The sequence below is a fragment of the Bradyrhizobium sp. BRP22 genome, assembly GCF_020194175.1.
Classification (GTDB): domain Bacteria; phylum Pseudomonadota; class Alphaproteobacteria; order Rhizobiales; family Xanthobacteraceae; genus Bradyrhizobium.
Map to the genome: position 1 here is coordinate 56450 of NZ_JADYVX010000029.1, position 49551 is coordinate 106000.

51 protein-coding genes and 2 tRNA genes (1 of these 53 running past the window's edge) are annotated in these 49551 nt (G+C 63.1%); 28 read left to right on the forward strand and 25 right to left on the reverse strand.

Annotation, left to right across the window (positions count from 1 at the left end; translation table 11 throughout):
- From folE to I6F35_RS28950, 4 genes are all read left to right on the forward strand, one after another.
- A protein-coding gene (gene folE / locus I6F35_RS28935) for a GTP cyclohydrolase I FolE (protein WP_225121055.1) crosses the window boundary here: on the forward strand, positions 1-51 show its 3' end. The gene continues 648 nt to the left of window position 1, outside the view; only the last 51 of its 699 coding nucleotides appear in the window; its start codon lies off the left edge, out of view; the stop codon is at positions 49-51.
- Between the two features lie 28 nt (positions 52-79).
- Entirely contained in the window at positions 80-508 is a 429-nt protein-coding gene (gene hisI, locus I6F35_RS28940) for a phosphoribosyl-AMP cyclohydrolase (protein ID WP_225121056.1), read from the forward strand.
- A gap of 161 nt (positions 509-669) precedes the next feature.
- Complete coding sequence (locus I6F35_RS28945) at positions 670-1659, forward strand: transglycosylase SLT domain-containing protein (RefSeq protein ID WP_225121057.1); 990 nt, start codon at positions 670-672, stop codon at positions 1657-1659.
- Positions 1660-1940: 281 nt separating this feature from the next.
- On the forward strand, positions 1941-3116 hold the full coding sequence (locus I6F35_RS28950; RefSeq protein WP_225121058.1) for a DUF2336 domain-containing protein: 1176 nt from the start codon (positions 1941-1943) through the stop codon (positions 3114-3116).
- Between the two features lie 187 nt (positions 3117-3303).
- Here the strand turns inward: I6F35_RS28950 and I6F35_RS28955 are convergent, their stop codons facing one another.
- The 5 genes from I6F35_RS28955 to I6F35_RS28975 all read right to left on the reverse strand — a co-directional run bounded on the left by I6F35_RS28955 (position 3304) and on the right by I6F35_RS28975 (position 8730).
- A complete protein-coding gene (locus I6F35_RS28955) occupies positions 3304-3885 on the reverse strand; it encodes an Hpt domain-containing protein (protein WP_225121059.1) in 582 nt (193 codons plus the stop codon).
- A 67-nt stretch (positions 3886-3952) separates the two neighbouring features.
- Complete coding sequence (locus I6F35_RS28960; RefSeq protein ID WP_225121107.1) at positions 3953-4498, reverse strand: response regulator; 546 nt, start codon at positions 4496-4498, stop codon at positions 3953-3955.
- Positions 4499-4588: 90 nt separating this feature from the next.
- Positions 4589-5425 carry an NAD kinase gene (locus I6F35_RS28965; RefSeq protein ID WP_346283209.1) on the reverse strand — a complete coding sequence of 279 codons (837 nt, stop codon included), beginning with the start codon at positions 5423-5425 and terminating at the stop codon, positions 4589-4591.
- A 183-nt stretch (positions 5426-5608) separates the two neighbouring features.
- Positions 5609-7744: an adenylate/guanylate cyclase domain-containing protein gene (locus I6F35_RS28970; RefSeq protein WP_225121108.1), complete on the reverse strand. Its 2136-nt coding sequence runs from the start codon at positions 7742-7744 to the stop codon at positions 5609-5611.
- A gap of 317 nt (positions 7745-8061) precedes the next feature.
- The gene (locus tag I6F35_RS28975) at positions 8062-8730 is read right to left on the reverse strand and encodes a hypothetical protein (RefSeq protein WP_225121061.1); all 669 of its coding nucleotides are present in this window, start codon (positions 8728-8730) and stop codon (positions 8062-8064) included.
- Positions 8731-9091: 361 nt separating this feature from the next.
- Here I6F35_RS28975 and I6F35_RS28980 point away from each other — a divergent pair, with 361 nt between their 5' ends.
- Positions 9092-10672, forward strand: a complete 1581-nt coding sequence (locus I6F35_RS28980; RefSeq protein ID WP_225121062.1) for a peptidase S10 — start codon at positions 9092-9094, stop codon at positions 10670-10672.
- 1374 nt (positions 10673-12046) lie between these two features.
- Here I6F35_RS28980 and I6F35_RS28985 read toward each other — a convergent pair.
- A complete protein-coding gene (locus I6F35_RS28985) occupies positions 12047-12589 on the reverse strand; it encodes a tetratricopeptide repeat protein (RefSeq protein ID WP_225121063.1) in 543 nt (180 codons plus the stop codon).
- Between the two features lie 281 nt (positions 12590-12870).
- Here I6F35_RS28985 and I6F35_RS28990 point away from each other — a divergent pair, with 281 nt between their 5' ends.
- The 4 genes from I6F35_RS28990 (at position 12871) to I6F35_RS29005 (ending at position 15144) form a co-directional block, all read left to right on the forward strand.
- Entirely contained in the window at positions 12871-13146 is a 276-nt protein-coding gene (locus I6F35_RS28990) for a hypothetical protein (protein ID WP_225121064.1), read from the forward strand.
- Positions 13147-13350: 204 nt separating this feature from the next.
- Complete coding sequence (locus I6F35_RS28995) at positions 13351-13779, forward strand: hypothetical protein (RefSeq protein ID WP_225121109.1); 429 nt, start codon at positions 13351-13353, stop codon at positions 13777-13779.
- A 257-nt stretch (positions 13780-14036) separates the two neighbouring features.
- Entirely contained in the window at positions 14037-14750 is a 714-nt protein-coding gene (locus I6F35_RS29000) for an outer membrane protein (RefSeq protein WP_225121065.1), read from the forward strand.
- Between the two features lie 154 nt (positions 14751-14904).
- Positions 14905-15144 (forward strand): hypothetical protein, encoded by a 240-nt coding sequence (locus I6F35_RS29005; protein WP_225121066.1) that lies wholly within the window; start codon positions 14905-14907, stop codon positions 15142-15144.
- On the opposite strand, the gene I6F35_RS29010 is transcribed toward I6F35_RS29005, so the two are convergent.
- The 8 genes from I6F35_RS29010 to I6F35_RS29045 form a co-directional block, all read right to left on the reverse strand.
- Complete coding sequence (locus tag I6F35_RS29010) at positions 15121-15426, reverse strand: hypothetical protein (protein ID WP_225121067.1); 306 nt, start codon at positions 15424-15426, stop codon at positions 15121-15123. The two genes, I6F35_RS29005 and I6F35_RS29010, sit on opposite strands and share 24 nt — an antisense overlap.
- Positions 15427-15757: 331 nt before the next feature.
- Complete coding sequence (locus tag I6F35_RS29015; protein WP_225121068.1) at positions 15758-16186, reverse strand: hypothetical protein; 429 nt, start codon at positions 16184-16186, stop codon at positions 15758-15760.
- Between the two features lie 154 nt (positions 16187-16340).
- Positions 16341-18278 carry an acyltransferase family protein gene (locus I6F35_RS29020; RefSeq protein WP_225121069.1) on the reverse strand — a complete coding sequence of 646 codons (1938 nt, stop codon included), beginning with the start codon at positions 18276-18278 and terminating at the stop codon, positions 16341-16343.
- Between the two features lie 41 nt (positions 18279-18319).
- A complete protein-coding gene (locus I6F35_RS29025; protein WP_225121070.1) occupies positions 18320-18523 on the reverse strand; it encodes a hypothetical protein in 204 nt (67 codons plus the stop codon).
- Between the two features lie 65 nt (positions 18524-18588).
- Positions 18589-18765, reverse strand: a complete 177-nt coding sequence (locus I6F35_RS29030; protein WP_225121071.1) for a hypothetical protein — start codon at positions 18763-18765, stop codon at positions 18589-18591.
- 88 nt (positions 18766-18853) lie between these two features.
- A complete protein-coding gene (locus tag I6F35_RS29035; protein ID WP_225121072.1) occupies positions 18854-19006 on the reverse strand; it encodes a hypothetical protein in 153 nt (50 codons plus the stop codon).
- Positions 19007-19109: 103 nt separating this feature from the next.
- A tRNA-Thr gene (locus I6F35_RS29040) sits at positions 19110-19184 on the reverse strand.
- A 122-nt stretch (positions 19185-19306) separates the two neighbouring features.
- On the reverse strand, positions 19307-19753 hold the full coding sequence (locus I6F35_RS29045) for a hypothetical protein (protein ID WP_225121073.1): 447 nt from the start codon (positions 19751-19753) through the stop codon (positions 19307-19309).
- A gap of 213 nt (positions 19754-19966) precedes the next feature.
- Between I6F35_RS29045 and I6F35_RS29050 the strand changes: the two genes are divergently transcribed.
- The 3 genes from I6F35_RS29050 (at position 19967) to I6F35_RS29060 (ending at position 21740) form a co-directional block, all read left to right on the forward strand.
- Positions 19967-20662, forward strand: coding sequence for an urease accessory protein (locus tag I6F35_RS29050; protein WP_225121074.1), 696 nt, complete (start codon positions 19967-19969; stop codon positions 20660-20662).
- 197 nt (positions 20663-20859) lie between these two features.
- On the forward strand, positions 20860-21294 hold the full coding sequence (locus I6F35_RS29055; protein WP_225121075.1) for a hypothetical protein: 435 nt from the start codon (positions 20860-20862) through the stop codon (positions 21292-21294).
- A 32-nt stretch (positions 21295-21326) separates the two neighbouring features.
- Complete coding sequence (locus tag I6F35_RS29060) at positions 21327-21740, forward strand: hypothetical protein (RefSeq protein WP_225121076.1); 414 nt, start codon at positions 21327-21329, stop codon at positions 21738-21740.
- 100 nt (positions 21741-21840) lie between these two features.
- On the opposite strand, the gene I6F35_RS29065 is transcribed toward I6F35_RS29060, so the two are convergent.
- Positions 21841-22665 carry an RNA methyltransferase gene (locus I6F35_RS29065; protein WP_225121077.1) on the reverse strand — a complete coding sequence of 275 codons (825 nt, stop codon included), beginning with the start codon at positions 22663-22665 and terminating at the stop codon, positions 21841-21843.
- 206 nt (positions 22666-22871) lie between these two features.
- Here I6F35_RS29065 and I6F35_RS29070 point away from each other — a divergent pair.
- Positions 22872-22957, forward strand: a tRNA-Tyr gene (locus I6F35_RS29070).
- A 22-nt stretch (positions 22958-22979) separates the two neighbouring features.
- Here the strand turns inward: I6F35_RS29070 and metG are convergent.
- Positions 22980-24656, reverse strand: coding sequence for a methionine--tRNA ligase (gene metG, locus I6F35_RS29075; RefSeq protein WP_225121078.1), 1677 nt, complete (start codon positions 24654-24656; stop codon positions 22980-22982).
- A 293-nt stretch (positions 24657-24949) separates the two neighbouring features.
- Positions 24950-25534 carry a DUF308 domain-containing protein gene (locus I6F35_RS29080; RefSeq protein WP_225121079.1) on the reverse strand — a complete coding sequence of 195 codons (585 nt, stop codon included), beginning with the start codon at positions 25532-25534 and terminating at the stop codon, positions 24950-24952.
- A 198-nt stretch (positions 25535-25732) separates the two neighbouring features.
- On the opposite strand from I6F35_RS29080, the gene I6F35_RS29085 reads away from it, so the two are divergent.
- Positions 25733-26311 carry a TetR/AcrR family transcriptional regulator gene (locus I6F35_RS29085; RefSeq protein ID WP_249792762.1) on the forward strand — a complete coding sequence of 193 codons (579 nt, stop codon included), beginning with the start codon at positions 25733-25735 and terminating at the stop codon, positions 26309-26311.
- Between the two features lie 140 nt (positions 26312-26451).
- Here I6F35_RS29085 and I6F35_RS29090 read toward each other — a convergent pair whose 3' ends face one another.
- Together I6F35_RS29090 and I6F35_RS29095 are read right to left on the reverse strand one after the other, a co-directional pair.
- Positions 26452-27957, reverse strand: coding sequence for a sensor histidine kinase (locus I6F35_RS29090; RefSeq protein ID WP_225121081.1), 1506 nt, complete (start codon positions 27955-27957; stop codon positions 26452-26454).
- The gene (locus I6F35_RS29095; protein WP_225121082.1) at positions 27954-28673 is read right to left on the reverse strand and encodes a response regulator; all 720 of its coding nucleotides are present in this window, start codon (positions 28671-28673) and stop codon (positions 27954-27956) included. The genes I6F35_RS29090 and I6F35_RS29095 overlap by 4 nt, the downstream gene beginning before the upstream one ends.
- 674 nt (positions 28674-29347) lie before the next feature.
- Between I6F35_RS29095 and I6F35_RS29100 the strand changes: the two genes are divergently transcribed.
- The 3 genes from I6F35_RS29100 to I6F35_RS29110 all read left to right on the forward strand — a co-directional run bounded on the left by I6F35_RS29100 (position 29348) and on the right by I6F35_RS29110 (position 32045).
- Entirely contained in the window at positions 29348-30145 is a 798-nt protein-coding gene (locus tag I6F35_RS29100) for an enoyl-CoA hydratase/isomerase family protein (protein WP_225121083.1), read from the forward strand.
- A 1-nt stretch (position 30146) separates the two neighbouring features.
- The gene (locus tag I6F35_RS29105; RefSeq protein ID WP_225121084.1) at positions 30147-31412 is read left to right on the forward strand and encodes a CoA transferase; all 1266 of its coding nucleotides are present in this window, start codon (positions 30147-30149) and stop codon (positions 31410-31412) included.
- 129 nt (positions 31413-31541) lie between these two features.
- On the forward strand, positions 31542-32045 hold the full coding sequence (locus I6F35_RS29110) for a helix-turn-helix domain-containing protein (RefSeq protein WP_225121085.1): 504 nt from the start codon (positions 31542-31544) through the stop codon (positions 32043-32045).
- Here the strand turns inward: I6F35_RS29110 and I6F35_RS29115 are convergent.
- From I6F35_RS29115 to I6F35_RS29130, 4 genes are read right to left on the reverse strand one after another with little or no spacing between them, the layout of a single operon-like run.
- Positions 32025-32879 carry a xanthine dehydrogenase family protein subunit M gene (locus I6F35_RS29115; RefSeq protein ID WP_225121086.1) on the reverse strand — a complete coding sequence of 285 codons (855 nt, stop codon included), beginning with the start codon at positions 32877-32879 and terminating at the stop codon, positions 32025-32027. The genes I6F35_RS29110 and I6F35_RS29115 overlap by 21 nt on opposite strands.
- Positions 32876-35245 carry a xanthine dehydrogenase family protein molybdopterin-binding subunit gene (locus I6F35_RS29120; RefSeq protein ID WP_225121087.1) on the reverse strand — a complete coding sequence of 790 codons (2370 nt, stop codon included), beginning with the start codon at positions 35243-35245 and terminating at the stop codon, positions 32876-32878. Before I6F35_RS29120 ends, I6F35_RS29115 begins: the two co-directional genes overlap by 4 nt.
- A gap of 5 nt (positions 35246-35250) precedes the next feature.
- A complete protein-coding gene (locus I6F35_RS29125) occupies positions 35251-35733 on the reverse strand; it encodes a (2Fe-2S)-binding protein (protein WP_225121088.1) in 483 nt (160 codons plus the stop codon).
- Between the two features lie 37 nt (positions 35734-35770).
- Positions 35771-36487, reverse strand: coding sequence for a hypothetical protein (locus tag I6F35_RS29130; RefSeq protein ID WP_225121089.1), 717 nt, complete (start codon positions 36485-36487; stop codon positions 35771-35773).
- Positions 36488-36624: 137 nt separating this feature from the next.
- Here I6F35_RS29130 and I6F35_RS29135 point away from each other — a divergent pair, with 137 nt between their 5' ends.
- From I6F35_RS29135 to I6F35_RS29145, 3 genes are all read left to right on the forward strand, one after another.
- Positions 36625-37125: a helix-turn-helix domain-containing protein gene (locus tag I6F35_RS29135; RefSeq protein ID WP_225121090.1), complete on the forward strand. Its 501-nt coding sequence runs from the start codon at positions 36625-36627 to the stop codon at positions 37123-37125.
- Positions 37126-37369: 244 nt separating this feature from the next.
- Positions 37370-38653: a cystathionine gamma-synthase family protein gene (locus I6F35_RS29140; RefSeq protein ID WP_225121091.1), complete on the forward strand. Its 1284-nt coding sequence runs from the start codon at positions 37370-37372 to the stop codon at positions 38651-38653.
- 232 nt (positions 38654-38885) lie between these two features.
- The gene (locus I6F35_RS29145) at positions 38886-39836 is read left to right on the forward strand and encodes a c-type cytochrome (protein WP_225121092.1); all 951 of its coding nucleotides are present in this window, start codon (positions 38886-38888) and stop codon (positions 39834-39836) included.
- A 34-nt stretch (positions 39837-39870) separates the two neighbouring features.
- On the opposite strand, the gene I6F35_RS29150 is transcribed toward I6F35_RS29145, so the two are convergent.
- Complete coding sequence (locus I6F35_RS29150; protein WP_225121093.1) at positions 39871-40053, reverse strand: hypothetical protein; 183 nt, start codon at positions 40051-40053, stop codon at positions 39871-39873.
- 260 nt (positions 40054-40313) lie between these two features.
- Here I6F35_RS29150 and ftsH point away from each other — a divergent pair, with 260 nt between their 5' ends.
- The 3 genes from ftsH (at position 40314) to I6F35_RS29165 (ending at position 42825) form a co-directional block, all read left to right on the forward strand.
- The gene (gene ftsH / locus I6F35_RS29155) at positions 40314-42158 is read left to right on the forward strand and encodes an ATP-dependent zinc metalloprotease FtsH (RefSeq protein WP_225121094.1); all 1845 of its coding nucleotides are present in this window, start codon (positions 40314-40316) and stop codon (positions 42156-42158) included.
- A 104-nt stretch (positions 42159-42262) separates the two neighbouring features.
- On the forward strand, positions 42263-42436 hold the full coding sequence (locus I6F35_RS29160) for a hypothetical protein (RefSeq protein ID WP_225121095.1): 174 nt from the start codon (positions 42263-42265) through the stop codon (positions 42434-42436).
- Positions 42437-42612: 176 nt separating this feature from the next.
- Positions 42613-42825, forward strand: a complete 213-nt coding sequence (locus I6F35_RS29165; protein ID WP_225121096.1) for a hypothetical protein — start codon at positions 42613-42615, stop codon at positions 42823-42825.
- A 164-nt stretch (positions 42826-42989) separates the two neighbouring features.
- Here I6F35_RS29165 and I6F35_RS29170 read toward each other — a convergent pair whose 3' ends face one another.
- Positions 42990-43361 (reverse strand): BA14K family protein, encoded by a 372-nt coding sequence (locus I6F35_RS29170; RefSeq protein WP_225121110.1) that lies wholly within the window; start codon positions 43359-43361, stop codon positions 42990-42992.
- A gap of 322 nt (positions 43362-43683) precedes the next feature.
- On the opposite strand from I6F35_RS29170, the gene I6F35_RS29175 reads away from it, so the two are divergent.
- From I6F35_RS29175 to cutA, 5 genes are all read left to right on the forward strand, one after another.
- Positions 43684-44664 carry a 2-oxoglutarate and iron-dependent oxygenase domain-containing protein gene (locus tag I6F35_RS29175; protein ID WP_225121097.1) on the forward strand — a complete coding sequence of 327 codons (981 nt, stop codon included), beginning with the start codon at positions 43684-43686 and terminating at the stop codon, positions 44662-44664.
- A gap of 12 nt (positions 44665-44676) precedes the next feature.
- Positions 44677-45438, forward strand: coding sequence for an alpha/beta fold hydrolase (locus I6F35_RS29180; protein ID WP_225121098.1), 762 nt, complete (start codon positions 44677-44679; stop codon positions 45436-45438).
- A gap of 138 nt (positions 45439-45576) precedes the next feature.
- Complete coding sequence (locus tag I6F35_RS29185) at positions 45577-46455, forward strand: FAD binding domain-containing protein (RefSeq protein ID WP_225121099.1); 879 nt, start codon at positions 45577-45579, stop codon at positions 46453-46455.
- On the forward strand, positions 46455-46982 hold the full coding sequence (locus I6F35_RS29190) for a (2Fe-2S)-binding protein (RefSeq protein WP_225121100.1): 528 nt from the start codon (positions 46455-46457) through the stop codon (positions 46980-46982). Before I6F35_RS29185 ends, I6F35_RS29190 begins: the two co-directional genes overlap by 1 nt.
- Positions 46982-49375 (forward strand): aerobic carbon-monoxide dehydrogenase large subunit, encoded by a 2394-nt coding sequence (gene cutA, locus I6F35_RS29195; RefSeq protein WP_225121101.1) that lies wholly within the window; start codon positions 46982-46984, stop codon positions 49373-49375. Before I6F35_RS29190 ends, cutA begins: the two co-directional genes overlap by 1 nt.
- Positions 49376-49551: the final 176 nt, after the last annotated feature.

Here is a 49551-nt window from a genome sequence, read left to right on the forward strand (position 1 = left end):
CCGGCGGAGCAACAGCGCTTCCTGACCCTGGTGCGAGGACCTAACCGGTAACCTCGCACAACATTGCGAGGCTTATTCCGTGTCCACGTCAGCACATGATCACGACCGCGAGGAGGGGCTGGTATTCCAGCCCAAATTCGACGCGTCCGGTCTCGTGACCTGCGTCGCGACTGATGCTGCGAGCGGCGATGTGCTGATGGTCGCGCACATGAACGACGAAGCGCTGCGCAAGACCATCGCGACCGGCGAAGCCTGGTATTTCAGCCGCTCGCGCAATGCGCTGTGGCGCAAGGGTGAAAGCTCCGGCCAGACCCAGCGCGTCGTGGAGATCAGGACCGATTGCGATCAGGATGCGATCTGGATTCGCGTCGAACAGGTCGGCGCCGCATGCCATACCGGCCGTCGCTCCTGCTTCTATCGCGCCGTCAAGGACGACAACGGCGACACACGATTGTCATTCATCGACGCCGATCGGCTGTTCGATCCAGACAAAGTCTATCGCAAATAGACACAATTCGTCGCGGCGCCGCACATTGCGGCACATTCTGCGAGGCGCAGCCTTAACCTCGCATTAACCATACTTGTCGCACCGTATCTCCGGGAGCTGCGCCGATGACCGGCGTTCGAGAGGCCCACGCGAGCGTTTCGCGAGGAGCGGGGCATCCATCGATGGCGATCGATACATTCAACGCCGGGGCTGCGGCAGGTGTCGACCCGACGCGCGCCAAAATCGCGGGTTCGATCAAGCAGGCCGCGTCCACCACCGGCGCGAGCTTTCAATACCTGCTCACGACCGCCAAGATGGAATCCAACTTCAATCCGAAGGCGGCGGCGTCGACCTCCTCGGCGCGCGGGCTCTACCAGTTCATCGACCAGACCTGGCTCGGCACCGTCAAGGAGGCAGGCGATCAGCTCGGCTATGGCAAATATGCCGACGCCATCACGAAGAATTCCGACGGCAGCTACTCGGTCAGCGATCTCAGGGCGCGCGAGGCGATCATGCGGCTGCGCGATGATCCGGATGCCGCGTCGGCGATGGCTGGCGTGCTGACGCAGTCCAACAGCTTCAAGCTCACCGGCCGGCTCGGCCGCCGCCCGAACGATGCCGAGCTCTACATGGCGCATTTCATGGGCGTCGGCGGCGCGGCGAAACTGATCTCGAACGCCGAGGACAATCCGTCCGCCAGCGCCGCGCAGATGTTTCCGAAGGCGGCCGCCGCCAACACTTCGATCTTCTACGACCGCTCGGGACACACCCGCAGCGTGTCGGAGGTCTATTCGGTGCTGAGCGCGCGCTATGCCGGCGCCGCCAATTCCAGCGATATCCGCACCGCCTTCACCGCGGCCGGCGGCAATCCCGTCGCGCTCGCGAGCGCTGCGCCGTCGATCGACAACGCCGCCTATCTCGCGAGCTTTCCGGATTCGCGTGCGGTGTCGCCGGTGGCCGGCTCGCAGACGGCGACCGCTCCGGGCGATCCGATGTTCCGCTCGCTGTTCCAGGCCGGCGACCGCGCCGAGCCGATCTCGCCCACGGTGCAGGAATTATGGGGCCGCCCCGCACAGGTCACGACCGCCGCGCTTTCCGGCCAGACACCCGAAGTGCGCCCGCCTGGCCGGCTCGATCTCTTCAGCGACCGCAACGGCACGTTCTCGGGCTAAGCCTCCGCGCGCACGTCGTCGCCCCTCATGGTGAGGAGGCGCAGCAGCGCTGTCTCGAACCATGGAGCCCCGCTGTCACCTGTGGCCCATCCTTCGAGGCGCCGCTTCGCGGCTCCTCAGGGATGAGGTCGGTGCGCGCGTGGAAGCGGGCCATCGGCCATTAACGAAACGTCAATAAACCCAAAGAGTTATGGTGAACCCTTTATTAAGCGTCATGGTTTATCCTTTGTTACATTGGCACCGCATCACCGTGCCGTTTCGTTGCGTTAGCCGGAAGGACCATGATCGTTCGGCAGTTCATCAATTGGATCAGGACCGCTCCGGCAGGGGAGCGGGCCGAGGCCACCCGGGCATTGGCGCGGGCCTGGTTGATTTCAGATCTTTCCGAGGACGACCGCATCGCCGCCGAGGGCGCGCTGTTGATGCTGCTCGACGATCCTTCGCCGCTGGTGCGGCAGGCGATGGCCGAGGTGTTTGCGCGCAGCGCCGAGGCGCCCGCCGCCATCGTGCAGGCGCTTGCGGTCGACCAGCCGGCAATCGCGCTGCCGGTGCTGGAACATTCGCCGCTCTTGATCGATGCCGATCTCGTCGACATCGTCGCGACCGGCGACAATGAGATGCAATGCGCGGTCGCGCGGCGGATCGATCTGCCCGCTTCCGTCGGCGCTGCGATCGCCGAGGTCGGCAGCGCCGCGGCGGCGCTCGAATTGATCGAGAACGCGCACGCCGAGCTCGCGCCGTTCTCCTGGGACCGCATCGTCGAGCGGCATGGCCATCTCGCCGCGATCCGGGAGGCGATGCTGGTGCTGGAAGGCTTGCCGGCCGCGACGCGCATGGCGCTGGTGGCAAAACTCTCGGAAACGCTGGCGCAGTTCGTGGTCGCCCGCAACTGGCTCTCCGCCGACCGGGCTGATCGTATTGCCAGCGAAGCGCGCGAGCGCTCGACCGTCCATATCGCGGCCCGCTCGCGCGGCGAAGAGATGCGCGGCCTCGTTGCGCATCTGCGCGCGACCTGCCAACTCACCGCCGGTTTGATCCTGCGCGCGCTGCTTTCGGGCAATCTCGAACTGTTCCACGCAGCGCTCGCCGAACTCTCCGGCCTGCCGCAGGCGCGCATCGCCGCGCTGCTGCATGATCGCGGCTCAGCCAGCCTCGACGCGCTCTTGATCCGTGCCGGCTTGCCGGACTCCACCTTCGCCGCCTTCCGCGCCGCGCTCGAGGCAAGTCACGAGGCCGGCTATGTCGACAGCATCGAGGGCGCGGTGCGGCTGCGCCGGCGCATGGTCGAGCGCGTGCTGACCCATTGCGAGACCGATCGGCAGGCCGCCGAACCGTTGTTGATTCTGCTGCGCCGCTTCGCTACGGAATCGGCGCGCGAGGAAGCGCGGCTGTTCTGCGAAGAACTCGTCGCGGAAGACGCGCTCGTACCGCTACAGCAGGATTTGATCGCGGCGTAAGCGCGAGGCCGCTTCCGTCGCCGCAACACACGCTGTCATTCCGGGGCGATGCGATAGCATCGAACCCGGAATCCATTTCTCCGCCTGCGCATGCGCCCCGATGGATTCCGGGCCTGCGCCTGGCGGCGCATCCCGGAATGACGGAGCCGCGTAGGGCCGGCAAAGCTGCGTAGGGCAAAAGCCGTTATCACTCCGCCGGTGCGATGCTCGGCGCGAGGATGGCTTCGAGATGTTCGGGGCGGTCGCGGTTGACCTTCAGCAGAAATTCATCCGCGATGCCGCGGAGCTGCCGGCTGAGCGCGCCGGCCATCACGGCGGTGTCGAGCTTGGTACGCTCGCGTACGATCGCCTGGATCGCGTTGATGTGGTGGGTGATCAGCTCCGGCGGCACCTGGTCGAGATCGGGTGCGTGCTCGATGATGCGGCACAGGCTTTCGGCAGCCGCGCCTGCAGAGGGGAAGCCGAAGGTCGCGGCGTCGCCCTTGATGTCATGGGCGGCGCGAAACAGTTCTTCGCGCGTCTCGTGGGAGAAGCCGTGGCGCAGCACCACGGCGTGCGCAGCCGATAGCCGGTCGGCTTCGATCGTCATCCATTGCTTGAATTCGCCGGAGAGATCCGCAAGTGCCTGCTCGGCGCGCGCGACGGGATCGTCGTGATCGATGTCGGGAGGGATGCGGCGCAGCACCTTGCGTAGCCGGTTGGGCTGCGTGATCACATGGTGCGTGGCGAAAGTCTTGACCTCGATCGCGCCCGGTTTCTCTTTCGCCATGATGGCCTCACCTCTGTTTGAGCATGATCTTTTCGGAAAACCGGTTTCCACTTTTCCCGATCATGCTCTAGATGCTGGAACGCGCTTTATCGAGCAGCGACGGCTGTTGCATCACTTCCATCTCGCCGCCGACGCGGCGCTCGGGGCCGATATAGGTGCTGCTGGTGTTGCGGCGGCGGTCCGGGCCGAAATAGGTCTTGGTCTTGATGAAGGGGCGGGGATTGGCAACGACGTTGAGGATGCGCTGGTAGAGTCCCTTGGCCGAGATCGGCTTGGCCAGGAATTCGGTGACGCCGGCATCGCGCGCCACCGTCACGCGGCGCTTCTCCGAATGCGCGGTCAGCATGATGATCGGCGCATAGGGATTGGCGTTGGATTCCGGCTGCCGGATCATCTGCGCCAGCTCGAGCCCGTCGAAGATCGGCATCGACCAGTCGGTGATGACGATGTCGGGAACGTAATGGGTGTACATTTCGAGCGCGGTGGCGCCGTCCTCCGCCTCGTAGACCTCGCGCGCGCCGAACGAATGCAGCAGCGTCCGCAGGATGCGGCGCATGTGCGGATTGTCGTCGCAGATCAGAAACCGCAGCTTGTTGAAGTCGATGCGATACATGGTCCAGCCCGGCCCAACGGCATTACCCACCGTTAACCATATCGCCGAGCCGGTTAAGGAAAGGTTGCGCCGATGGCAGGGCGGGGCGCCTCAATACCCGAACTGCTCGCGCAGGATGCGCTCTTCCAGGCTGTGGCCGGGGTCGAACAGCATCCGCATCGAGATGGTCTTGTCGGTCAGGACCTCGACGCGGCTGACGTCGCGCACCTCGTCATGGTCGGCAACCGCCGCCACCGGGCGCTTTTCGCCTTCGAGCACCTCGATCACGACGAACGCTGAATTCGGCAGCAGCGCGCCGCGCCAGCGTCGCGGGCGGAAGGCGCTGATCGGGGTCAGCGCGAGCAGGGCGGCATTGATCGGAATGATCGGCCCCTGCACCGAGAGGTTATAGGCGGTCGAGCCGGCGGGGGTGGCGACCAGGATGCCGTCCGCGATCAGTTCCGGCATCCGCTCATGCTCGTCGATCAGGATGCGCAGGCGCGCGGCCTGGTAGGTCTGGCGGAACAGCGCGACCTCGTTGATGGCGTGATGCAGATGCACCGCGCCATGGATGTCGGTGGCCCGCATCAGCAGCGGGCTGATCAGGGATTCCCGTGCCGCCGCCAGCCGTTCGCGCAGACTGTGGGTCGAGTATTCGTTCATCAGGAAGCCGACCGTGCCGCGATGCATGCCGTAGATCGGTTTTCCCGTGCGCATGTTCGCGTGCAGCGTCTGCAGCATCAAGCCGTCGCCGCCGAGCGCCACCACGACATCGGCATCCGCCGCAGCGCAATTGCCGTAGAGCGTAGTCAGTTGCGTAAGCGCGGCCTGCGCCTCGGTGCCGCCGCTCGCGACGAAGGCGATCTTCTCATATCGCTCGGGACTGGTCATTGCACGACAAGCTCGGCCCTGGTTGCGCGTAGTTCCGCGCCGCGCTCGTCTATACAGCTTGACCGCGCTTGTCGAGATCAGAAGACCGGCATTTTCCTGCCAGGCCGGTCGGCTGTCCGACACAATTCCGTAATGGTCGGGCCTCGTAGCCCGGGTGGAGCGAAGCGTAACCCGGGAAATCTCCGTCCACGTTGCAAGCGGTCCCGGGTTACGCTTTCGCTTCACCCGGGCTACGGTGCTTCACTTCTCCTGCAGCGTGCGGATCGGGTCCCAGTCCCCGCCCGGGGGCTGCCGCGTCATCTGCTCGGCGCGCTGGCGAAACAAGGCAGACGGCCTGTCCGTTTCCGCCGAACGGCCGAAAGCTTCCGCAGCGAGATGGAATTCGCCTGCGCGCCAATGCGCGAGTCCATCACCATAAGCCTTGATCAACGCCTGCTGCGGTGCCGACAGCTCGTCCGACCGCGCCACCAGCTCATAGATCTTCAGCGCCTGATTGCGTCCCTTGACGCGGACTTCGTCGAGCTCGCGCCAGGCAAAATCTTCGCCGGCGAGCGTCACCGTTGCATCGGAGGCAATGATCGTCGTGCCGTAGAACTTGTTGGCGCCTTCGAGCCGCGAGGCGAGGTTCACCGCATCGCTCATCACGGAGTAATTGAAGCGGCGCCGCGATCCGAAATTGCCGACCAGCGCCTCGCCGGAATTGATGCCGATACGCTGCGTCAACGGATGCTCGCGGAAGACCGGCGAGCTGGCGTTGAGTTCGGCCAGCCGCGCGCAACAATCGAGCGCCGTGCGCGCCGCGTTCGCGGCATGATCGGGATCATCGGCCGGCGCGCCGAACACCGCCACGATGGAATCGCCGATATATTTGTCGACGTAGCCGCCGTGGGCCTCGATGACGTCGGTCATGTCGGAAAGATATTTGTTCATCAGCGCCATCAGCCGGTCTGGCGGCATGTTTTCGGCGATCGCGGAAAATCCTGCGATGTCGGAGAAGAACACGGTGACCTCGCGCGTCTCGCCACCGAGCTCCGGCAGCTTCTTCGACGACAGCATGCGGTTGATGACGTCAGGGGCGAGGTATAGCGCAAAGCTCTTCTGCAACAGCCTCCGGTCGCGGTCGGTGACGGCGAAGCGAAGCCCCACCATCGCTGCGAGCGCGGCGGTGCCTGCCGCGAACGGCTCGACCAATGGCAGCGCCAGCGCATGGGTGAAGGCGAAGGTCGCTCCGACCAGCCCGAGCGCGCTGACGGCAGCGAAGGATAGGACGGCGGTAGGCGGCCTGAATACGCGCGCCGCCGTCGCGCCAAACGCCGCGAACAGAAGGGCGATCAGGAGCGTCGGCAAGCGGCCGGGTTCGACCGCTGCATTGCGCGTGATCAGATTGTTGACGGCGGTGGCGTGGATATAGACGCCCGCGATCATGCTGCCTTTGATGCCTGCCGCGGCCGGCGGGCTGGCGTCGTGCATACAGCGCGGGATATGCCGTTCACCGTCGCCTCCGGTGGCAAAGCGCTTCGACGTCAGCCGGCGGTCTTCGATGTCGAGCACGGTGCCGATCAGGACCACCCTGCCGTCGAACCAGCGCCGGAAATAATCCTTCTCGCCCGTGGCCGCGCAGCCGCGCAGGTCGGCGAAGGAGAAGGTCGGGATGTCGTCCGTGCCGCCGGCAAAATTCAGCGTCATCGTGTTCGGCACCGCACCTGGAATCCGGTAGCCGGCGAGCGTCACGTTTCCACCGGCCTCGATGTCGGGCGTCGCGCCAAGCGCTCGCGACGCCAGTTCGAGCGCCATGCCGGAGATCCTCGCGTCGCCGACGACAAAAGTCAGCGGCAGGCGCCGCACCGTATCGTCGCTGTCGGTCTGGACGTTGAGCGGACGGATGTTCTGCTGCTGGCGGACGGCGACGCGCTGGCCGGGGGAGGGAAGGATCGGCTGGTCGCCGCGCAGGATCTCGCCGAGCACGACCTTGCCGGATGTCGAGGCAGAGGCGAGCGCGCGCAGGAAGTCGCGATCGAAGCCGCGTACCTTCTCGCCCAGCACGCCGTCGCCAAACGGAATTTGCGACGTCTCGATCGAGGTGGGGATCACCAGGTCGAAGCCGACCACCTTGGCGCCGCCATCGACGACGGCGGTAAGCACGCGGCCGATCTCGCCGGTCCAGGTCAGCGTCGGCGATCCCTTGAACGGCGCCGCGCGATAGCTTTCCTCGTCGATTGCGACGACGACCGTGGGCGAAGCGGCAGGGTCTGGCGCGCTCTGGAACATCTTCCAGCGCAGCGCGGTGAGGATGTCGAGCGAGAGGCCGCGCACCGGCTCGAGCGCCGGCGAAACCGAAATGGCGGCGCAGACCAACGCGATCGCTGCGATCGTCATCACCTCGCGCGCGGTGCGCCCGATGCTCAAGACCGCTGATCCGAGGTGGAGTGCAAAGTTAGTCGGTCGATGTGCTCTGGCCACGAGCGCACTCGATCGATGCAACAGCCCGGACTCCCTCTCCCGCTTGCGGGAGAGGGTTGGGGTGAGGGTCGCTCCACAGCGGGGCTGTCGAAGGTCGGAATTGCATGCGCAGTTCCGGCGCAGGCGCATGACATCGACAATCCCTGGGTCGAGAGAGCCCTCACCCAAACCCTCTCCCGCAAGCGGGAGAGGGGCGCAGCACCCACCGCGGATGCACTCGATCTCATCACACCCTAATTCATCCGCAGCAGGCGGCCGACGATCGGCGTGGCGCCGGGCCTGGCCTGCGGGTCGACGCGGAATACGATCTGCGACGACTTGAAGGTGGCGGCATAGAGGCCGCCCGGGACCAATGCGCCATTCTCCCGGGCGAAATCGAAGAACCTGCCCTTGAGCTGGGTGCCGCCGAGATCAACCTGCTGGCGCTCGCCCGGGATGTCGAGGCGCCGCACGATCAGCGTGCCACGCCCTTTCGCCTCCACGAATGGGGAAGCGCCATAGAGAGTGAGTTGCGGTTGCGGCAGTGCGGCCTTGTTGGCATCGACGCTGCGCAACACGGTGGCGGCGACAGCGCTGGTCGCCTGCGTCGTGGCGTGCGTCTGGTTGGAATCGCAAGCGGTCTTCTCGCTCTTGACGTCGGCAAGATGCACGACGCTCTCTTCGGTCCCGACGATCACCGTGCCGACACCGGAAATCGTCTCGCGCCGGCAGGATGTCATATAGCTCAGCACGATCGAGCCGCCGTCTCCGATCTTGATTACGGCCTTCGGAGCCACATAGTCCATGAACTCAGCGCCGGTGACCTTGCCTTGCACGTCCTCGACGACGGCCACCGGTGGTTCGGCCGCGGCGGGCGAAGCCAGCGCCAACAGGCCGACACAAATAGCAATCGCTCGTTTCATTCTGGGAACCCCCTCGAAAGATAGATTTCGTTAGTCGCGGTGGCGCCGTTTTGGTTCTGCGGAATCGAATAGTTGGGTTGGCAACCTTGTGGATGTGACGGATATCACTCAATCGTTCCGACGGACAACCTGATCGGTGCGCATTGTCGCAGGGCTGTCGCATTCAGTGCGACGCAAACCGACTGGCGCGATTGTGATTTCCACACAATTCATTCCGTTGTGTAGCTGCATCCACGATGGAAGCGGCCGCAATTCACGTCGTAGCCCGGGTGGAGCGAAGCGTAGCCCGGGGCCGCTCTCGATGCTGGCGCAGATGTCCCGGGTTGCGCTTCGCTCCACCCGGGCTACAGGGAATTGGGACATGGCAAGCTGGGTCGGAACACAGCGCACGCGCATGATGGTCGCGCTGCTCGCATTTTCGGTCGCGAGCGGCGCATGGGCGCAGGACGCAGGCGGCGATCCCAAGCCGTCATCCCAGTCGGCTTCGCCGACAACGCAGGCGCCGGCGGGTCGGAAGGGCGGGGCAGACCGCAGTGCGGCGGGCAATCCGCCGTCAGCATCCGAGCAGCATCGCCTGCCGCCCGACTCCACGACAAAGCAGACCCTGGCACTGCCGGGACGTACCCTGGAGTTCACGGCCACCGCGGGCTCGATCCGGCTGTTCGACCAGAAGGGCGAGCCGCAGGCCGATATCGCCTATACCTCCTACCAGCTCGACGGCACCGATCGCGCGAACCGCCCCGTCACTTTCCTGTTCAACGGCGGGCCGGGCGCGTCGTCGGCCTGGCTGCAGCTTGGCAGCGCCGGCCCGTGGCGGATTTCGCTGGGCGGCGAGGGGGCGGTGTCCTCGGCATCGCCCGAGCTGGTGCCGAATGCCGAAACCTGGCTCGACTTCACCGACCTCGTCTTCATCGATCCTGTCGGCACCGGCTATAGCCGTTTTGTCGCGACCGGCGATGACGTGCGCAAGCGCTTCTTCTCTGTCGACGGCGATGTCAACGCGATCGCGGTGGTGATCCGCCGCTGGCTCGAGAAGCACGACCGCCTGCTGTCTCCGAAATACGTCGTGGGCGAAAGCTATGGCGGCATCCGCGGGCCGAAGATCGTGCACAACCTGCAGACCGAGCAGGGCGTCGGCGTCAAGGGACTGATCCTGCTCTCGCCGCTGCTCGACTTCCGCGAATTCCAGGGCACGAGCCTGCTGCAATATGTGATCAGCCTTCCGACCATGGCGGCTGTGGCGCGCCAGGCGAAGGGACCCGTCACGCGCGCCGACCTCGCCGAGGTCGAGAACTATGCACGCGGCGACTTCCTGGTCGACCTTCTCAAGGGCCAGGCCGACGGCGAGGCCACGACGCGGCTCGCCGACAAGGTCGCGGCCCTGACCGGCATCGATCCGGCGGTGAGCCGCCGGCTCGCGGGGCGTTTCGGGGTCTCCGAATTCCGCAGGGAATTCGATCGCCGGAGCGGCAAGATAATCGGGCGCTACGATGCCTCCGTCGAAGGCTTCGATCCCAACCCGGATTCGAGCGCCTCACGCTTCGGCGATCCCTCCGGCGATCCGCTGATTGCGCCGCTCACGAGTGCGGCGGTCGACCTCACCAGAGGCAGGCTGAACTGGCAGCCGGACGGATCCTATCAATTGCTCAACGGCCGGGTCGCCGGCTCCTGGGATTTCGGCCGCGGCCCAAGTCCGGCGGAGTCGGTCTCGCAGCTCCGGCAGATTCTCGCGCTCGATCCGAAGCTGAAACTCCTGATCGGCCACGGCCTGTTCGATCTCGCTACCCCTTACTTCGGCTCGAAGCTGGCGCTCGACCAACTGCCGGCCTACGCGAGCCCGGACCGCGTCAAGCTCATCGTCTATCCCGGCGGCCACATGTTCTACACCCGCGACACCTCGCGCCAGGCGTTCAGAGGCGAAGTCGAAGCAGTGATGAAGTAGGCGAGCGCAGTTGACCTTCTTGCCAGCAGTCCAGCGGCGTATACGTTGCTTGACCCCCATGGTGAGGAGCGCGTCTTCGCGCGTCTCGAACCATGAGGCCCCGATCTCACCCGTGGCCCATCCCTCGAGACGCCGCTGGCGCGGCTCCTCGGGATGAGGGTTGGTATTTTGTCGCGCAAGGGAAGTGACAGTATTTTGCGGCTTACTTGAAGTTGCCGTTTTGCGTGATCGGGCAGCGAGTCTGCCGCATGACTCGCATCGTTTAGAATGATCCAAAACTCACGTTCTCTAGAGTCGTGATTGAACCTGACGACGTGTGGAGCTGACAAAACCAGTGCTGGGGATTTCAGGGCCCAGTGACTAACAAACGCCACCAAGCAATTTTCATTGCGCTTAGGTGGCGTTTATTTATGGCGAAGCGGTTGCTGATCCCGCACAGGCCTTTCGGCGACAAAGCTACCGCCGCCATCGCGGCTGCGTTGGGTGCGACATAACAACCCGACGGGCAAATCAGGACGAAAGTCTGTCCATCCCTCGCACGAAAAATATTCCGCTTCCGTCGTCGGGCAAATCAGTGATTTAACTCCGCGCGTCTCACCCGAATGAGGGGCGGGTCGCGATCGTCACGAACGTTGCGGTGAGATGCGGTGGACGCGGGTGTTGCGACTGACGAGCGCGGCATCAGCGGACGGCGAAGTCGTGTGGTTCTGGCGCCCCGACGCTGGCGCTAAGTTCGCGGAGATAATCTGCGGGCGACGGTGGCAAGAAAGCCCGGTCACCGGGGAGAGCACGAAGGAAACCGTAACACCATCGCGCAGGGAAAGCCGGAGTTGCTTCGGTTGACCTGTGGTCCTACCCCCGTGCTTTTTGTTGCACGGGGCCCACGGGTGCAACCGGCACCCGGCTTTCCCTGCGCCCTCTGCATGATGAGAGGGCGGAACGAGATGCAAAGCTCGGGCAGCCAATGCCGCGAGACTGCTGAGTCACATCCGCCACCATACTCGACCGTCATGCCCGCGAAGGCGGGCATCCAGTATCCGGCGGCCTCTCGGCTCAAGCACGACCGTCTCTGGAATACTGGATCGTCCGCCGGAGCCTGTCATCGGGCGGCGCTTTGCGCCGACCCGGTGGTGGACGATGACAGCGGAGAGTTGTTTGAAATTTGAATCAGAACCAACGCCCGTCATTGCGAGCGGAGCGAAGCAATCCATGCCTCAACCGTTCGCTCGCATCACAACGACTCTCGTGAACGCTGGGAGAATCGTAAGGTGGGCAAAGCGAAGCGTGCCCACCATCTACGGTCGGTGCAAGAAAAGGCAGGCACGCACGCTGCACCTCGCCCGTCCTACAGGACTACAGCGCAGCGTCCCGCCCTCAATACACCAACCCGGTGCCGGGCGGCTTCTCCAGCGCGGCGGCGAGCGAGCGGTATTCCTCGCTGTTGGTGCCGGCGAGCTGGGCGATGCGGTTGAGATGATATTGCGCCTGGTCGCGGTTGCCCTGTTCGACCTGCCACAGACCATAATACTGCCAGGTCTTGACGTGGTTCGGATCGGCCTTCAGCGCGCGCTCATACCAAACCTGCGACAGCTTGTAGTCGCCGAGCTTGCGATAGGAATAGCCGATCAGGTTGGCGACCGCGGCGGTGTCATCGTGGTGCAGCGCCTTCAACTGCTCGATCGCGTTCGCATAGTCGTGGCGATCGTAGATGGTGGCGTAGGCGGCACGATAGCCGTTCTCGAAGGCGGCCTGTTCGATGCTCGGGCGAATCTCCGACTTCTTCTTCTTGCCCTTGGCCGGCGGCGACGGGGGCGGATCGTTGTCCGGATTGGCGTAGACCGCGGTCACGACGGGCGCTGCCGTGAGCGTCAGCGACAGCATGGCGAACATCAACAGCCTGATCACGAATTTCTGCATGCCTCTCTCCTGATGGTCAGCCCGGCGATCCTATACCGCGGCCCGCTTCCTTGAACACCCGCTGCTCCGAAACATTCCCGCTTCGGCACGCCATTTTGAAACTCACGCCTCGCTGACGTGGCGCGATCACCGACATGAACAGGATGTCATGCAGATGAACGAATTCCGTCCGGACGTTTCAGGATGGGTTCAGCGCCGCCTGGGTAAGGTCACCGTCATTGATCGGCGAGCCCCGGCCAACCGACCGGAGATCTCCGCGATCCCTGGAAGAGGAGACGACCATGCTCAAGACCATTTCCGCAGCACTGCTTGCTGTATCCGTGATGGCCGCGCCCGCCTTTGCCGGCACCTATGGCAAGACGACCCACGCGCCTGCGGTCAGGGCCGAGCTCGCGAAATCGAAGGTGCTGAATGCCAATGCCAGGATGGTGCGCCATCACAACCACCATCGGTACACCCGCCATCACCGCCACCACAAGCATATCGGTGTGATCAAGACGCATGTCACGCCAAAGGTGGCGGTGAAGCACATCGTGCGGCCTGGCAAGCGCGGCTGAAGTCGGTCTTCACGACTGGTCCGTCCGCCGCGGCTCTGATCCACATTGCCCCACCGCGCCGGCGGATATCAGGCCCACCCACGGCCATTGCATCCCCAATGGCCGTGGGCTGGTGCGTCGGGACGGGGCCCGAAATCCGAATTCCCTTTCGCCGCCGGCCGGTCTAAGAAACCGCCGGGACAGACGGAAGTATTCGATTTGGGGATCAAGGTTAGATTTACGGCGATCCTGCTGCTGCCGATCGCGCTCGCGGCCTGCGTGAGCAGCGACGACACCAGGCCGATCAGCTTTACCGATGACCGCGGCGTCTCCGACCAGCCGTATCCGAAGAATTACCGCACCGAGATCCTGGCCTTTATGCGCACCTACCTCAACGATCCCACCGGCGTGCGGGACGCGGTCATGGCCGAGCCGGTGCAGCGCACGATCGGCGGGCGACTGCGCTACATCACCTGCGTGCGCTTCAGTGCCCGCGACTCGGACCACGGCTACCGGCCGGCACGGGAGCGCGCGATCGTTTATGTCGATGGCCGGCTCGACCGCATCATTGAAGATGCCGGCGAGCCTTGCGCCGGCGCGACCTACGCGCCATTTCCAGAGCTGGAGAAGATGTCGCGCGTCAGCGGCGGTTAGGTGGCCCGAGAGTTACCGGGATCGGATCACTTTTCGGCGAGGATTGAACCTCGGCTTAGCCAGATCCGACATCCGTTCTGGTGGCCGGGCTCCGGGTTAACCGGAGGGAAAATTCTTCCATGCAATGGAACCAACGGCTGTTGTTGCGGCGCTGTCACAGTTACGAACACGTGATGCTCGGGCGGTGCCTCAAAGCAACCTAATTGAAGTCACGTTGTTTGGATTGATGTCGCGACGTGAGTAAACGGGGAACTACGATGAAGAAGACTTTGCTTGGCGCAGTCGCCCTGGCCGCATTCGCCGGCCCGGCTTTCGCGGCTGACATGCCGGCACGGCCCTATACCAAGGCGCCACCCTACACGGCGCCTGCATTGGTTTACAATTGGACGGGTTTCTATGTCGGCGGCCACATCGGTGGCGGCTTCACCGACGGCACCAACCTGCTCGGCAGCGACGCCCGCTTCCTCGGCGGTGTGCAGGGCGGTTTCGACTATCAGTTCGCGCCGAATTGGGTGGTCGGTGTCGAGGCGCAATACAGCTGGCTGACCGGCAGCAGCAATAACGGCGTTGTGTTCCCGGCTGGAACTGTGGTGACGGGAAATACGGACCAGCTCGGTTCGGTGACCGGCCGGGTCGGCTACACCTGGGGTCCGGCGCTGCTCTACGCCAAGGGCGGTTACGCGTGGCGCGACAACAGCAATGTCGGCGTCTCCTTCGCCGGCGTGCCGCAGCCTTTCACCACCGACGGCAACCGCAAGGATGGCTACACCGTTGGCGCGGGTCTCGAATACATGTTCGCGCCGAACTGGTCGGCCAAGGCCGAGTATCAGTATTACAATTTCGGCCACACGACCTTCACCTCCGGCCCGGCCGAGATCGTCGGCTCCCGCTTCCGGGACGACGAGCATACAGTCAAGGTCGGCGTGAACTATCGCTTCGGCTGGGGCGGCCCGGTCGCTTCCAAATACTGATTGGCGGAATGTCCGCTAAGCCAAGGGCCGGCCTCCGCCGGCCCTTTTTGCTGTCGGGTTACCGGCAGCTGCACAAAATAATTTTTGCAGTGCACGGAACTTTCACCGTTGATGGTCTATTATGCCGCCCGCCGGGCCAGGTGGACAAACGAACATGCGTGCTTTTGCGTTAGGGTTGATTTTCTCTGCGGCGATATCGCCATGCCTTGCCCAGGCCGTGCTGAAATCCGAACCGCTGATTCTGGCGCCTTACGAAGTGGCCTTTGTTCGGGACCCGGCCTGCGGAGTCGGCAAGGTGCTCAAGGTCACAGGCGCGATCAGGGGATTGCACCGGCGCAAGATGTGCGTGACGCTGGCTTCGGAGCAGGCCTCACTGGTGAGCGCGACGCCGTAAGGCTTCCTGGGGCTCAGGCAGCTCCTCAGGGGGCGAGAGCTGGGGCTCGATCCGCGCTTCGCGTTCGGCATCGGCCTTGTTCTTGGCGGGGTCCTCGTTCGGCTCCGCCTGGCACGGCCTGATCTCGTAATCATTGTCCAGGACCGGCCGCGGGGCGACTTTGTCCTCGTCGGTCGCCACGTCGACGACCAGGCCGCTCTTCCGGGCGACCTTCCAGACGTCCGCCTCGGTCGGATAGGCCTTGCTCAGCTTCGCTTCCTTGGAAAACAGCGCGTAGGGCATCCGTAGCTCTTGGCTCCGCAAAGGCAGTCAACGCCAACCTACCTTCCAGGTTTCCGCATTGCGGACCGCACAGTGGTTCACGCCCCGGTGAGGGCGGCCGCCAGCCCGCCGTTGAGTCCCTAACAAGGGGTGAATCCCGCAAAAAAGAATCCCCGAGACTCCGGCGCTAGAATCGCCCGATGGTCCAGGCCATGACAACGGTCTTGCACACATCCAGCGAACGCGTGCATGTCGCCCTCACGGTGGCGCTGTTGGTTGCCTCCGTCGCCAACATGTTGCTGGTATGGGCTTGGCTCTGACGCCAACTGCGAGGATAGTCTGCGGTATTATGTTATTCGGCGGGGCGAGGCGGCTCGGTGCTCTCGTTCAGGGTGGCGCGGACCTTGGCCATGGTCGCCCGGCAATATTCCTCGCGCTCCCGCGTGAACCGCTCCTGGTGCGCGCGGAAGCTTGCCACCCGGGCACGGATTTCGGACTGGAAATCGTCCGGGAGGTCGAGACCCGCCACGTGAAGCGGCTTTGCCTGCGACGGCGTGGTCAGAGGGGGCGTGGTCTCAGGGAGTGTGGGCGGGAGGACGGCGACCGGGACCGGCTCCGCCAGCACGGCTTCGACATTGACCACCGTGGTGGTCATGGTCGCGCGCACGGTTGTCTCAGTGGCCGGCGTTAGAAGTCCGGCGTCGGGCTTCTTGCCCGTCACCGATTGCACGAACGCCATTGTCTGAGCGATCAGGAGATCGCGTTCTTTCATCCACTTCATGGCACACCTCGGCCTTGATCAACTCCAGCAAAGGTTGTCCGCGGAATCAAGCATCCCAGGTTACGGCAGTCCCAATTTCCGCTGAGGTGACAAATGGGTAACACCAGGTCAATCGGAAAAGACCGTTTACCATAACGGGGCAACAACGCCGCCCTCACGGCCGCAGTGGAGACGGCAGCAATTCCCTGCCGATCGCTCTGATCAGATACTTCGAGCCGGCATCGGAGAGATGCACGGTATCGGTGATCAGGACCTGGTTGGGGTCCGTCCCGAGCCCGGTCAGACAACCGGCGGCGCTGCACAGCGTATGCCAGGCGGAGATGTATTCGACCCCTTCGGCTTTGCTGAAGGCTTCCATGCGCTGATCGTTGTCGATGCCCGACACGCCGACCGCGATCCGCTCCGGGATCTCGTGCCAGAATCGGTAGTGATTGACGAGCGTATGGGGAAGCGTCCGCTTCCAGACCGGGAGTGGACCCAGGATGACGATGCGCCCAACCTTGCTGGCGCGCAGCCGCGCGATCGTCTCGCGCAGTTTGCCGAGATCGTTGTTCGTGCCCCACATGGCATGAAGCAATACGACGTCCGGCTGCGCGGATTGCAGGAAGCCGAAGGCGAGGCGATGGACTTCGTCGCAGCGCGCGTTCGCGCCCGAGTCCAGGATCGGGGCGCAGCCCGCTGCGCTGAACCTCGCCAGGCGGAATGATCCGCGCGCGGCCTCTGCTTCCTTCAGGCCCGGATAGAGCGCGGCTGCAGTGGAGTCGCCCCACAAAAATACGAGCGGCTGCGCGCCTTGCTCGATGCAGCCGGCGTTGAATTCGGCGCCCGGCGCTTCGAGGAAGCACTTGTCGCCGAATCCCGCATTGTCCTTTGCCTGGATCCGCGCAATCGCCTGCACCTCCGCAGGATAACGAAAATCGAATCCGGCGGCAGCAATGGTCGCGATACCGGCAACACCCACCAGCGCGAGACCGAGCGCGAGTCTCTTCACCGCCTCGTGGTAGTCGCGAAGCGGAATTTCGACAAAGCGCAATGTCAGCCAGGAAAGAATCACTGACACAGCCACCGCCGCCCAGATCTCCATGACGTTCGGTACGCCGTTGCGGAGAATGCCGAGATAGGACAGGACCGGCCAATGCCAGAGATAGAGCGGGTAGCTGATCAGGCCGATCCACACCATCGGGCGGGTCGACAGCAGCATCTTGTTCACCGCCGAATTTGGCGTGGCGATCAGCAGTACCGCGCCCAGCACCGGCAGCAGCGCGTAGAGACCCGGGAATGCGCTGGTGCGATCCAACAGCAGCGCCGGGCCAAGGATCGCGATGAGCCCGAACAGAGCAAGATATTCGCCGAACGGCTTGTCCCAGCTATCGCCCTTCCGCGCGAGCGCTTGGTGGGCAAGAAGTCCGCCTGCGAGCAACTCCCAGGCGCGCGTGAGCGGTGAGTAGAACGCGAAGGTCTCGTAGCCGAAGAAGATGCTCAAGCTGAAGGCGAACGAGAGCAGCGCGATGATCGCGATCCATCCGCCGCGTTTTGCAGTTACGGAGAGCAGGAGGATCGCCGGCGGCCAGAAGATATAGAACTGCTCTTCGACGCCCAGCGACCATAGATGCAGCAGCGGATTGTCCGCGGCGGCGGGCGCGAAATATCCGGTTTGCCCGAGCTGGAACAGATTGGCGGCGAAGGCGACGCCAGCGGCGATGTTCTCGCCGAGCAGGACGAATTGATCGGGCAGCAGCGCGAACCATCCGACCAGATAAGTCGCGGTGAGCACGACGATGAGGGCTGGAAAGATCCGGCGAATGCGCCGCGCATAGAAATCGCCGAACGAAAAGCTGCCGGCATCGATCCTCGTCAGGATGATCTTCGTGATCAGGAAGCCGGAGATGACGAAGAAGACGTCGACACCGATGAAGCCGCCCGGCACCAGCCAGGGCTGTGCGTGATAGGCGACGACCAGCAGGATAGAGATTGCCCTCAGCCCGTCTATATCGGGCCGGTAGGGAGTTTCGTGATGCACCATTGTGCGGATGGTGTACCCGGTCCACGGCGACGCCGCCAGAGTGCGGAGAGGGGTCGCCGCATCGCCCATCAAAGCCTTGTGGGCCGCTCACCAAGCTTTGTACCTGCTGCCTAGCGTTGGTGGGAAGTGGTGTTCGGAATGAAGGGCGGGCCAACCATGCGAACGGACGTCTGGTCGGCAAGATAGATCGGCTTCTTCCCGGAGGCCGGCGCGGATGGCGGCGGCAGCAACGACACGCCACTCGCAACCACGGCGCTGACGAGCGCGACGGTGGCGAGCAGGATCATGTTGCGGTTTTCTTCCCGGATTTTCATGCGCTGGAAACGGGAAGATGGACTGATTGGTTCCGAGAAGGCGGGTTTGCGGCCGGACTACCGATTCAGCGTGCAGCCGCTTCGGCCATCCGTTCCGCCGCCTTCGTCTCGATCAGGTCGGCATATCGGCCATACTCTTCAGCCATTTCGAGCAGTTTTTCGCGAACGTCGGCATCAACGACCTGATAGGCCAGCCGCCTGGCTTGTTCGGACTGAAAACGGTAGTGCTGTGTGTCGGACATGTGGCACCTCGAACTTAAGTCAAGTTCGATCCACAAAGGTTCACCAGAGCGTTTTCGAGCGAATTGGAAGACGCGTCAAACAGAAGGGCTAGGTGGTCGCGGGCTTCCTCTCCTGGCGAACCTCGACGTCGAACCAGCCCATCTCCTTGAGCTCGTGCGCCTTCTTCAGCGCGGCATCCTCGCTCTCGCGCTTCAGGATGATCTGCCCGGTGCCATCGCGGGCGTAGATGAAATAAGTCATTCTCAAAAATCCCGTTCGGCTGAAATACGCGCGCAGTCCGGCTGCGACAACAGAAATGATTTGAAACGATCTTGCCGCAAAACACGGCACTTTGATGGGCGGATGGTGCCGGCTGAGGGGATTGAACCCCCGACCTTCGGTTTACAAAACCGCTGCTCTACCGCTGAGCTAAGCCGGCGATTGCGGCCGCTCGCATATCAGACTTGCGGGCTCAGGGCCAGAACCTGTCGGAAGGCTCAAGGGAGATCGGGAACGAAAAGGCGGCCCATAGGCCGCCTTTTCCCCAACTCGTCGATTGCGTTACTGGCAGGGGTGGCGGCGGCCGTCCTCGCCCCGGAACCAGGTGCCGGGCGTGCACATGAACCCGTTACGCTCGGCGTAGGTCTGGCCGTAATAGCCGCCGCGATAACCGCTATCGAAGCCGGCAAAGGGCGCGGTGGCGACTGCGGCTGCCGTGCCGACCGCGCCGCCGACGACTCCGGCCGCGACGTCCCCCGGCCAGAAGCCGCGGCCGTCGTCCCAGCGGGCGTAGCTGTTGTTCCAGCCGCCGTTGTACTGATAGGCAGCGGCGCGACGCTGCTGGTAGCTGCCGGTGTAGGGATTGCCCGGTCCCTTATTCTGGCAATTGGCGTTCGGATAGAACTGCGCGCAATAGCCGGGATTGTAGATCACCTGTTGCGCCCCGGCGGGAGCGGTCAGGGCGGTGGCGAGCAGGGCAGCGGCGCCGGCGATAGCGAGTTGTCTCATGTGAGATCTCCTTGAAGTCGCAACCGACATCAAGCGGCCGCCCAGGGGGCTGTTCCAACGATCCTGTTCACGCGACTTCAAACCAAGGTGATCGCAGGGATCGCATGGGAGGAGCGGTGCTCGCGGACGTTGATGTGCCGCCCTTTGTTGAAGGAGTGGCCTGACAAGGGCCGCGACTTCGTGTCAAATAGGGGCATCGAGCGGGCGGGGCGCATGTTTGGAATTCTGGGACTTGGTTTTCTGTTGGGCATGCAGCACGCGCTTGAGCCCGATCACATCGCAGCCGTTTCCAGCATCGCCGCGCGCCGAACCCATGTCGGCGACATCGTCAGGCATGGGCTGACCTGGGGACTCGGCCATACGTTGACGCTGTTCTGCTTCGCGGGCGCCGCCATCCTGCTCGGACACGCGATTCCGGATACGGTGGCCCAGCCGATCGAGGGCGCCGTCGGCATCATGCTGGTCGGCCTCGGCATCCACGTGCTGTGGCGTCTGTGGCGCGACCGCGTCCATTTCCACCGCCACGGCCACAGCGACGGCACGGTACATTTCCACGCCCACAGCCATGCCGGCGAGACGACGCCGCATCGTGCCGAAGCGCATATCCATGCGCATGGCTTCCGCTGGCGCACGCTGCTGGTCGGCCTGATGCACGGCATGGCCGGCTCGGCGGCTCTGCTGGTGCTTACGGTATCGCAGGCCTCAAGCCCGGTCGTCGGACTGGGCTATGTCGCCCTGTTCGGGATTGGCTCGATGGTGGGCATGGGCGCGCTGTCCACGGTGATCGCGGTGCCGATCGCGGCATCGGCGCGCTGGCTCACCTGGGCCAATCGCGGCCTGCAGGGCGCAGTCGGGGTTGTCACGATCGCGATCGGTATCAACACCATCGTCGAGACGCTGCTGGCGTAAGCCGCCGCGCATACGGCGTTAACCAATCCTGATCACGATCGTTCGCAATTGAGCGGGCCGGGATGCTCTCACGTTAGGCTTACCGGCAGTTTGGTCCGCAGCCTTAACCTTTGGCCGCACGCGTTCGACTAGGTTGCTGAAAAGAGACAGGGAAGCAACCAGTGCGCGTTGGCATTACAGCGGGGATCCTTCTGGCGATGACGTCGACGGCCTTTGCCGGCGGCGGCTCCGGCGGCGGCTTCGATATCGTCGTTCCCTATCGCCGGGGCGTCCCGATCATCATCAATGGCATCGATGCCTCCTATGCCGTGATCGAAGGCGAGTGGGGCCTCGGCAAGAACGTCCATGTGCAGCCGACCATCTATGGCGGCCGCTACATCGATTCCGAGCCCAATGTCGGCCACTATTATCCAAGCCTCGGCCACATGCCGGGCTATGGGCGTCTGGAGATCGAGCCGCCGCCGAACCGGCGCCTGCCCAAGCCGGCTGAAAGCTATCACCAATCCTGGTCGGCGCAGTCGCTGCCGCTGCCGGCGCAGTCCAATCCTCCGGTCAATCCGCCGGACATCATCTATGCGCCGCAGTATGGCGAGTTTCCGCCGCACCGGAGGCCGCCGAGAATTCGGCGCTAACGCCAACAAGAACACATCAATAGGAGAGAGTAATGCGTCAGATGATTTCAGGAATGATCGCGGCTATCGCGGTCATGGCGGCCGCACCGGCGATGGCGTGCGGCTACGGTTACGGGTGCTCCCCGTGCGGCTATTATGGCAGCCCCTGCGCCGCGCCGGTCTTTTCTGCACCGGTCGTGAGCTATAACTACACCTCCGGCTGCGGCGGCTGTGGCGCTGGCTATGGCTGGGTCACCGAGCGGCTCCCGGATCCGGAGCAACAATACTATTACGTCAATCAGGGGCCGACCTATACCGGTCCGGGCAATTGGGCGCCGGTCCCGACCTATCGCGAGGGCGGGGTCTCGTACTATCGTCCGTGGCGTCCGCGCCATTATCATTCGCACTATCGCTATGGCCAATCGCGATACTACCACGGCCAGCGCGTGCTGCGCCGCTACTACTGAGCTGATAGCTGCTATCCGAAAATCGGCGCCCGTTCGCAGCGTGCGAACGGGCCCTTTCATTCGCGTTTTCTTCACGCGAACCGCTTCGCTCGAGAACCCTCTACATCAGGCCGAGCCGGCTTGCGCCGATATAGAGCGCGAGCACCGCGGCGTTCGAGACGTTGAGGCTCTTGATCTCACCGGGCATGTCGAGCCGCGCCACCACGCTGCAGGTCTCCCGCGTCAGTTGCCTTAATCCTTTGCCCTCGGCGCCGAGCACCAGCGCGAGCGGCTGCCGCAATGCGACCTGGCCGAGATCCTCGCTGCCCTGGCTGTCGAGGCCGACGGTCAGGAAGCCGCGCTCGTTCAGCGTGGTCAGCGCGCGGGCAAGATTCTGCACGGTGACCAGCGGCACCAGCTCCAGCGCGCCGGAGGCCGATTTCGCGAGCACGCCGGTTGCCTCCGGGCTGTGGCGGGCGGTGGTGACGATCGCCTTCACTGCAAAGGCCGCGGCCGAGCGCAGAACGGCGCCGACATTGTGCGGATCGGTGATCTGGTCGAGCACCAGCACGATGCCCTCGGGCTCGAGCGTATCGATACCAGGCGAGGGTAGGGGGTCGGCCTCGACCAGCAGCCCCTGATGCACCGCATCCGGTCCCAGACGCTGGTCGATCACGTTGGGGCGGACGATCTCCGGAGGCACCCGAGTGTCGATCCCTTCCTCCGCGAGCCGACGCGCGGCATTCTCGGTCACGAACAGTTTGCGGATCCGGCGCTCCGGATTGGCCAGCGCGAGTGAAACCGTATGCCAGCCGTAGAGAATCACCGGGCCGTCGGGGTCCGAATCGCGGTTGCGCCAAACCGGCCGTCCAGCCGATTTTCGCCCTTTTTCGAATGGTTTAGGCCCGCCGCGGCGGAACGGGGGCTTGCGGTCACGATCGCTCATCGCAGGCGTTGTGTCACGGGTTCCGGACAATGGCAATTTTGCCGGCAAAAGGATGCCGATTCACGGCTTCCCTTGGTTGACTTTGCCACCGCCCTTCGCCCATAAACGCGCCGGCCGCGCACCCCGACGGGTCCCGCGGTCACCAGCGTCACCAACTGACCTGTCCGCCGCCACCTCGGGCGGGTGGCGTCCGACGCTGTTGGGACGGGGGAGTGTCCCGAGTGGCAAAGGGAGCTGACTGTAAATCAGCCGCCTCATGGCTTCGCAGGTTCGAGTCCTGCCTCCCCCACCATCAAGCAGTAGCTTGAGAAACTTCAAGCAGTGAATTTCTGGCGCTGCGTAGCTGCCCAGTCCGCCCCCAGCTTCGCGAACAATGGCCCGGGATGCCGAATGCGACGCCCAGCTGGAATTCGGGTCAGGTGATCCGTCGAAGGAAAAGCCGGCACCGCCTCCAGGTCGCCGATCGCTCCAAGCACCTTCTCCGCAGCCTCTGGAATAATTGGCCACGCTGCGCGAGCGCAGATGCCGACAAGATTCACGGCAGTCCGAACCACCGAGGCTGCCTGATCGCCATCAGTCTTGAGAAGCGTCCACGGCGCTCTTGCAACCAAGTAGGCGTTCGCGGCCTTCCAAATCGCACGCACATCATCAGCCGTTCCGCGCAGTGCCAGAACTTCGTGACGTTCCCGCAAGTGGTCGAGCAACGTGCGGATCCGGGTAGACAGATCATCATCACCTGGGCTCGGCAGACCTTCGCCGGGCACGAAGCCGCCATAGCGGGATTCGACTAGGCTCAACACCCGCTGCACGAAATTGCCAAATGTGTCGGCAAGATCATGGTCGACATCGGTCACGAAGCGGGAGAACGAAAAGTCGGTGTCGGAGTTCTCTGGCGCATTGGCAGTCAGCCACCATCGCCATCTATCCGCCGGCAAGAGTTCAAGCGCTTGATCGAGAAAAATACCGCGACCGGAGCTGGTAGAAAACTTGCCTCCCTCATAATTCAGCCAATTCACACCCTTGATGATATCCGCCGTCGTCCACGGTTCGCGTGAGCCGAGCAGCGTGCAAGGGAAGCTGACAGCATGGAAGGGCACGTTGTCCTTGCCGAGGAACTGTGCGTACCGAACGTCGGGCGCGTCCAGCCACCATGATTTCCAATTTCGACGCGCGGGGTCGGCGTCCGCCCATTCCTGGGTCGCAGCGATATATGCAATCGGTGCGTCGAACCAGACGTAAAAGACTTTTCCCTCGAAACCCGGCTTCGGCACTGGCACGCCCCAGGAGAGATCCCTCGTGATGCAACGGTCCCGAATGCCTTCATTCAGCCACTTGTTCGCTATCGAGGTCACCAGTGGCGGCCAGTTCGAACGGGATGACAACCACTCGCGCAACTCGCCCTCGATGGCGGTTTGTCGCAGAAAAAGATGGCGTGTCGGCCGCACCTCCAAATCGGCCGCGCCCGAGATCGCCGAACGCGGCGCGATCAGATCTGTCGGATCGAGTTGGCGCGCGCAGGATTCACACTGGTCGCCGCGAGCTCGGTCCGATCCGCAATACGGACAAGTGCCAACGACGTATCGATCGGGAAGAAATCGATCGTCCGCGCCGCTGAACACCTGATTTAGCGTGCGCTCCTCGATGAAGCCGTTCTGTTCCAGTCGCGCGAAAAAATGCTGCGTCAGGGCGTGATTGCGCGGAGAGGAAGATCTTCCGAAGTGATCGAACGATAAGTTGAGCCGCCGATAGATATCGGACTGGATGACGTGCTGACGCTCGCAATACTGGGCAACATCACACCCCGCTTTTGCCGCAGCAAGCTCCGCCGGGGTGCCATGTTCGTCCGTGGCGCAGATGAAAAGGACTTCCGAGCCCGTCTGCCGTCTAAATCTGGCGTGGACGTCTGCGGGAAGCAGCGAACCGGCCAAATTGCCCAGATGCTTGACGCCATTGATGTAGGGCAATGCGCTGGTGATGAGGTACTTTGTCATGACGCACTCCGTCTGAACGAGAAAATGCGGACCCGAAAAAAAGCCCTCCGCAGGATGGGAGGGCTCGGGTCCGCTTCGTCCGAACGGCGCGCATGCGCCTTTAATCCCTCCGACAAGTCTCCTGCGGGACGGGCATTCGCATCTCGAACCTGGCGGCAGCGAACGTCATCTGACTATTCCGATATCCTTCGCCATTATCTAATCTCATGGGTCGGACGAAACAAGCGCTCACCACGGTGCGCGCCGCTCAACGCTCAATGCAACCTTGAGTGATCTGCATCGAGGGGACGGTTCTACGCGGCAGTGCGCATCGATCCGCGACGCATGTCTGTCACCGTCAACCAGATCGCCGAGACGAGAAAATAGAAGCCACCAAAAGCCGCGTAGGGGGCGACGTCCAAAATGCTCGGCATCCCGGTCCCGCGCGCCGCGTGAACGAAAACTACTCCTGCAAGTGCGGACTGCGCGCCGCTCAGGATCATGGCCCATTGCGCCCCGTAGGATTTCCAGCGGCGAATGCCCGTTGCGAGTTGGAAGACACCTGACAGTACGGCCCACACACCGAAAACCGCCAGCACGGCGTTCATGCTCTGAGTGAGTGCGACGGCGACACAGAGCGTCGTGAGCACGCTGACCGCGAGATTGAGCGCCTGACTTCGGTTGCGGGCGAGACCGCCATTGCTCGCTGCGTCGACGTAGTTCGCGGCTGCATCCCAGGCCGGATAGATGATCAGCATTACCGCGGCGATCTGCGGAACACTTCGTCCGAGAGTGAAGGCCAAGCCGACCCAGGTGACCGAAAAGGCTGCGCGTACGTAATAGTACCCCTTTAGCCAGGAAGGAGCTGGAGGGGTCGAGACTGTCTGTCGCTGCTGCATATCCGTTCTCCGATGAAGAGTGGTCCTACTAGTAGGTAGGTACAGCGGTGTCAATAGGTCAGCTATGTGGGGAAATATCGCGTGGGTCTGCTTGGCCAGGGACGTACCAAGCAAATGGAAATCAGGAACGCCTTGAATTCGTGAATGATTTCACTTATATGCCAACCTATAAGTAGGTAGGTACTGGGCGTGGCGGCAATGGTTGATACAGCGGCGAAGTTGCTAAGCGAAGCGCGCGAACTGATCGTGCAGGGCGGCTATAACGGCTTCAGCTACGCGGACTTATCGGCTCGTCTCGGCATACGGAAGGCGAGCATTCACCATCATTTCCCGTCCAAGGCGGGCCTTGTCGTGGCAGTCGTCGAACAGGCGCGGTCCGCGATCAGGGCCCAAATTGGTTTGGTGCAAAATGAGAACTCGATCGCGTGGGATCAGCTCCTTGCCTATATCGGTTACTGGGAGCGCTGCATCAAAGAACAGACGGCTCCATTTTGTCTCGCTGCGGTGTTGGCTGCCGAACTTCCCAACTTGCCGGAGGAGGTCGCGACGTCAGTTCGTGGTCACTTCGTCGACCTGAGCACATGGCTTGAGCGCGTTCTGAGCCTGGGCGTCAGCCAGGGTTCGATTCGGTTGCAAGACACGCCAGCCATCGAGGCGCAGACGTTCATCGCGACAGTCTACGGCGCAATGCTTGCGGCCCGCGCATGGGATGATCCAGATCGATTTACCGCCATCGTAGATTCCTTCACGAACCGCATCCGCGTTCGTCGTCAATAAGCAACTCTCAGGTGACAGCGCGAAGGCGCCGATCGAGAAAGTTTATTTACTTGCCGGAGGGGCGTTGCGGAGGTGGCGGACGGCTCGATCTACACTCTCGGCGGATTGCGCAGTAGCAGCGCGTCATCTCGATAGTATGCTCACGCCGGAACGCTGCGGGCCGATTCGAGCGCGTTGATATCGTCCCTAGCCCCGGCGCCCGTGACCCCGCGGCTGATCGAAGGAGGCCCGCCATCCAGCGGTGGCAGGCTGATGGTCGCGCGCAGCCCTCTCTGCTGGTTGACCAAGGTGATATCTCCGCCGTGGTGGCGGACGATGGTCCGCGCAATGGAAAGGCCAAGGCCCACGCCTCCGGTTTCGCGGTTCCGCGAATTCTCCATCCGGAAGAACGGTGTAAAAACCTGCTCCTTGGCGTTATCGGGAATACCGGGTCCATCGTCCGAGACGACGATCTCGATGCTATCGGCTCGCCTCTCCAGGCTGACCCGCGCCCGCTCGCCATAGCGGATGGCATTCTCGACGAGGTTGCGGCATGCGCGGCGGAGTGCGTCTGGTCGGCAGCTATAGCTGACCTTCGCGCCCTCGGAGAAGGAAACGTCATGGCCGAGTTCGGCGAGATCGTCGCAGAGACTTTCCACGAGAGCGGAGAGGTCGACCGTACGTGTGGCCTCGGCGGTCGCGTCCTCGCGAGCGAATGCCAGGGTTGCCTCCGTCATCGTCTGGATTTCTCCAATCGTGGAGAGCATTTTCTCCCGCACTTCCTGATCAGGCACGAATTCTGCGCGCAAACGGAGCGAGGTCAGGGGCGTGCGCAGATCGTGGCCGATCGCGGCCAGCATTCTTGTTCGATCGTCGACGAAACGGTGCAGGCGCGCCTGCATGCGATTGAATGCCTCGGCCGTACGTCGGATATCGTCGGGGCCGGTTTCCGGCAGCGGCACGATCTCCTGACCGCGACCGAGGGCTTCGGCTGCTTCAGCCAGGCGACGCAATGGTTGGGCGATGCCGCGTGCGGCGAACACGGCAATGATCGACAGCAACAACGCCGACAGGCCGAGCGTGACGGTGGATTGGGAGGTCCAGAACCCGTCTTGCGCGGGTTTGGCAAATGCCGTGTTCAGCCAGGCGCCATCCGCCAGCTGAACCGCCAAACCCATGCCGGTGGTGTCATCGAGATAAAGAAATTTCGCTGGTCGGGACAGCGGCCAGGCTTCCGGCCTTAGATCGATCCATTGCGATGAGGTGGCGCTGCTGCTGTTGGCTGTATTTCGAGCGAAATCCACTCGCACCTCGACGGGCACACTGTGGCCCGGAAAGGAAACGCGCGGCAATGGCTGTGCCAAACGCTCCCAGGCCTCTTCCCGCCACGCGGCGGCATCCTTCAGGCCGTTGGTCGATATCCAGTATCGCGCCGAACTGGTGTTGCTGGCGTTCAGGATATCGGTCTGAAGCGCCGGAGGCGTTGCCTCCAAGACCCGGGCAAGCGAGGCGCATCGGCTCAGTATCTCGCCCTTGGCGGCTTTCCGAATCGCCTGCCCGTGCTCATCCCATGAAATGAAGAACACGACTGCTTGCGACAGTACGAGCGACAGCAGCGTGAAACAGATAAAGCGGGCCGCCAGGCTGCGCTTCCACAAGCTCATCATGGCTGTTCGACCTGTGCGACGAGGCTGTATCCGCCACCCCAGTGAGTCTTGATCAAGGCTGGTGCCTTCGGGTCGGCCTCGATCTTCTTCCGCAAGCGACTGACCTGATTGTCAATGCTCCGGTCGAACGGATCGGCATCTCGGCCGACCGTCAGGTCGAGGAGCTGATTGCGGCTGAGGACCAGGCCGGGATGATCGAGAAAGGCGCACAGAAGGCGAAACTCGGCGGTGCTGAGCGGCACACCGACGCCGTCCTTTCCCACCAGCTCGCGGCGGTCGACGTCAAAGGTCCACCGATCGAAACGTACCACCTTGCTCGCGAGCCGGCCTCGCTGCGGCGGCAGGCTCTGGACTCGTCGAAGCACCGCCTTGATACGGGCGAGGAGCTCGCGCGGATTGAACGGCTTGCACACATAGTCATCGGCGCCCACTTCGAGGCCGACGATGCGATCGGTCTGCTCCGCCATGGCGGTCAGCAGGATGACGGGAAGGTCCGTGGTGCTGCGCAGATGCCGGCACAGCGACAATCCGTCTTCGCCCGGCATCATGATGTCAAGAACCACCAGATCGAGCGCACTCCGCTCGAGCAAACGGCGCAGTGCGGCAGCGCTCTCCGCAAGACTGATGCGGTAACCATGCTGCATCAGGTATTTGCCGACGAGATCGCGAATATCACGATGATCGTCAACGACGGCGATGTGCGGTGCCGAGTCCATCCAATTGCTCCGTTCCGGATCATACCGTAGTCCAGCACCCAGCCCATCGGAAAATTGTAACAGAATGTATCGGCTGCGTACGACCGACCGCAAACAAACCCCTGCGGCATAAGTCGCTCCAATTGTCGCGAAACTATGCCAAGCCCTAGTCCTGAGACAGATCGCGACAATTCCCGGCGGCGTTCGGCAAAGTTCTGCGACAACCGGCTCCCATCGTGTGCATGTTCGACGAAGCAGGAGCGTTACATGTACGATGCGATGCATGCCGTTTTCCACGGGGGCGTTCCGGAGATCCCGAGAGATGCATCCGTTGGCAGTGACGAAGACGACGCGATACCGAAAGAGCTGTTTCTTCGCAGAGCCGCAGTCCGGATAAGTTGGCTGCTCGTTTTCGCCTTGCGGAACTTTTCGGCGTCGGCCACGCCGCTCGATCTTACGTATAGTGCAGGCCGCGTGGCTATTTCGCGCCTTATAACGGAAGGCGACTGTTGGACGTCCGAAGGAAATCCCAAATTCAAATGCGACACGCGTGACTTCGCTTCGTCAAACAATGCGACCCGCGGTTCATCATCGGACAACAACTAGTGACTTGCAAAATGCAAGTCATGATGTAGTGTCTCCAAAACGGGAAACGCGGCCGCTTCAGAAGCAGCGCCGACATACAGGAGGCAGCCTTGTCCGAGGACGTGCTTGTGGCGCGCGAAGAGCGCGGCAATATCTCTGTTTTGACCATGGTTTATCGGCCGTACAACCTGCTCGGCCCAAAGCTCATCAATGCGCTGGTGGAGCAGGTGGAGGCGGCCCAGAAAGCCGGCAGCCGTGCCATCGTGATCCGCAGCGGACTGCGGCATTTCTCTGCCGGGGCGGACCTGGATATCTTCGACAAGCGGGTCGCCGCGGGTGCCGCTGATCAGGCCAGCGAAAACAGGCGGCTGGACGGCGTCGAATTCCTGCGCTTCATGGAATTGTTGCCGGTTCCGCTGATCGCCAGCGTTCACGGGGTCTGCCTCGGCGGCGGCCTCGAGCTTGCGCTCTCCTGCGACTACATCGTCGCCGCTTCTTCGGCAAAGATCGGCTCGGTCGAGGCGACGCTCGGGCTGCATCCTCTGCTCGGCGGAATCCAGCGGCAGGTACAGCGTATCGGTGCCCAGCGCGCCAAGGAGATGTCGATGCTGGGACGGCGCTACGACGCACCGACGCTGGAGAAATGGGGGCTGATCAATCTCACGGTGCCGGAGGAGTCGCTGGAGCAAGCCACGATGACGGTTGCGGAGGAATTCGCACATGGCCCAACTGTGGCGCATGCGGCCACCAAGCAGCTCGCCTATATCGCGGTCAACGAGGGCGTCGCTGCCGCCGATGAGGCGATGGCAAGAGTACAGGCGCCGATCTGGACCTCGGAAGACCTGAAGACCGGTCTCGCGTCATTCCGCAAGAATGGCCCGGGTCTGGCCAAATTCGCGGGGCGTTGACATGGGCGGTCCCCTGAGCGGAATCCGTGTTGTCGATTTCTCGCGCGTCCTCGCGGGTCCGTTATGCGCGCGCACATTGCAGGATCTTGGTGCCGAGGTCATCAAGATCGAGCCGCCGGCTCCTGATGTCTCGCGCTTCGCATTTCCGTCGACCGACGGCATGTCGGGCTACTACGCACAGCAGAATGCCGGCAAGCGCAACGTGAGTATCAATCTGAATGTGCCCGGCGCCTACGAGCTGGCACTGAAGCTTTGCGATACGGCCGATGTCATCGTCGAGAATTTCCGTGCGGGCACGCTGGGTTTCTTCGGCCTCGACTATGAGACTCTCTCAAAGCGAAATCCGCGACTGATCTATGCCTCGATCACCGGCTATGGCCAGGGAGGGCCGTGGCGGAGCCGCATGGCCTACGCGCCGACCGTGCAGGCCGAGGCCGGCTTCACCGAGAACAGCGTTCGTCATTATGGCAATGCGCTGAGCGAACCGCGCACCGACAGCCTGTCGCACGCGGACGTCTATGCCGGACTGCAGGCTGTTATCGCGATCCTGGCGGCGCTCAACAGCCGCCAGACATCGGGGCGTGGGCAGTACATCGATGTCGCGATGGCTGCGACGCTGCTCGCGGTCAACGAACGCGCGCACGTCGATCTTTCCGACGATGATATCGGTGCCGAGCCCGCGGTGCTCGGCGCCACCGACTGTTCGTTCTTTACGGGACCGCAAGGCGAGCACTTCACGGTCGCGACCAGCATTGTCGGCAGCCGGACCTTTCCGTCGTGGTTGCGCGCGATGCGCCGCGCCGATCTCATCGACGATCCGCGGTTCTGCAATGCGGCCGCGCGCCGGCTGAATTTCGGCGCGCTCCACCAGATCATCCAGTCGTGGATACTGACTTTCCCTGACATGGCGACATTGGACGCCCAGTTCGATGAAGCCAAGATCGCGATGGGCGAGATTCGCTCGATCAAGGAACTCACGGCGTCGGAATGGAGCGACTATTGGGGCGCTGTGCAATATGTCTCCGACCGCAGCGGTGGGGAGTATCGTCTGCCCGGGCGGCCGTGGCGTTTTTCGGCCGAGGAATTGACGCCGATCGGGACACCGGCTTTCCAGGGTGAGCATAACGTTGCGGTGTTCAGCGAACTCGGCGTCAGCGAAGCTGAATTGAAGCGGTTGGCCGAGGCCGGCGCGCTGGTGACACATCGGCGGGCGCTGGAGCCCGAGATCGCCGTCAAGCCGCGGACGGAGCCGGGGCAGGCGGCCTGATCCGCAGGCTGGGGCAGCGCGACTGGACATGCACGAACTCGGCCCAATATGGTACGGAGCCGAGTTCGGAGTTGAAAGAGAGCTATGTCCGGCGTCAAGCAAAGCCGTCTCGCAAACCAGGAATGTTCCATGGCGCGCGCCATGGAGATCGTCGGCGACCGCTGGACGATCCTGATCCTGCGAGAGGCTTATTACGGTGTGAAGCGGTTCGACGAGTTCGAATACTATGTCGGCGTAGCGCCCAACATCCTGAGCAATCGGCTGAAGAAACTTGTCGAGGCGGGCATCATGGCCCGTGTGCCGCTGCCCGAGCACGCCGGCCGATACGAATATGTCCTGACCGAGAAAGGACGCGACTTTTTCCCTGCCTATCTTGCGTTGAAGAAATGGGGTGACAACTGGCTGGCGGAGCCGGAGGGCCCGCAAGTGGTGTTTCGTGACCGGCACGCCGGACGTCCAATCGAGTATCCGGAATTGCGGACAGCCGGTGGCAAGCCGCTGCGTCTCGAAGACGTCGAGGTGGTCGCGGGAGCCGGCGCCGTCCCATTCAACCGCAAGCGATTTGGCGGCGCGGCTTCGGCCGCGAAGCCGAGTGAAGCGCTAAGGCGCGCCTCACGCCGCAAGGGCAAGTAGCGCGCGCCTTGTCTCCGTTCCGAGCAGGCTCGCGCGATACTCGGCCGAAGCGTAACGGTCCGACAGACATTCGGTCGCTGCGCTCTGCAGTCTCGCGGCTTCTTCTATGTTCCCTTGCGACAGTGGCTTGCCGGCCAGGAATTCTGCCGCGATGTCGCCTGGAAATGCGTGGCTCGCCGCGCCGGTGATGCCGATCGACAGGTTCGCGGCGACGCCAGCGTTGATGCGTACAGCCGCCGCGATGCCGACAACCGCATAGCCGCTCGCAGGATGGCGGATCTTTCGGTAGGTGAACCGCGTGCCTGCCGCCGGGCACGGGATATGGATGGCGGCGAGCACCTCGCTGGGCCCCAGCGTGGTAGAGAAGATATCGACGAAGAAATCACGTGCCGCCACGCGCCTCGATCCGGTGGCGCTGGCGATCTCCAGCTCTGCCTTCAACGCGATCACGACGGCCGGCCAATCGGCGGCGGAGTCGGCATTGGCGAGTGATCCGCCGATGGTGCCGCGGTTGCGGACCTGCGGATCGGCGATCAAATTGGCCGCCTGGCGGAAGATCGGAAGCGCCTTGTGGAGCGGTTCGGATGCAAGCAGTTCTGCATGCGTGGTCAACGCGCCAATGCGGATGCTGTCCTCGTTAACAGCAATTCCCTTCATTTCGGCGATACCACGGATATCGACCAGCAGCGCCGGCGAAGCCAACCGCAGCTTCAGCGTCGGGATCAGCGTATGACCGCCGGCAACCAGCTTGCTGCCGTCTGGATCACGCTGCAAGAGATCGATCGCCTCCGCGATCGAGCCTGCACGGATATAATCGAAGGCTGCGGGGATCATCGGCTTGCTCCATTGCGTGCGCTCTGGACGGCTGCCCAGATGCGCGGCGGCGTCAGCGGCATGTCGAGATGGTTGATGCCGAAGGGTGACAAGGCGTCGAGCACAGCGTGAACCATGCATGGCGGCGCCGCGATCGAGCCGCTTTCGCCGATGCCCTTGACGCCGATCGGGTTGGTCGGGGAGGGCGTCTCCTGGAACAGCGAGGTGATGTTGGGCACATGCTCGGCGCGCGGCACGGCGTAGTCGAGCAGCGAGCCGGTCAAAAGCTGTCCGCTGTCTGGATCGTAGCTGACCTCTTCATAGAGCGCCTGGGCGATGCCTTGCACGACGCCGCCGTGGATCTGTCCCGCGGCGAGCAGCGGATTGATCAACGTGCCGACGTCATCGACGGCGACATAGTCGATGATGTCGACGATCCCTGTCTCGGGATCGACCTCGACATAGGCCAGATGGACGCCGGATGGCGCACTCATGCCGGTCGGGTCGTAGAACACGGTTTCGTCGAGACCCGGTGCGACCCCGTCGGGGAGCTTGTGTCCGACATAGGCCATACGGGCGACCTTGCCGAAGCTCAGAGGTGCGATGTCGGTGCCGGGCACGCTGAACTGGCCTGCGGCGTAGGCAACGTCCTTCTCGTCGACTTCCAGCATGCCCGCCGCGATCTTCTTTGCTTTGGCAACGATGCGCTGCGAGCAGACATGCAGGCTCGATCCGCCGACCGCCATCGAGCGGGAGTTGAAGGTGCCATGGCCGGCCTGTACCTGGCGGGTATCGCCCTGGACCACGTCGATGCTCTCGATCGGAATTTGCAGCACGTCGGCGGCGATCTGCGACAGCGAGGTGACGTGGCCATGGCCCTGGCTCATCGAACCCGAATACACCGTGGCGCGGCCGCTGGAATCGATCGCAACCCGCGCGCTCTCCCAGCCGCCGCGATCGAATCCGATCAGCGCAAGACGGCGCGACGGCGCCATGCCGCACACATGGGTGTATGCGGCAACGCCGATGCCGCGATAGATGCCGTCGCGGCGCAACGCCTCGCGTTCGTTCCGGCGAGCCTCATAGTTGAATGCGGCGAGCGCCTTGTCGAGCAAGCCTTGATAATTGCCGCTATCGTACATCAGGCCCATGCTGCCATAGGGCCGGTAGGGAAAATCGGCGCGCTGAATGAAGTTCTTCCGCCTGATCTCGATCTGATCCAGATTCAGATGACGCGCGACGGCGTCGATGGCGCGCTCGGCGATATAGGCGCCTTCCGGCCGGCCATAACCACGATAGGCATCGACGGGCACCGTGTTGGTGACGACGACACGCGACGTCGCCTCATAGTTGGCGATCTTGTAGGTGCCGGTGCCGAAATTGACGGTGTTCACGGTGGGCCCGCCGCTCGCCATGTTGGAGAGATAGGCGCCGACATTGCCAAGCGTCTCGACCTTCAGCCCGAGAATGGTGCCGTCGTTCTTGATCGCCACCTCGATGTTTTCAGTGTGGGCGCGGCCATGGCTGGTCGATTGATGGCTCTCGGAACGGCTTTCCCACCATTTCACCGGTGCGCCGAGTTCGCGCGCGAGATGCGGACAGAGCAGTTCCTCCGGATAAAGATGCATCTTGGCGCCAAAGCCGCCGCCGATATCGGGTGCAACGACGCGCAACAGGTGTTCCGGAATGCCGACGGTCTCGGCAATCCAGCGCCGGTGCATATGCGGCACCTGGCTCGGCATGTATACGGTCAACGTGCCGTCGGGATCCGGACTCGCGACCACGCTGCGCGTTTCCATGCAGGTCGGGATCAGGCGGTTGTTGACGACGCGCAGCTTGAGAACCTGGTCGGCCTCGCGGGCCGCCACGGCATAGTCGCCGCCCCGCACCTTGTAGATGGTGGTGATATTGCCGGGGACGCTGTCATGGAGTTGCGGCGCGTCGGCGGCGATGGCGGCCTCTTCGTCGACGACGACAGGCAGCACCTCATAGTCGACATCGATCAGCCCGACGGCGTCATAGGCGTGCGCTTGCGTCTCCGCCACCACCAGCGCGACGCATTCGCCGACGAAGCGGACACGATCGATGGCGACCACGGGACGGAACGGTACCTTGGTGCCCGGGATGACCCAGTTCGGAACGATCGGCCCGATCCTGCCCTCGAGGTCCCGGCCGGAGAGGGCGAGGCGAACGCCCGGCGCTGCCTTGGCAGCGCTGAGGTCGACATTCTTGATGATGGCATGCGCATGCGGCGATCGCGCGATCGCCATGTGGAGCATGCCGGGCAACCTGATGTCGTCGACATAGCGGCCCTTGCCGGTCAGGAACCTGAAATCCTCGCGGCGCTTCAGCGGCTGGCCGATGTAGGGAAGCACGGGTGCGTTCATGGTGCTCAGCCTTTCGCGACGAGGGATTCAATGGCGCGGACGATATTGTGATAGCCGGTGCAGCGGCAGATATTGCCGGCAATGCCGTGACGGATGTCGTCTTCGCTCGGATCGGGATGCTGACGCAGCAACTGACGCACGCTCATGATCATGCCCGCCGTGCAGAAGCCGCATTGCAGCGCGTGATGCTCGTGGAAGGCCGCCTGCACCGGATCCAGGGACGATCCGGCCGGCGACACGCCCTCAATCGTCGTGATCGAGGCGCCGTCGGCCATGACAGCCAGCACCGTGCATGATTTTGTCGCCTCGCCGTCGATCTCGACCGTGCACGCGCCGCATTGCGAGGTGTCGCAGCCGATATGCGTGCCGGTCAGGCCGAGATCGTCCCTGATCAAGTGGACCAGCAACTTGCGGGCCTCGACCTCCAGCGTTCGGCGAGAGCCGTTGATCTCGATCGTCACCGCGTGACGTTTTTCTGCTTCGATCATGCATCCTCCCGTCGCGGTCCGGCGACCGCGCGTCTTGTCAGAAGAACCTGACGTTGGCGATGTCGATGACGACGCCGAGCCCGTTTGCCATCGGCGTGCCGTCCGGATTTCGTCGATAAGCCCGCCGCCTGGTGGGGATCTTGATGCCGTCGAAGTCGCGATAGTCCGACATGTAGTGCGCGGTCGGAATGCCGCCGGTCACATCAGCGAAATAATCGAGCCTCGCGATAAGCCCATCGCCGCCGACATAGAAGACTTGCTCCGGAGAGTGTGTCGCGACCGAGTCCGGGAAGGTCACCTTGAGCCGGCGCCACGTCTCTCCGTTCTCATTCCACGGTTCGATCTCCTCGGTTGAGAAGCCCGGCAGTGCGAACATGAAAGGTGTGTTGAGGTAGTTCCACATCGCATAGCCGCTGAAATAGGCAAGGTGCAGATCGTCCCACGGGGTGGCGGGCGAGTGGTCGGCAAAGAAAGTGCGTGGATTGGCCCGCTCTCGAAGGCGCTTGCCCTCGACAGTATCGATTGCAACAAGGTCCGGCCGATAGAAGCTGCGCAGTCCTTCCGCCGTGAATGGCTGGTAGCTGAGCTGCTGGCCGGGAATATCGACGGTGACGCGGACGTCCTTCAATACTTCAGGCCAACCTTTTCTGGCCCAGAGCGAGCCAACGATGGACATGTCGCCCTCAAGGCCGCGAAAACGCTTCCATTGCGTTGCGCCATGGGCCTCGAGGACGAGATCGCGGAGATCTGTCATAGCCGTTTCCCTCCCATTCAATCCTTCAGGTATTGTAACTCTAATAATAAGAGTAACGAGAAGGCAAGGCTTTTGCGCAGGTTGCGTGCATGACGAAATTACTCTAATTATTAGAGTGATTTGCGAGGGTGATGACGATGCGCTCCAAGAGTTTCGAGGGAATGGTGTGCTCGATTGCCGGCGTTCTGGACGCCGTCGGGGACCGCTGGGCGATGCTGATCCTGCGCGATCTTGGTCTTGGGCTCCGCCGCTACGATGACCTGCGCAAATCGACCGGCGTCACCCACGCCACGCTGTCTGATCGTCTCAAGCATCTCGAAGAGAACGAGCTGATCGAGCGGCGGCTGTATCAGACAGGTCCTGACCGCTACGAATACGTTCTGACGCGGAAGGGCGCCGACGTCATCCTCGTGATCCAGGCTCTCGCGCAGGTTGGCGACAAATGGCAGATCGCCGGGGACAAAGGTCCGCCGCTGAAATTCGTCAATCAGAACAGCGGACGGCCAGTCAAACTTGCCCTTGTCGACGAAAAATCGGGTGAGGTTGTCCGGCTGCGGGATGTGCGGCCGCAGGCCGGCCCGGGCGCTGATGATTTCGTGCGCTGGCGGCTGTCGAAGTTCGATAGCTTGCCGCGATAACCCGCCTTTTGCTCAAGAATGTCATCGATTTTCTCGCCCTGTCCCGGCTTAGATTTGCTCGCTATTCTGCTGTAATCTTTGGGCCATCCCGGTGGGCCGCGCTGTGGGGCCTTGCGGAGTCGCGGCTAATTGTGTCCGCGCCGACGGCTCGATCTAGCCATTCTGGCGTTATAGCCGTGGGAGACTTCATACCGCTGTAGATCGTTGCCGTGTAGGATGTTCCCTCAAGAGAGCGAGACAGGTCATGGTCATGGTGAAACCGTCGAAGACCCGCATTGGCAACCACATCCTGCATCCGGAAACGCTGATGCTGAACTATGGCTACGATCCGCAATTGTCGGAGGGAGCTGTCAAACCCCCGGTCTTCCTGACCTCGACGTTCGTCTTCAGGACCGCGGAAGACGGCAAGGACTTCTTCGATTTCGTTGCCGGTCGGCGCGAACCGCCGGAGGGAATGGGCGCGGGCCTGGTCTATTCGCGGTTCAATCATCCGAACAGCGAGATCGTGGAGGACAGGCTCGCCGTCTACGAGCGCACAGAGAATTGCGTGTTGTTCTCGTCCGGCATGGCGGCGATTTCGACCACGATTCTGGCATTTGCACGGCCCGGCGATGTGATCCTGCATTCTCAACCGCTGTACGGCGGGACCGAAACGCTGTTTGCAAACACGCTTGCGAAACTCTCGATCGGCGCCGTGGGCTTTGCCGACGGTCTCGACGAAACCGCGGTCAGGCATGCGGCGGAGGACGCCATGCACAAGGGCCGGGTCGCGATGATCTTCATCGAGACCCCGGCAAATCCCACCAATGGTCTGGTCGATATCGCAATGATCCGCGGTATCGCCGAGCTGATCGGGCAGGTTCAGGGCCACACGCCGATCATCGCATGCGACAATACGTTGCTCGGGCCGTTGTTTCAGCGGCCGATCGAGCATGGGGCCGATCTTTCCCTGTACTCGCTGACCAAATATGTCGGAGGTCATTCCGACCTGATCGCCGGTGCCGCGCTCGGCTCAAAGGCCCTGATGAAGGACGTCAAGGCGTTGCGAGGCGCCATCGGTACCCAACTGGATCCGCATTCCTGCTGGATGATCAGCCGGTCGCTCGAAACCCTGAGCCTGCGGATGGAAAAGGCCGACAGAAATGCGCACCTCGTGGCGGACTACCTGCGCGACCATCCCAAAGTGGAGAGAGTGCATTATCTCGCCCACCACGCAGAGGACTCCCCCGCCGGGCGTCTGTTCGCCAGGCAATGCAGCGGAGCAGGCTCGACGTTCTCATTCGACATTGTCGGCGGCCAGACCGCAGCATTCAAATTCCTCAACGCGCTGCAGATCCTCAAACTGGCGGTGAGTCTGGGCGGCACCGAGTCGCTCGCCAGCCATCCCGCCACCATGACGCACTCAGGCGTCCCGGCAGACATCCGTCAAAGAATAGGTGTTCTCGACTCCACGATCCGCCTGTCGGTTGGCATCGAGCATCCTTCCGATCTGATCGCCGACATCGCGCACGCTTTGATCGAGGCATAGTTGCGGCGTGACGGGACAATCTGAACGGACAAGCCGAGACAAGCGAAGTCACCTCGCAAGTTACACCTGTAACACGATAGGCCGACCTCGAAATCATTTCGTATCGCGAAGGGCATATGTCGGCGCCGCTGGCCGTGAACATGGCCGCTCGGCTGGCTCGCAGCGGGCGCGCCCATGCCGCGGCTGACATTTCATCGTCCATTCATCGATTTCGGTTTTGGGGCAATACGGGATGTTCGAACTGATCGAACCGGCGGTGTCGATCGTCATCGCGGCCGTGCTGGCATGGTCAGGCATTCGTAGCTGGCGATCGAAGAATCCAATCGTCAAATGGAGCGGATCAGGTTTAGGGGCTTTGGCTTCCGTCATTGCCGTCTCGATCGGCGTGCTGCTGACGATCGGGCTGTTCAAGCTGCACGCGCGCAGCGCCCCTAGCGTGGACTTGAAGGTTGCAGGAACGGCGGAGCAGATCCGGCGCGGCCAGGCGATCGCGGATAGCTTTTGTGGCGGCTGCCATACCAGGACCGACGCGCTCACCGGCGGTGCGGATGTCGGCAAGGAAATCTCGTTGCCGATCGGTTCATTCATAGCTTCCAATCTCACGCCGGCCGGGCAATTGAGCCGATGGTCGGACGGCGATATTTTCCGCGCTATTCGCAATGCCGTCGATCCTGACGGTCGTTGGCTGGTCATCATGTCCTATACCAACGCCGGGAAGCTGAGTGACGAGGACACCAAGGCCGTGATCGCCTATCTCCGCAGTCTGCCTGCTGCAGGAGAAAAGACGGTAAGTCCGCCGGATCGGTTCACCCTGCTGGGCGTCGCGATGCTCGGCGCCGGCATGCTGCCGACGGGCAAGCCGGTGTCGACAGAACGCATCACGGCGCCGCCAAAAGGCCCGACGTCGCAATACGGTGAATATCTCATCTCGTTTCAGGATTGCCGCGAATGCCACGGCAAGGATCTGACCGGCGGCAAACCGGGCCAGCTCGCGCCGCTGGGGCCTGATCTTGGTGTTGTGAGGGGCTGGAAATTTCGGGAATTCGTCACCACCATGCGGACCGGTGTCGATCCGAACGGTCACACCCTTAGCAATGAGATGCCGTGGCAGCCGATCGGCCGGATGCAAGATGAAGACCTTCGCGCCATCTATGAGTATCTGACGCGTCTGTCGGCAGTCTGAACGATTTTGGGCGGCGCTCGCATCCGTAAAAGAGCTAGTTTTTTGGGGCTGCACCAGTGCCCAGCAATTGGCCGGTCTTGCGGCTGAGAAAGTGCAGTCGCGTGCAGGCGGGGCAGCTTATGGCTGTGAATTCGTTCTGGTCGGTGTTGTCGTCCTCGTCCAGGCTGTGCTGGACGTTGAGATGGGTATTAGGGCAGACGAAGATAAGATGTCTCATCTCCCCCTTGTCGAAGATTTGCAATCTGGCGACTTGATCTAGCGCAAGGTTTTGCCTCCGCGGAGGTAAAAGATACCCACGGCTCCAAAGCTTTTTCGCTCCAGCTCGCAGAGCGCCTCCGGCCGCGGGCACGCTGCTGCCGGTAACCTGCTGTCGTTATATGCCGGCAGTGGGGCGGAGATGGTTTGATCCAGAACAAACGGTGGAGAGCGCTCCGGGATAGCCTGTCGTCGTTACTCAGGCTGAACGGAGCGCACGCAATGGAAACCAAGCCGTCCGACCGCAAAAGGTCTCTTTTGATGGTGGCGGTGACCGCTGGAGGGCTTGGGCTGTTGCTGGCGCAATGGCTGCTGACAAGCTACACCGCGGTCGAAGTCATTCCTTACAGTCAGTTCGAGCAGCTGGTGGCGCAGGGCGCCGTCACCGAGGTGACGGTCGGGCAGGACACGATCCAGGGCAAGCTCAAGGACAAGCTGCCGAACGGGAAGACGGCGTTCGTCACCACGCGTGTCGATCCTGCCTTGGCCAAGGAGCTGGAAGCGAAGGGTATCGCTGTCACCGGCGTGTCGTCGGGCGGTGCGCTGACGACGTTGCTGTCGTGGGTATTGCCGGCGCTTTTGCTCTATGGAATCTGGATTTTGATGGCAAACCGCATGGGAGGGCGCGAGGGGCTTGGCGGCTTGATGTCGATCGGAAAATCGCGCGCCAAGATTTATGTCGAGCAGGATATCAAGGTGACCTTTGCCGACGTGGCCGGCGTCGACGAGGCGAAGTTCGAATTGCAGGAGGTCGTATCGTTCCTGAAAGATCCGAGCAGCTACGGCCGATTGGGCGCGCATGTGCCGAAGGGAATCCTGCTGGTCGGTCCGCCCGGGACCGGCAAGACCCTGTTGGCGCGCGCGGTCGCCGGCGAAGCCGGCGTTGCCTTCTTTTCGATCTCTGGTTCCGAATTCGTCGAGATGTTCGTTGGTGTGGGCGCCGCGCGGGTGCGCGATCTGTTCGAGCAGGCCCGCAAGTCGGCGCCCTGCATCATCTTCATCGATGAACTGGATGCGCTCGGCCGCAGCCGCAGCGCCAACGCGCTCGGCGGTTATGACGAGAAGGAGCAGACGCTCAATCAGCTCCTGGCTGAACTTGACGGTTTCGATCCACGCTCCGGCGTCATCCTGCTCGCTGCCACCAACCGGCCCGAAATTCTCGATCCTGCTTTGCTTCGCGCCGGCCGATTCGATCGACAGGTGCTGGTCGACCGTCCCGACAAGCTCGGCCGAGTTGCTATCCTGAAAGTTCATGTGCGGAAAATCAAAACGGCCGCTGACGTTGATCTGGACAAGATCGCAGGCCTCACCACCGGCTTCACCGGCGCCGATCTTGCCAATCTGATCAACGAAGCCGCGATCGCGGCGACGCGGCGCAACGGCGATCAGGTGACCTTCGACGACTTCACCGCGGCGATCGAGCGCATCGTCGCCGGGATCGAGAAGAAGAGCAGGGTCTTGAACAACGAGGAACGCCGCCGGACTGCCTATCATGAGATGGGGCACGCGCTGGTGGCCGCCAGCCTGCCTGGCGTCGATCCGGTTCAGAAGGTTTCGATCATTCCGCGCGGCATCGGCGCGCTGGGCTACACCATGCAACGTCCGACCGAAGACCGGTTCCTTCTCACGGTCAGCGAGCTCAAGAACCGGATCGCGGTCCTGCTGGGCGGACGGGCCTCCGAGCGGCTGATCTTCGATGGCGACGTCTCGACGGGAGCGGCCGATGACCTCGTGCGCGCGACCGAGATCGCCATGGAAATGGTGACGAAGTACGGGATGGATCGAACGGTCGGTCAACGCACCTACGCGCCCAGGCCGCAGATCTTCATGCCGGCGACGCAGGATGCCGTCGTCAGCGCGTCGGAGGCGACGGGACGCGAAATCGATCTCGCCGTGCGGCAGTTGATCGATGAGGGAGCCGATCGCGCCTACCAGATCCTCGAGCGGCGTCGTGCGGAACTCGAGGCCGGTGTTGAGTTGCTGATCGCGCAGGAAACCTTGACGGCGGAGCAATTTGCTCCGTTGCGCGCAGCCCGACCGGCGGGCGACGGCAAAGCCGCTGCCTGACCACGTTGGTTTCGTCGTGCCCCGACGCGAACCCTGGCAGAGCTTCGGCTTGCTTTCCATATTGATGGTAACAACCCGCTCTCACGGCCCCGCAGGAGAAAACGATGTTCTCTGTCCCTCGAAAGCCGCGTGGCGAACCGGGCGATCAAGCTGATGAGGCGCCGGGTTTGATCGATCAGGACCAGGTTGATGTCGAGCGTGACGCGCCGCTCGGCGAGAATGAGCCGGTCGAACGCGAGCCGCGTGAGACGCCGGAGCGGCCATCGTTCGAAGAGTGATGCGCGCGTGATCCCGTGTGGCTAGAGCGCCGCCAGGAATCTTCTGGGCCTCCGCGCGTAGCGGGTGCCAGCGTTGCAATTTCGGATCAGACGATCGGCCGTTCGATTTGCGCGGGATCAACGCGAGGTGCCCGGCGGGCTGGCTCAGTTGGCAGAGGAAAAAAGGAGCTACGCGGATGGCCCGCTTCATTGCCCGGTTTTACAAGCGTGTGCTCGGCGAGAACGGCCAGATGGGCGACGTCTGCCAATGTACGGTGGACCTCGACGTCTCGGACGACGCGCAAGCAGTAGACACTGCCAAGCAAAAATTCTGCGAGATGCACGGGGTTCGTGATTGGACCCTGCACGCCGACCGGCTCGAGGTGAAGCCGGCCGATTTTCCGTCCTAGGAAGGTTCGCGCGGCATTTTCGGCTAGCCATCATTCCGGGGCGCACGCAAAGGCGCGAACCCGGAATCCATCTCACCATCTGCCTGCGCAGCGGCCGAATAGATTCCGGGCCTGCGTGCCATTGCCCGCATCCCGGAATAACCGTTGCGTTCGGCCAACGCTCGTTACGGACAGGGATGACGGTAGCCGTCAGTGCCGAGATAGGTACCGGAGGCGGGATCGTAGGAGCGGAAGCGCTGCGCGCAGTAGGCTTGGGCGTTAGCCGCCTCTGCTTGGCTGGATGCAATGGCACCGCCGATGATGGCGCCGGCGGCAAGTCCACCAAGCACGGCAGCGCCGGTTCCGTATCCACCCCCGTACCCGCGTCGGTATCCATAGTGCCGGTAGCCGGGACCGCCATGCCAGCGGCGGTATTGTACCTGCTGTGCTGCAGACTCCTGCACCATGGGGGACGGCATCATGGGCGCGGCTCGAACAGGTAGGGATGCCGACAACGTCAGCGCTGTGGCGGCGGCAATCAGGAAAATCCTACGCATGTTCACGGCTTGCTCCTTTTCTTGTTAAGTTGGGAACACAACGGCCGTGCTGCCGGACGGTTCCCCGGGGACTTCCCGCTCCCGACGTCAGAAAGTCGGCGATGGGCCGGTTGTCAGTACAAGATTCCCATCCTGGGGTCATCACCGATCGGACCGCTGGTTGGAGGTCGTTGTCGTGTGACCCGCTTCGGGGTCCGGATGCTTTTTTGGGCCGAAAACGCCAGGATTTGCCGAAACTTTCAGCGCGCCCGATCGCGTTTGCCGGGCTACCTAGTGGGCGAGGGGATCGCTTCACGGTCGTGAGGCGGACGCGCGAGGGAGGATGACCAACATGGTCGAAGCGGCACGAGTTTCCCAGGCTAGTCTGCCGGTGATCGATATCTCCGGCCTTTCGTCGCCCGACCCGTCGGATCGCAAGGCGGTTGCCGCCAAGCTTCGTGGGGCCTGTCTGTATAACGGCTTTTTCTACATCGCCAACCACGGGATTGATGAAGCGCTCGTTGCCAACGTCTTCGCGGAGGCGGCCGCCTTCTTCGATCTGCCGGCGGAGATAAAGGCTGAGGTCGACAAGTCGCGCTCGAAGGCCAATCGCGGCTATGAGCCGCTGCAGGGCCAGACGTTGGAGCCCGGCGCGCCGCCGGATCTCAAGGAGGGCTATTATGTCGGGCCCGAGCACGCGGCGGATGATCCACGCGTGCTCGCCGGCATGTTCAATCACGGCGCCAACCAATGGCCGGCATCGCGGCCGAACTTCAAGCCGGTGATGGAAGCCTATCTCGACGTGATGCTGGATCTGTCGGCGCGGATGATGGGTGGCATCGCGCTCTCGCTCGATCTGCCCGAAGACTACTTTGCGGGTTATTGCACCGACGCGATGGCGACGGTTCGATTGCTGCACTATCCGCCGCAGCTTGCCAACGGCAATCCGGATCAGAAGGGCGCCGGTGCGCACACCGATTTCGGCGGGCTGACGCTGCTTCGCCAGGGTGACGTCGGCGGCCTGCAGGTCTGGGACCAGGCCACCGGCGGCTGGATCCATGCCGACCCGGTGCCCGGCACGTACGTCGTCAATCTCGGTGACATGATCGCGCGCTGGACCAACGACAAATACCGCTCGACCCTGCATCGCGTGGTCAACGTGTCCGGCCGCGAGCGCTATTCGGTGCCGTTCTTCTACACCGGCAATTACGCGCACAAGGTCGAATGCATCCCGACCTGCCTTGCGGCCGGCGAGCAGCCGAAATATCCGCCTGTAACGGTCGAGGAGCATATGCGCGCGATGTACAAGCGGACCTACAAGTAGTCCGTCGTCGCCATGGCCCCATCCACGCGTTACACCTTCATCCTGATCCACGGCGCCTGGCAGGGCGCCTGGGCCTGGGAGACCATCGTTCCGCGCCTGAAGGCGCTCGGTCATGAGGCGATCGCCGTCGACCTGCCGGGCAACGGCCACAACCCGTTGCCTCCGGAACAGGTCAATCTCGAACGCTATGCCGCGCACGTCGTCGACATCATCGACAGGACCGAAGGTCCGATCATCATGGTGGGGCACAGCATGGGCGGCACCGCTGCCGCGCAGGCCAGCGAGTTGCGGCCCGATCGAATCGCGCTTGCGATCTTCCTCTGCGCGTTCATGCTACCCGACGGGATGTCCGTGCTGCAGTTCTACGAGCGCTATCTGGAGCCGTGGATGCGCGGCGCGCATGCGCGTGTCACCTATGATGAGGCGGGCCTGCTGTCGCGCATCGATCCGGCTTCAGCGGTCGAGGTATTCTACCAGAAGGCCGATCGCGCCTTGGCCGAAGCCGCGGCGCTTCGCCTGACGCCGCAGCCCGAAGGCGGCCGCCGCTCGCAACTGAAGCTGTCGCCGGAGCGCTTCGGCACCGTGCCGCGCGTCTATATCGAGGCACGCGAGGATCGCTCGGTGCACCTGCCGCTGCAGCGGAAGATGCTGGAATTGTCGCCGTGCCTTGAGGTCTACGGCCTCGACAGCGATCACGCGCCGCAGCTCTCGCAGCCGGATGAACTGGTCGCGCTGTTCATGAGGGCGGTCGCCGAGCACGCCCGCACGCTGTGATGGATATTTCGACCGCGCTTCACTCGCGGCGGGCAGATCGATGCTTCATTTGTGAGCAAATGGTGCTCATTTCACTTCGTTGACAGCACTTTCACGCCACCTATCCTGACTGCACTTCCGGCGACCTGAAGAGATCAGATGAAGCCCTCCATCTTTGGCTACAAGGCGCCAACCTCAATCGAGGAGGCGATCGGCATTCTGGCCGGCGACCCCGATGCGGTCGTGCTCGCCGGAGGGCAGACATTGTTGCCTGCGATGAACTTTCGAGCCGCCAATCCGTCGACGCTGGTGGATATCCAGCATGTGGCAGGCCTCCGCGGCATCGAGGTCGGCGGCGAAATCATTGCCGTGAAAGCGATGGCGCGCCATCGCGAATTCGAGCTTGATGCTGATGTTGCGCGCGCCAACCCGCTGGTTGCCGAAGTGATGCAACATGTCGCGCACGTGCCGATCCGCAATCGCGGCACGGTGGTCGGCAGTCTCTGCCATGCCGATCCCTCCGCCGAAATGCCACTGCTGCTGGTGCTACTCGGCGGCTCCGTGATCGCGCAGGGGCCGTCAGGGCGGCGCGAGATATCAGCGGAAGACTTCTTCCAGTCGTTCCTCACCACGGCGCGGGAACGCGACGAGATCATCATTGAGGCGCGCTTTCCGGTGCTGCCGAAAGGCGCCGGATGGGCGTTCGACGAGGTGACGCGCCGTCATGGCGACTACGCGATTGCCGGCGTCGGCTGCGTGCTGTCGCTCGACGATCGCGGCCGCGCGTCGCGCGTGCAGCTTGCGGCCTGCGGCATTGCCGATACGCCGGTGCGGCTGAAGGCGGCCGAGGAGATCCTTACAGGTACCACGCTCGGCACATCGGACCTCGACGCTGCGGTAGCAGCTTCCGCTGCCGCCGTGACCCAGCCTGACGAGATGCACGTGTCCCAAGCCTATCGCCGCAGGGCGCTCGGCACACTTGTCCGCAGGATGGTGATGACCGCCGCGCAGCGCGCCAGGCAAATGGAGACCGCCTGATGGCGCGAACGATGAAGGCCGCGATCCCCGACCGCTCCACCGATGCGGAAATCGAGGTGTCGATGACGGTCAACGGCGAAGTCGTCAATCGCAGCGTCAGCATCCGTATGCTGCTCAGCGATTTCCTGCGGCATGAGCTGGGGCTGACCGGCACCCATGTCGGCTGCGAGCACGGCGTCTGCGGTTGCTGCACGGTGCTGATCAACGGCAAGGCCGGCCGCTCCTGCCTGACGCTGGCGGTGCAGGCGAACGGCTACGACATCAGAACCATCGAGTCGGTGGCCGGCGCCGACGGCACGCTGCATCCGGTGCAGCAGGCGTTCAAGGAGTGCCACGGCCTGCAATGCGGCTATTGCACGCCGGGCATGGTGATGAACATCGTCGCCCGCTTCGAGGAGCCGGGAAAGCTCGATCTTTCCGACGAGGGCATCAGGGATCTGCTCTCGGGCAATCTCTGTCGCTGCACCGGTTATCTCAACATCATTGCCGCGGTGCGGCGCGCCGCCGAACTGCTCGGACGGGCCTGATGTCGACACGCCAGTTCGGAGCCCGCGTCGAGCGCAATATCGATCCCAAGCTGCTGCGGGGCGAGGGCGCTTTCGTCGACGACATTCCGCTGCCGGATGCGCTGCACGTCGCTTTCCTGCGCAGCCCGCATGCGCGGGCGCGGATCATCTCCATCGACACGACGGCCGCGAAGCGCCATCCGGGCGTCGCGGCGGTCTATACCAGCGACGATATCGGCCCGCTCGACGTCGAGATGCCGCTGTTGATCCCGCACCCCTCGATGAAGAATCCGAAGACGCAGCGCCCGCTGGCGCGCGGCGATGTCCATTATGTCGGGCAGACCGTGGCAATGGTGGTCGCGGTCGACCGCTATACCGCCGAAGACGCGGCAGCCCTGATCGAGGTCGAGTACGCGCCGTTGCCGCTCGAAATGGATCTGGCGAAGGCGCTGACGGACGGTGCGCCGCTCGTGCATGCCGATGTGCCGAACAATCTGGCGGCGCATTTCGTTCAGACCAGCGGCAATCCGGATGACGCCTTTGCGCGCGCCGAGCACGTCATCAAGATCACCGTCCAGGTCGACCGTTCGACCGCGGCGCCAATGGAATGCCGCGCGGTCGCGGCGCGCTGGGACGCGGTATCAGGCGAACTCACGGTGTGGGACGGCACGCAGGCGCCGATCTCGGTGCGCGGCGGGCTTGCGTCCGTGTTCGAGCTCGACGAGGACAAGGTCCGCGTCATCGCGCCCGATGTCGGCGGCGGCTTTGGGCAGAAGGTTCTGCTGTTCTACCCGGACGAACTGCTGGTGCCGATGGCGGCGATGCGGCTCGGTCGCCCGGTGAAATATATCGAGGATCGCCGCGAGAACTTTCTGGGTTCCTCGCAGGAGCGGACGCAAATCCACACCATCGAGCTGGCGGCACTGAAGACCGGCGAGGTGATCGGCCTGCGCGATTTCTTCCTGCACGATACCGGCGCTTTCATTCCCTATGGCATCGCGGTGGCGCAGGTCGCTTCCACCTCGATCGCGGGGCCGTACCGCATCCCCAACATCTTCGTTGAGTTCAAGGCGGTCTATACGCCGACCGTGCAGGTGACGCCCTATCGCGGCTGCGGCCGGCCGCAGGCCTGCTTTGCGATCGAGCGCGCGATGGATCAGCTCGCCGAAGAGCTTGGGCTCGATCGCTTCGAGATCCGCCGCCGTAATCTCATCGCCGAGCACCAGTTTCCCTACGAGCGCGAGGGGCTATTGTTCGCGGACGGTCTCAAGGTGACGCTCGACAGCGGCCAATATGGCAAGGCGCTCGCGATGGCGGCAGCCGAACTCGGCGCCGAGGATTTTGCATCCGAGCAGGCCAAGGCGCGCGCCGAAGGGCGTTATCTCGGCCTCGGGCTCGCCTGCTATGTCGAGGGGACCGGGCTCGGTCCCTACGAGGGCGGCCACATCAAGATTCACCCGATCACCGGCAAGGTCTACGTCAACACCGGCCTCAGCACCCAGGGGCAGGGGCACGACACGGTGTTCGCGCAGATCGTCGCCGACCAGCTCGGGGTCAGTCCGCAGGACGTCATCGTGGTCGAGGGCGACACCAAGGCGTTCGACTGGGGCGTGGCGACCTTTGCGAGCCGCGCCGCCGTCGTCAGCGGCAATGCGATCCACAAGACCGCGCTCACCGTGCGCAAGAAGGTGATCGAGGCCGCCGCCAACATGCTGGATGTCGATCCGGACCAGATAGAGCTGCGCGATTCCGCGGCCTGGGTGAAAGGCTCGAACCGCTTCGCGCCGCTGGCCGCGATCGCGACCGCGAGCAATCCGCTGCGCTATGCTTTCAACAAGGCCGCGCAGGCGGCGACGCAATTCGCGCCGGCGAGCAAGCATGACGGCCCGCCGCTTGCCGACGGCCAGGCGCCGGGACTGGAGGCCACCGACTACTACAGCCCGTCGCAATCCACCTGGGCCTATGGCGTCCATGGCGCGATCGTCGAGGTCGATCCGGGTCTGTGCACGGTCAAGATCAGGAAATACGTCTGCATCCACGATTGCGGCAACATGATCAATCCGATGATCGTGGAGGGGCAGGTGCTCGGCGGCATCGCGCAGGGGATCGGCGGCGCGCTCTATGAGCATCTCGACTACCAGGCCGACGGCAATCTCGCTAATGCCAGCCTGATGGACTTCCTCGTGCCTTATGCGACCGAAATTCCCAACGTCTCGATCCTGCACCTGGAGACGCCGACGCCACTCAATCCGCTCGGCGTCAAGGGCGTCGGCGAAGCCGGCTGCATCGCCGTCGGCGCCGTCGTCGCCTCAGGCGTCGAGGACGCGCTGCGTCCGTTCGGCGCGCTCAAATTCCACCAGGTGCCATTGTCGCCGAACATGATCTCGCGCGCGCTGGAAGAGGTGGGGCACTGAGTAGTGGCCCGTTCAGTGGCTTCATCCTTCGAGACGGCCGCTGCGCGGCCTCCTCAGAGCCTGACCGAAAAAGGGTGAGCGGTTTTGGCGGGCCTGTGATTCCTTCGGATTTGCAAAGATTCGAGGGAGGACACCATGCCGTGGACCAAAGCCGCTCGTCTCCAGTATCAGCGCAG

Coding starts and splice junctions, on each gene's coding strand:
- I6F35_RS28945 (WP_225121057.1), top strand. CDS start 670: ATGGCGATCGATACATTCAACGCCGGGGCTGCGGCAGGTGTCGACCCG.
- I6F35_RS28950 (WP_225121058.1), top strand. CDS start 1,941: ATGATCGTTCGGCAGTTCATCAATTGGATCAGGACCGCTCCGGCAGGG.
- I6F35_RS28955 (WP_225121059.1), bottom strand. CDS start 3,885: ATGGCGAAAGAGAAACCGGGCGCGATCGAGGTCAAGACTTTCGCCACG.
- I6F35_RS28960 (WP_225121107.1), bottom strand. CDS start 4,498: ATGTATCGCATCGACTTCAACAAGCTGCGGTTTCTGATCTGCGACGAC.
- I6F35_RS28970 (WP_225121108.1), bottom strand. CDS start 7,744: ATGACGATCGCAGCGATCGCGTTGGTCTGCGCCGCCATTTCGGTTTCG.
- I6F35_RS28975 (WP_225121061.1), bottom strand. CDS start 8,730: ATGAAACGAGCGATTGCTATTTGTGTCGGCCTGTTGGCGCTGGCTTCG.
- I6F35_RS28980 (WP_225121062.1), top strand. CDS start 9,092: ATGGCAAGCTGGGTCGGAACACAGCGCACGCGCATGATGGTCGCGCTG.
- I6F35_RS28985 (WP_225121063.1), bottom strand. CDS start 12,589: ATGCAGAAATTCGTGATCAGGCTGTTGATGTTCGCCATGCTGTCGCTG.
- I6F35_RS28990 (WP_225121064.1), top strand. CDS start 12,871: ATGCTCAAGACCATTTCCGCAGCACTGCTTGCTGTATCCGTGATGGCC.
- I6F35_RS29000 (WP_225121065.1), top strand. CDS start 14,037: ATGAAGAAGACTTTGCTTGGCGCAGTCGCCCTGGCCGCATTCGCCGGC.
- I6F35_RS29005 (WP_225121066.1), top strand. CDS start 14,905: ATGCGTGCTTTTGCGTTAGGGTTGATTTTCTCTGCGGCGATATCGCCA.
- I6F35_RS29010 (WP_225121067.1), bottom strand. CDS start 15,426: ATGCCCTACGCGCTGTTTTCCAAGGAAGCGAAGCTGAGCAAGGCCTAT.
- I6F35_RS29015 (WP_225121068.1), bottom strand. CDS start 16,186: ATGAAGTGGATGAAAGAACGCGATCTCCTGATCGCTCAGACAATGGCG.
- I6F35_RS29020 (WP_225121069.1), bottom strand. CDS start 18,278: ATGGGCGATGCGGCGACCCCTCTCCGCACTCTGGCGGCGTCGCCGTGG.
- I6F35_RS29025 (WP_225121070.1), bottom strand. CDS start 18,523: ATGAAAATCCGGGAAGAAAACCGCAACATGATCCTGCTCGCCACCGTC.
- I6F35_RS29030 (WP_225121071.1), bottom strand. CDS start 18,765: ATGTCCGACACACAGCACTACCGTTTTCAGTCCGAACAAGCCAGGCGG.
- I6F35_RS29035 (WP_225121072.1), bottom strand. CDS start 19,006: ATGACTTATTTCATCTACGCCCGCGATGGCACCGGGCAGATCATCCTG.
- I6F35_RS29045 (WP_225121073.1), bottom strand. CDS start 19,753: ATGAGACAACTCGCTATCGCCGGCGCCGCTGCCCTGCTCGCCACCGCC.
- I6F35_RS29050 (WP_225121074.1), top strand. CDS start 19,967: ATGTTTGGAATTCTGGGACTTGGTTTTCTGTTGGGCATGCAGCACGCG.
- I6F35_RS29055 (WP_225121075.1), top strand. CDS start 20,860: ATGACGTCGACGGCCTTTGCCGGCGGCGGCTCCGGCGGCGGCTTCGAT.
- I6F35_RS29060 (WP_225121076.1), top strand. CDS start 21,327: ATGCGTCAGATGATTTCAGGAATGATCGCGGCTATCGCGGTCATGGCG.
- I6F35_RS29065 (WP_225121077.1), bottom strand. CDS start 22,665: ATGAGCGATCGTGACCGCAAGCCCCCGTTCCGCCGCGGCGGGCCTAAA.
- metG (WP_225121078.1), bottom strand. CDS start 24,656: ATGACAAAGTACCTCATCACCAGCGCATTGCCCTACATCAATGGCGTC.
- I6F35_RS29080 (WP_225121079.1), bottom strand. CDS start 25,534: ATGCAGCAGCGACAGACAGTCTCGACCCCTCCAGCTCCTTCCTGGCTA.
- I6F35_RS29085 (WP_249792762.1), top strand. CDS start 25,733: ATGGTTGATACAGCGGCGAAGTTGCTAAGCGAAGCGCGCGAACTGATC.
- I6F35_RS29090 (WP_225121081.1), bottom strand. CDS start 27,957: ATGATGAGCTTGTGGAAGCGCAGCCTGGCGGCCCGCTTTATCTGTTTC.
- I6F35_RS29095 (WP_225121082.1), bottom strand. CDS start 28,673: ATGGACTCGGCACCGCACATCGCCGTCGTTGACGATCATCGTGATATT.
- I6F35_RS29105 (WP_225121084.1), top strand. CDS start 30,147: ATGGGCGGTCCCCTGAGCGGAATCCGTGTTGTCGATTTCTCGCGCGTC.
- I6F35_RS29110 (WP_225121085.1), top strand. CDS start 31,542: ATGGCGCGCGCCATGGAGATCGTCGGCGACCGCTGGACGATCCTGATC.
- I6F35_RS29115 (WP_225121086.1), bottom strand. CDS start 32,879: ATGATCCCCGCAGCCTTCGATTATATCCGTGCAGGCTCGATCGCGGAG.
- I6F35_RS29120 (WP_225121087.1), bottom strand. CDS start 35,245: ATGAACGCACCCGTGCTTCCCTACATCGGCCAGCCGCTGAAGCGCCGC.
- I6F35_RS29125 (WP_225121088.1), bottom strand. CDS start 35,733: ATGATCGAAGCAGAAAAACGTCACGCGGTGACGATCGAGATCAACGGC.
- I6F35_RS29130 (WP_225121089.1), bottom strand. CDS start 36,487: ATGACAGATCTCCGCGATCTCGTCCTCGAGGCCCATGGCGCAACGCAA.
- I6F35_RS29135 (WP_225121090.1), top strand. CDS start 36,625: ATGCGCTCCAAGAGTTTCGAGGGAATGGTGTGCTCGATTGCCGGCGTT.
- I6F35_RS29140 (WP_225121091.1), top strand. CDS start 37,370: ATGGTCATGGTGAAACCGTCGAAGACCCGCATTGGCAACCACATCCTG.
- I6F35_RS29145 (WP_225121092.1), top strand. CDS start 38,886: ATGTTCGAACTGATCGAACCGGCGGTGTCGATCGTCATCGCGGCCGTG.
- I6F35_RS29150 (WP_225121093.1), bottom strand. CDS start 40,053: ATGAGACATCTTATCTTCGTCTGCCCTAATACCCATCTCAACGTCCAG.
- ftsH (WP_225121094.1), top strand. CDS start 40,314: ATGGAAACCAAGCCGTCCGACCGCAAAAGGTCTCTTTTGATGGTGGCG.
- I6F35_RS29160 (WP_225121095.1), top strand. CDS start 42,263: ATGTTCTCTGTCCCTCGAAAGCCGCGTGGCGAACCGGGCGATCAAGCT.
- I6F35_RS29165 (WP_225121096.1), top strand. CDS start 42,613: ATGGCCCGCTTCATTGCCCGGTTTTACAAGCGTGTGCTCGGCGAGAAC.
- I6F35_RS29170 (WP_225121110.1), bottom strand. CDS start 43,361: ATGCGTAGGATTTTCCTGATTGCCGCCGCCACAGCGCTGACGTTGTCG.
- I6F35_RS29175 (WP_225121097.1), top strand. CDS start 43,684: ATGACCAACATGGTCGAAGCGGCACGAGTTTCCCAGGCTAGTCTGCCG.
- I6F35_RS29180 (WP_225121098.1), top strand. CDS start 44,677: ATGGCCCCATCCACGCGTTACACCTTCATCCTGATCCACGGCGCCTGG.
- I6F35_RS29185 (WP_225121099.1), top strand. CDS start 45,577: ATGAAGCCCTCCATCTTTGGCTACAAGGCGCCAACCTCAATCGAGGAG.
- I6F35_RS29190 (WP_225121100.1), top strand. CDS start 46,455: ATGGCGCGAACGATGAAGGCCGCGATCCCCGACCGCTCCACCGATGCG.
- cutA (WP_225121101.1), top strand. CDS start 46,982: ATGTCGACACGCCAGTTCGGAGCCCGCGTCGAGCGCAATATCGATCCC.